Here is a 40,450-nt window from a genome sequence, read left to right as displayed (position 1 = left end):
CCACCAACCCGAAAGTTGGCACGGGGCATCATAAAACAATTTGGCACTGGCTTATCAAGCACCCTGTTGAGTTCTCAAAGAACAACCACACACCAAACTGCGATCCTGCTTTTGCCTGACCGCGTCTGGGGCAACCGCTCCAAACTATCTGAGCCGCTCTCGTAGCGCAACCTGAAGATTCAGGCTTTTACTTCGTAGCTTGCTCGGGTCCGCGCTGACGCACGCCCATCGGGCGGTCGTTTCTGTCGCGGGAAGCGGCAAGACCGGCCGATCACCATTCCTGGCGACCCGCCCGGCTCCCTGCCGGCTTCGAAACTCTACCCGGTCGGCTTCGCGATCGCAACTCCGTCTCATGGAGCCTTTCGCACCACCCGGTCTCAGTCCCGGTTCGACGGTGTCGATCCGGTCCTGGCGCCCGTTCTCGGCCGGTTTGCCCCGGCCTCCCTCGTGCAGAGAGAAAGTTACGCGGACGCCCCGGAGAAGGCAAATTAGGATTCATCGATGGCCGCACTCGTGGCCCAGCCGGGTCGGGCGGAGGCGGCGGAGGCGAGTGCCAGCCCTCCCGGGTCTCCCCCGTCGGCGCCTCGACCACCTGCGGTGGAACCTGTCCTGTCGGCGACGACCGTGACCGGTCTCGACGTGCCAGAGTGTCTGGCATGGATGACGTGTCCCGGCCCGCCAGTCCGGTCCTCGCCGAGGACGCGCTGCTCGGGCTCCTCCTGCCGTTCTGGCAGCTGATCATCGGCGCGTTCGTGCTGTTCGCGGTGGTGGCCTCGATCGGGCGACTGGTTCGGCGCGGCCCATCGCGGATGAGCACCGCGCTGCTGGTGACCGCGGCCGCTATCGCCGGCTTCGCGCTGGTGGGCGTCCTGCTCCAGGGATAGCGACGGTCACATCCGTCGGTTGGCCAGACTCGGCAGCTCGGCGCGGATGCGCGCCAACCGGTCCAGGTCGAGATCGGCCACCGCGAAACCGGGGCCGTCAGGCACCTGGGACAGCACCGAACCCCAGGGGTCGACCACCATGCTGCGGCCGTAACAGGTGCGGGCTGGTTCGTGGTCGCCGGTCTGGCCGGCCGCCGCGACGAAGCACTGGTTCTCGATCGCGCGAGCGCGCAACAACACCTCCCAGTGGTCGCGACCGGTGTGCATCATGAACGCCGCCGGCACCACCAGCAGGTGTGCACCCCCTTCGGAGGCGAGCTGCCGGTACAGCTCGGGGAACCTCAGGTCGTAACAGATCGACAGGCCGACGCGTACGCCCTCGACGTCCACCACCACCGGTCGGTCACCGGGGGCCACGGTGGCCGACTCCCGGTACGAGACCCGACCGGGGATCTCCACGTCGTACAGGTGGATCTTGCGATAGCTGGCGGCGAGCGTGCCGGAGCGGTCGAAGACCAGCGTGGTGTTCCAGGTGTGGTCGGGATCCGGGCCGGACTCGTGGAAGGAGCCGGCGATCAACCAGACGCCGCGTCGGCGGGCGACGTCGGCGAAGAACCGACCGACCTCGCCGTCGACCGGCTCCGCTGCGGGCATCCCCACCGACGGGCCGAGATAGTCGACGTATTCGGGGAGGAGCACCAGGTCGGCGCCGGCATCGGCCGCGCGGTCGATCAGGGCCTCCGCGGCGACCAGGTTCGCCTTCCGGTCGTCCCGAGAGTTCAGCTGGCAGACAGCGACGCGCATGTCTGCCAGCGTACGACCGAACTGCCGTCGACGGCAGCGCGAGAACCTGGCACCGGCCGACTCAGGCCGACTTCTCCTCGCGCTCGCGCCGCGCCCGCCGGCCGGTGAACTCACGCGGCACGATGGTCGGGTTCACGTTCTCCAGCACCGCCTCACGGCTGATGAGCACCCGGGCGGCGTCGGGGTTGCTGGGCACCTCGTACATCACGGAGAGCAGCACCTCCTCCATGATCGCCCGCAGGCCACGGGCGCCGGTGCCACGCAACATCGCCTGGTCGGCGATCGCCTCCAGCGCCGGGTGCTCGAACTCCAGCTCGACGCCGTCCAGCTCGAAGAGGCGCTGGTATTGCCGGACCAGCGCGTTACGGGGCTCGGTGAGGATGCGGACCAGCGCGCTGCGGTCCAGGCTGCGCACGCTGGTGATCACCGGGAGCCGGCCGATGAACTCGGGGATCAGCCCGAACTTGAGCATGTCCTCCGGCATGACCTGGCTGAAGATGTCGTCGGTGGACCGCTCGGAGACGGCCCGGAGACGGGCACCGAAGCCGGTGCCGCCGTGACCGGTACGCGCCTCGATGATCTGGTCCAGCCCGGCGAAGGCACCACCGCAGATGAACAGCACGTTCGTGGTGTCGATCTGGATGAACTCCTGGTGCGGGTGCTTCCGGCCGCCCTGCGGGGGGACGTTGGCGACCGTGCCTTCGAGCATCTTGAGCAGCGCCTGCTGCACACCCTCGCCGGAGACGTCCCGGGTGATCGACGGGTTCTCCGACTTCCGGGCGATCTTGTCGACCTCGTCGATGTAGATGATCCCGGTCTCGGCGCGCTTGATGTCGTAGTCGGCGGCCTGGATCAGCTTGAGGAGGATGTTCTCCACGTCCTCGCCGACGTAGCCGGCCTCGGTGAGGGCGGTGGCGTCGGCGATGGCGAACGGGACGTTGAGCATCCGCGCCAGCGTCTGGGCCAGGTGCGTCTTGCCGCACCCGGTCGGGCCGAGCAGCAGGATGTTCGACTTGGCCAGCTCGACGCCGTCGTTACCGGAGCCCGGTGCGCCGGCTGCCTCGGCCTGGATGCGCTTGTAGTGGTTGTAGACCGCCACGGCGAGCGCCTTCTTGGCCTGCTCCTGCCCCACGACGTAGTTGTCGAGGAACTGGCAGATCTCCATCGGCTTGGGAAGCTCTTCCCACTTCACCTCGCCGGACTCGGCCAGCTCCTCTTCGATGATCTCGTTACAGAGATCGATGCACTCGTCGCAGATGTAGACCCCAGGGCCCGCGATGAGCTTCTTGACCTGCTTCTGCGATTTACCGCAGAAGGAGCACTTGAGTAGGTCGCCACCGTCACCGATCCGTGCCACCTACGTTCTCCCTGCACTCATCGGCCGGAGCCCCGGCCACGACCTGCGGATGCTTACGCTCCGCCCGTCTTCTTACCCCGCCGGTCACCCGGCCAAGTCGTACGGACCCGACGTTACCCGCTGTCGGAGCTTTCTCCGACCCCCAAAACGGGTGTGTCAGAGGCCGGCGGGCGACAGACCCCGCCGACCTCTGACGTGGTACCGGTCAGCCGGCCGAGTTGGCGGCCAGCAGTCCCTTCTTGCGGCTGGTGAGGATCGTGTCGACCAGCCCGTACTCGCGGGACTCCTCGGCCGTCATGATCTTGTCACGGTCGATGTCCTTGCGCACCAGGTCGACCGCGCGGTTGCAGTGCCGGGAGAGCATCTCCTCCAGCTGGGTCCGCATCCGCAGGATCTCCCGGGCCTGGATCTCGATGTCCGAGCCCTGCCCGTAGCCGCCCTCGGTGGCCGGCTGGTGGATGATGATCCGCGAGTTCGGCAGCGCCATCCGCTTGCCCGGGGTGCCCGCCGCCAGCAGCACGGCGGCGGCGGACGCGGCCTGACCCAGGCACACGGTCTGGATGTCCGGCCGGACGTACTGCATGGTGTCGTAGATCGCCGTCATGGCGGTGAACGAACCACCGGGCGAGTTGATGTACATGATGATGTCCCGGTCGGGGTCGGTCCCCTCCAGGGTGAGCAGCTGGGCCATCACGTCGTTGGCCGACGCGTCGTCCACCTGGACGCCGAGGAAGATGATCCGGTCCTCGAAGAGCTTGTTGTACGGGTTGGACTCCTTGACCCCGTACGACGTGCGCTCCACGAACGACGGCAGGACGTAGCGGTTGTGCACGGCCGCGAACTGTGGCGGCAGGCTCAGGTCGGTCATCGTCTGCTCCTCGATCAGCTCAGGGTCCCGGCGCCCTCGGGAACCTGGGCGGCCCCGGTGATCACCTTGTCGATGAAGCCGTAGTCCACGGCCTCCTGGGCGGTGAACCAACGGTCGCGGTCCGAGTCCGCCTCGATCTGCGCCGGGGACTGGCCGGTGTGGGAGGCGACCCGCTCCTGGAACATCCGCTTGGTGTAGAGCATCTGCTCGGCCTGGATCGCGATGTCGGCCGCGGTGCCACCCATGCCGCCGGAGGGCTGGTGCATCATGATCCGGGCGTGCGGGAGGGCGTAGCGCTTGCCCTTGGTGCCCGCGCAGAGCAGCAGCTGGCCCATGGACGCCGCCATGCCCATCGCCACGGTCGACACGTCGTTGTCGATGAACTGCATGGTGTCGTAGATGGCCATACCCGAGTAGACCGAGCCACCGGGCGAGTTGATCCAGAGGTTGATGTCGCGGTCCGGGTCCTCCGCGGCGAGCAGCAGCAGCTGCGCGCAGATGCGGTTGGCGACCTGGTCGGTCACCTCGCTGCCCAGGAAGACGATCCGCTCCTTGAGCAACCGGTTGTAGACCGAGTCGTCGAGGTTGCCAATGGTGTCACCGCCACGGGCGTCGATCGCCCGGAGCGGCTTCGCTGGGATGTGCATGTCGGTCATGGCAGCCCTTCGCTCTCCGTACCGTCGTGTCCGACACTAACCGCTGCACCGGGCGGCAGAGTCCCGGTCCGGGCACTGTTCGCTCTCAGCGCAGGACCCCCGCAAGGCGTACCCGGTAAAGGAATCGGGCCACCACCCACCGCTACCGGCGGACGGTGGCCCACCCCCGCGATCAGTGCTCGTGCGCGTGCTCCTGCTCGCTCGCCTCACGGAGAGCGTCGAGGCTCACCTCGTTGCCGGCCGAGTCCTTGATCTTGACGCGCTCCATGACCGAGGCGAGCGCCTTGCCCCGCCGCACGTCGCCGTAGACCGCACCGGCGGTGCCGGAGCGGACCAGCTGGTCGTAGTACTGCTGGGGGGCCATGCCGGCGCGCTGGGCGCGGTGCACGATCTCGTGACCGAACTCGTCGTCGGAGACCTGGGTGTCCTCGGCGTCGGCGAGGGTGTCGAGCAGCAGCTGGACCTTGACGCCCTGGGTGGCGGCCTCGGTCAGCTCGGTGTCGATCTGCTCCTCGGTCTTCTCCTCGGCGGAGAGGTAGTCCTCCAGCGACGCGCCGATGCGCTCAAGCTGGTCGACCATCGCCTGCTTGCGGCTCTCCACCTCGTCGCGGATGACACCCTCCGGTGCCGGCACGTCGGCGACCTCGACGAGCTGCTCCAGGGCCTTGTCCCGGGCGGCGTAGATCTGCTCGACCCGCTTGCCCCGGGTGACCCGCTCACGCAGGTCGTCACGCAGCTCACCGATGGTGTCGAACTCGCTGGCGAGCTGGGCGAAGTCGTCGTCCAGCTCGGGCAGCTCCTTCTCCTTGACCGTCCGCACGGTCACCGCCACGTCGGCGTCCCGACCGGCGAAGTCACCACCGACGAGCTGGGTGGTGAAGGTGGTGTCCTCGCCGGCGGAGAGGCCGACCACGGCCTCGTCCAGGCCCGGCAGGAGCTGCTTGCTGCCCACCTCGTGGGAGATGTTGCTGGCCGAGCCGCCCGGCACCTCCTCGCCGTCGACGGTCGCCCGCAGGTCGATCTGCACGTAGTCGCCCTCGGCGGCCGGCCGCTCCACGGTCTTGAGGGTGGCGAAGCGCTCGCGCAGGCTCTTCACCTGCTCATCGATCTCGCTGTCGTCGATCTTGAGCTCGTCGACGGTGACCTCGATGCTGGCCAGGTCGGGCAGGGTGATCTCCGGCCGGACGTCGACCTCGGCGGTGAAGTTGAGCGAGTCACCGTCGTTGAACTCGGTGATCTCCACCTCGGGACGACCCAGGGTCTTCAGGTCGTGCTCGCGAACCGCGCTCAGGATGTTCTGCGGGATCGCCTCCTGCACCGCCTCGTTGAGCACGGTGCCCCGGCCCACCCGCTGGTCGATGATCGCGGACGGGACCTTGCCCCGGCGGAAGCCGGGAATCTGGATCTGCTGACCGATCTCCCGGTACGCCTTCTTGAGGCTCGGCTCGAGCTCGACGAACGGCACCTCGATGGCGAGCCGCACGCGCGTCGGGCTCAGAGTCTCGACGGTGCTCTTCACAGGCGTACTCCTTGACGGATCTCGGTTGTCTCTGGGGCGCTCTTACAGCCCATAGAGTGTAGGCGAGCCGGCACGGCGGGCCGGCAGCGCCCGGGAACCGCACGAACGGCAGGACCCGGAACGGTGACCGGCGCCCGGGACGACCCGGCCGCGAGCGGCAGTCGGGGTGGCGGGATTTGAACCCACGGCCCCTCGCTCCCAAAGCGAGTGCGCTACCAAGCTGCGCCACACCCCGTGGCGACGTGCAGTCTATGCCGTCGGTCCGACAAAGGGATGCCGGGGCGTCACCCAACGCGCCGAACGGGGTAAACAGGAAATAAAGGCCGGGATCGCCCATCGCCGGCCATCCGCACCGCCGCGCCTGACGGCCGCGCGGACGCCGCGCCGGATACGGCCGCGCGGGGCAGACGCGCATTGGGTACGCTGTCGGCGCGCCCTGATCCGTCGGGGCGTACGCGGGCGTAGCTCAATGGCAGAGCTTCAGTCTTCCAAACTGACGGTGCGAGTTCGATTCTCGTCGCCCGCTCCAGCACCACCGGCCCAGGTCAGCGGCGTGATCGCCCAACCTGGGCCGTTCTCGTTCTAGCCTTCTTTGATCTTGCGTGCCATTGGCGTGCCAGTAGCACCGCCCGTGCCGCCCGAGGTCGCTTCGCGTGCCTTCCGCGTGGCCTTCCTGCCCTTGGCCGGCTTCTGCTTGTCCTTGGGCTTGGGCTTGGGCTTGGGCTTGCCCGCTGCGCGCTTGGCCTGCTTGGTGATGCGACGGTCCATGGCGTCGGCGATCTCCCGGTCACGCTCGCTGTTGGCGTGCTGGTAGATCAGCGCCGCGCGCATGCTGGCATGACCCATCCGATGCATCAGGTCCCGCGTGCTGGCCCCGGTCGCCGCCGCCAGGTTGTTGCCCGTGTGCCGCAGGTCGTGGAAGTGGAATCCCTCTGGCATGCCAGCCGCCCGCAGCGCCGCCGCCCAGCCGGCTGCCCGCCGGAAGTTGCCGGAACGCAGCACCGCCCCCTTGTCCCCGGTGAAGACCAGCGCTTCCGGCCCCTCCCCCACGAACTCATCCAGGTGATCGGCCAGCACGAGCCGTGCCGCCGCCGGCAGCGTCACCACCCGATTGCCCGCCTCCGACTTCGGCGGCCCGAACTCCATCCGGTTACGCAACGCCGCCAGCTTGCGCGGCACCCGCACCGTGCCCGCCGTCAGGTCCACGTCCCCGCGCCGCAGCGCCGCCAGCTCACCCCAGCGCAGACCGGAGTACGCGGCGACGATCACCAACGCGGAGAACCGGGCCGGCATCCGTTCGGCGAGCGCGAGCACCTGGACCACGGTCGCCACCGGCCGTTCCGGCGTGTGATAGCGGTCATAGCCCGGGATGCGGCACGGGTTCTGCCGGATCAGCTCGTCCTCTTTGACGGCGGTGTTGAGGATCGCCCGCAGCAGCGAGTACGCCTTGACCGCCTGCGGCTCGCTGGTGCCGCCGTCGAGCAGCGTGCGCCGCCAGGTGCGGATGGTCTGCGGCTTGATCGCACCCAGAGCGAGCCCGCCGAGGTGCGGACAGATGTGCAGCCGGAACAGGTCTTCGTAGTTCTCGCGGCTACGCGGCTGGAGCTTCCGTTCGGCGATCCACTTCCGGCCGTACGGCTCAAGCTTGATCTCGCCCGCCTCCGGAGCCGACCACTCCCCCTTGATGATCTCCGACTCCACGACGGTCAACCACTTGCCCGCCTGCCGCTCCGTCTCGAAGGTGTGCGGCGCCTTCCGCTCCAACCCGTCCGGCCCGACATACCGCGCCTGGAACCGCCCGGACGGCAGCCGCCGCACGTTGCCGAAACGCCGCCGGCCCTTGCTGCCCGTCATCAGGCCACCTCCCCCAGGTAGTCACGCAACTGCGCCCGGGAGATCGGCACCACCCGGTGTGTCTCGATGTACGCGGCCACGGCGGACGCCTCGAAACGCACCAGCCGCCCGACCTTCACGAACGCGATCCGCCGCTCAGCCACCAGCCGGCGCACGAATCGCGGCGTTGCCTTCAAGCGAGCGGCGACCTCATCGGCGGTCAACAGCTCGTCATCCATGCGGTTGTCCCTCCCCTGGTTCAGGCCGCGAGCGCGGCAGGTCGATCGGTTGCCGAAACGGCTCCGGCTGTTCGTTGCCGGGCGATGTCGAGGTCCGCCCGCCATCGGATGCGAGCCGAGATGGCGCGCAGGAGGCGGTGCTCCAGGGGCGGCACGTCCGGGTCTTCGGGCCGGGCGAGTTCGAACCGGTAGCGGTTCGGCCCGTCTGCCTCGTCGGCCGCCTGGTCGTGTTCTTCGGTGTCGGCCGTGCCGCCGGCCAGGATGGCCCGGACCCAGGCCCGGTTGTCGGCGCGGTGGTCGGCGAGGGTCTTGCCGGACCACTGTCGGGAGACGAGGACGCGGCGGCCGGTGAAGCCGAGGGTGGAGCGTTGGTGGACCTTCCCGGTGCACCGCCCGGGGGTCAAGCCCGCCTTGACGCCGTCCGGTTGAACTCCGTACAGCAGCCAGTTGGCACACGTCGGCGAGCAGGGCAGCACGGACAGTTCCGCGTGCAGCCGGTCGAAGTGCGCCTTCTGCACGTCGGTGCGCGGCTTGGCCTGGTCGGTCAGATCCTTCGTGACGTACTTGGTCACGTACCGGATGGACCGCTCCGCATCCTTCGTGCCCTGCTCGATACCCCGGGCGTCGATACGGCCGAGGCGGGCCACGTAGGCGGGCCGAGCGTCGGGTTCCTCCAGGGCGTCAAGCGCCTCACCCCAGGTGGGCAGCGGCTCGCGGGTCTTCGGGTCGACGTATGCCTGTTGGTCGACGTCCCAGAACGGCGGCTTGTCCACGCGGTAGATGGGTTCGTTGAAGGGTGGCCACCACACCTGGTGGTAGGTGGCGGCGGCGATCTGCTTGAGCAGGCGACGCGGGAGGGTGCCTCGGATGGCGAAGTGTGCGTGTGGGGCGAGTCGGCGTTGCAGCTCGACGGCTCCGGCGTATTGGACGTTCCAGCCGGCGGCCCGGCGGACGTTCTGCCACCACCGGTCGAGGACCCGGGCGAAGTGGATCGCGTCGAGGGCGGCCCGGCGGTAGTCGTAGGTGGTCGGGTCGACGGGCGTGCCGAGGACGTCATCATGCGGTCCGTGTCGTTGGCCGCACTCGCATGGGGCGATGTAGGGGCCGCGTCGGAGGTGGGTGTGCACCGGCCCGTGGGAGCCGAGGGTGAGCGTAATTAGCATGGAGGGCCGGTGGGTCTTGCCGGTTCTGCCGGAGTAGGCCCGGCCGACCGTGCGCGGGTCGACGGGCAGCCGGGGCAGGTCCGGTGAGTCCTGCCGCCGCCGGGTTGACCGCTTCCGCCGAGGTCGTTCGTCGCGATCTTTCGGGGTGAGGTGCCCGCGCAGGCTCGTCTCACCAAGCGCCTCATCCAGTTCCGCGATAGCGGCGTCAATCTCGGCCAGGTGCGCGACCCGTTCGTCTGGGGTCATCGGCTGGTACTGCACCGCTTCCCGCTCGAACTCCAGATGCGCCCGCACCCGCACCAGCGCGAGGACGTCTTCCCCTGGCTCGTCGGGGCGTACGGCGGGTTCGTCGGCGAGGTGCCAGCCTTCCCTAATCTGCTGGATACGCAGCCGCCTACCCCGCTCCGCACACGGCGTGCACTTGACGGCGAGGGTGGCGCCGCAGGGCACCTCCACGACCTCGGTCACGCCGGTGGCGATGTCGGTTCGGCGCAGGGCGAGGGGGCGGACGCAGACGCCGTTCTGTTCGGCGAGCTGCTTGAGCGCTTCCTTCGCGAGCGGCTTGCGCAGTCGGTCTGCCCGCGACCCCGGCCGAGGCCGCTCAACGGCCTCCGCGTTGGTGGCCGGGGTTGTGGTGGGGATGAGTTCGAGTTGGCTCACCGGTCGCCCTCCGACACGGCGGGGGTGCCGTTGCGTGGGGTGAATGCTGCGGCAGGGACGGGCACCAGCCCGGGACGCCGGTCGATCGACGGCACCGGCCGCAGGACCGCCGGGCGAGACTGCTCGCCATCGACATCTCGGACGACGGTCGCCGCCTGGTCGTCGTTGACCCGGACCCGTAGCGCGTCGTTCCCGGCCGTCCGGTCGTCGTAGGAGGGCACCGGCATCGAGTCGCTTCCGGTCGGCACGTCAGCGCGTCGGTCGTCGCTCGGCTTGGCGACAGGTGCCGGGACGGGTGCGGTGGAGAAGACGAGTTTGGACAGGCCGAGGAACGCCAGCGCCGGGACGGCGGACAGCAGCCAGCCGGACAGGCCAGGCTTGGCCACCGCGAGTTGCGCGGCCAGCGACAGCGAGACGGCGCAGACGAGCAGAAACATCGGGTACCCGATCGGCCCGCCGGTGCGGCGACGTTGCCGGATGGTCAGCAGCGCCGCCAGGGGCAGCAGTTCGGAGATGGCGGCGTTGGCCCAGCCGAACCAGTCCCCCGTACCGGCGGGAGAGTTCGCCATCGTCCAGTCATGCACATGGGTGAACGACGCTGCTCCGGCGAGTCCGCCGACGACGAGGACGATGAGGACCAGGACCACGCCCTCCACCCGTTGCGAGTCGGTCTTCACGCCGCCGCCTTCCGCTCGTCGGTGCTGTCGGGGGTGTGGTCGAGGTGGCGGTAGGTGCAGCCGAGGGAGCGGATGTCGTCGTCGGTGAGGTAGGCGAACCGCACCCGAACGGGTTCACGCACACCGTCGAGGACCACGAACCCCACACCCGGCTGTGTTTCGGGGATGCGGTCGCAGAGGGCGCCTCGGTCGCGGGCGGCGTCGCCGAGGACCATGTCCACCTGCTCCGGCTCGGTCAGCCGCAGGCCGATGCGGGTCGGGAACAGGTCCCGGAACGGCAGCACGTCCTTGCGCGGGTCCTGCAACGCCGCGACGACGTGCACCCCGACCGCCCGGCCCTGACTGAGGAGCAGACCGAGGGATTCCTTGATCCGGTCCCGGACCTTCCGATCCGTGATGTACGCGGTCAACGCCGCCAGCTCATCGATGACCAGAACCAGCAACGGTTCCTCCACCGTCGGCACATGCTGGCGAGTGACACCGCGCAGCCGGGAGGCGCGTAGCCGCATGCGTTTCACGGCTTCGTCGAGGACGCCGGCCATGCCGTCGGGGTCGTCGTAGGCGAACCGGGCGAACAGCGGCACCCCCGCCGCCAGTTCCATGCCGCCTTTCGGGTCGAACGCCCACACCTCCACCAGGCCCGACCGGACACCGCCGGCCAGGGAGCGGATGAGCGACCACAACACCGAGCCCTTGCCCGCACCAGTCGCCCCCGCGATCAGCACATGCGACCCGGCCAGCCGCAGCCGATACGGCTCACCGTCCTCCCGCACACCGAGCGGCAGCCCGCCCAAGTCCGGCGTGTCCGCCACCGGCAGCGGCGCCACGACACCGGCAAGCGGGTCGCGGCGCATGAACCGGACCACCACCCGGTCGGGACGGCCGGTGGAACGGGCTTGCCCGGTGTGCTGCCGAAAGGCATAGGCGAGACGCTCCGCCGCCTGACCCCAGTCGTCAGGGATCTGGCCGGGAAGCATGCGCACGGTCAGTTCGTCGCCCCACCGGTCACAGCGCACCTTGAGTAGCCGGGGCACGTAGCGGTCACCGCCGAACACGGTCGCCAGGCCGCAGGTAGCCATGACCGACGCCCACCGGGGCCGATACACCACGAGCGCACGGATCCGAGCAACGAGCGGGTACCAGCCGAACCGCAGCCACGACACGGGATGCCACCGCCACCACCCCAAGCAGCCGGCCGCCACGGTGGTGACGACGCCCGCCAGAACCAGACCACCGAACTCCGCCCGCACCCACAGCGCGAGCGCGGCCGGAGTGGTGAGCCACCAGTAACGAACAGCCAGGACGGTCAGGCGGAACAGGCCCCGGGCCAGCCACCAGAACACCAGCAGCCAGCCCGGCACCCGCCACGCCGGAAGACGCACATTCATCGGCGCAACGGGGATCTTGTCCCCTGGAATGATGTTGATCAGAGGCATACGCCACCCCCGCGACGGCCCCGGCCACGGCCGAGGGTGGTGATGCAGGGACGGCAGGACATGCGCCGCAGGTCGAACCGGCGCGGCTTTACCCACCGGCGGCAACGCGGGCAACGAATCGCGTAGACCACGCCGGAAGCCGGCGGCAGCCGCAGCACCGACCGGACGACGGCTTCCACCTCCCGCAGCGCATGCCGCAGGTCGGCCACGCGAGTACGGACCATCAGGAGTAGGGCCCCGACCAGCAGGGGCACGGCCGCGATCAGGGCAGGGTGAACTACGGTGGGCATCACGCCCTCCTTCATCTGACGAGGGATGGGAGAGCGCGGGACGGGCCGGGACTCTTGGCGGGGAAACGACCCGCCCCGCGCGCAAAACAGGAATGGTCAGGCCGCCGCCGAACTCGGCGCCGACGACGCCGGCCGCAACGCCGTCGCCCGCAGCGAATACGCCATCCGCGACCGACAGTCACCCGAGGCGCGGCCCGGCTTGCACCGCTGCGAATCCACATACGGCGTCAACGTCAGGCCCTCGAACTCCACCGCCGGCGGATAACCCGGCACGGTGGACGGTGGCGGTACCGGCTGCTGCGCGGCCACCACCTTCACCTTCACCTCAGTCGAGCGGCCGAACTTCCCGGCTTCCGGGTCCAGGTCCATCACCCGCACCACCCACACCCGCTCCCCGGACTCCTTGTCCCGCGCCTGGTTATCCGCCTCACCACGACGCTCAAAGTCGATCTGCGGCGACACACCCAGGCACAGCGCCCCAGCGGGGAAGACGTACTCGGACGGGACCGGCACCTTCAACGTCATCGGAACCAACGCACGACCTCCAGAGCCATGAAGCCAACTCAACCAGTTGACTTGTTAAGTTGCGTCAAAAGTAGGTGCGGTCAACTCGACTTGTCAAGTGATGTATCGAGCGGTGTCAGTCGAGCGGATAGACGTCTTCGAGATCGTGCCGACGGGCCGGCAGCAGCAGATCCACGGCCAACAGCGGCTTGCCGGAGCGGTCGCAGACGGACAGCAGCACCGTCAGGACCGGATCGCTTTCGCTGACCTGCAAGAGCTTGGCTTCCTCGGCGTCAGGGAGGCGCGCTGAGATCCGTTCGCTGACGTGGTCGAAGCGCACCCGTTTACGCGACGCGACATGCCGGAGCAGCCCTTCCGGGAGCACGTCGCTGCCGCCGACGCCTGTGCCGTCGGCCAGGTCGGCAGGAAGGAAGGCGGTGCCGAGTTCCACCGGCCCGAGCCCGTCAACGGTGATCACCCGGCGTCGCGCGACGACTGGCGTTCCGGGCTCGATCCCGAGCGCTACCGCCGCCCTGGAGGGGGCGGGCACCTCGCCGGCAGCGAGCAAAGTGGAGCCGGCTCGTTCGTCGTCCTCCAGGACTGCGAAGCGGCGTTCGCGCTGCCGCTGGTCGGCCCCGCCGGGCCGGCCGAGGGAGAAGCGCCCCTTGCCTTGTCGACTTTCGATCCAGCCGTCCTGACGCAGCAGGTCCAGCGCCCTGACGACGACCGGCCTCGACGCGCGGAACTCCCGCACCAGATCGGTCTCACTGGGCAGCATCGAGCCGGGCGGGTACGTGCCGTCCTCAATGCGTTGCTGCATCGCGTTGACGATCACGACGTACTTCGGCGGCGCAACTTCGATCGGCACCGGCTCACCCCAGACGACAACTCAGCTTGTCAACAGGCTATCTGCGCTGCTCAGATTCTGTCCAACGTCCGGCGTTGGTCATCGAACCCGGCTTCGGCGCGAAGCCGCTCTGCCAGTCCCGCAGCGCACTCTTCAAGCGTGCGTTCTCCGCACGTAGGCCCGCTTCCACGCCATCGCGGGCGGTCAGCTCGTCGACGACGGCCCGCAGGAAGCCGTACACCTGCTCCTCTGCCAGGCCCCGGCGTCCGAACCTGGTACGACGGAACCGAATCTGCTTCACCTGTTCCGGACAGAGCCGGGCCAAACGCGAAGCAGCCCGGAAGACGCCAACCGAATGCATGGTCACCGCAACCTCCTTGGAGTTGAGACCGCCGTAGGTGCCTTTCGACTCGCCCCGCTCCGGCCGGCACGGCCTGGCCGGGTGGGTGGTGTGCGTCGGTTGACGGGAGCGGCATCCGGGGAGATCAGCTTCAAACCGGCGCGCTGCACGAAGATCTCTCGCCGGTCCATGGCGTTGCCGGCCCGGTCAAGCGCGTAGCCGAGCAGCCACACCCAGCCGTCGTACGTCGTCCAGTCATGGACCTTGATAACCCGGAAGATCAGCGACCGGCTGCCGCCGAACTGCACCGACGCATCAACACCGACGTGCAGCACGTCGCCCGGCTTTGGGTCCATCAACGCCCGCCCTCACGCACACTGTGGATGGGCACCGAAGCAGGCGGGCTCTGGCCACGACCGACACCGCCGCCTGCCTGCACCTGCTCCGGTGCCCTGCTCAGGACGCAGCCGCTACGACAATCGCCGCCGATCGCGTCTGCCTACCAGTACCTGCGCAGTCCGGGCAGCCCCGTCGTTGAAGCCGGCTCGGATCACTCGGCGCACGAAGAGACCGCCGAGGACTGGCCATCTTCCAGCCCCGCCCCTCACAGCCCGAACAGGCCACGAGCAACGACGAGGCATGGCACGGTCCCCGGCGCGAGCGGCCCCCGTCCACGCACCGGAGGACCCGAACGCCGCTCCCCGCCGCGACCGCAGCGGACTCGGTACCGGCACGAGCGACCCGGTGCCCTGTCGGCCCGTGCACCTGCGCGGCCTGTACATGCACAATTGCGGTGGGTGAGACGTCCATGGTGGAGATAGAACACCCGGTGACGGAGACCGATCGAGGACCGAATCAGCACCTCTGGTGGACATCGAGCGGACACCATGAGGACCTGCGTTGAGTTCAGGACCTCCGACAGGCGAGCGTGGAGATAGCCCATCAGGAAGGCATCGACGATGGCCCGAGACCGCCGCGTACCTCGCACCGTGCTGGAGCATCTGATCCAGCAGAGCGACCGCACGTATGAGGAGCTTGCCGACGAGTTCAGCCGCATGGACCCTCGCGCGGCGATCAGCGCTCGGCACCTCGGGCGTCTTGCACGCGGTGAACGGGATCTGGCCTCATCGACTCCCGCCACCCGGCGCGCGTTGCAGGCCATGTTCGGCAAGACCATCGATGAGTTGCAGCGTCCCTGGGCACCTCACCAGTTGACCCCTGCGCCGGGCCGACAGCTCATTGTCGAGCCTTTCGGCGCCGGCCCGGAAAGGAACCTCCTCACCATGGCCGCACAACGCGCACGCCAATACGCCATGCTCGCCGCCGAATCCACCTCACCGGCAGCCATCACCCAGCTCACCGAAGACGTGCAGCGCCTCGCCCTGGCCTACCCGCAACGCCCGGTCAGCCAGATCCTGCCGGACCTGGTCGAGACCCAGGACACCCTGTTCACCCTGCTCGAACGGCGCCAACAGCCGGCCCAGTCGCGGGACCTGCACTTCCTCGCCGGCATCACCAGCGGTCTACTCGCCAAGGTCTCCCACGACATGGCCGACCCGCACTCCGCGATGCTGCAAGCCCGTACCGCCGTCCTCTGCGCCGACCAGGCCGCCCACCCCGGCCTGCAAGCCTGGCTCCGTGGCCTTCAATCACTGGTCGCCTACTGGGCCGGCCGGTACGCCGAAGCCGTGCGCTACGCCGAAGCCGGACGCGAGTACGCCACCCAAGCCGGCGGCACCTCCGCCGTCTGGCTACCCGCCAGCGCCGCCCGCGCCTACGCCGCCCTCGGCAACGCCGAACACGCCAAAGCCGCCATCCACGAGGCCGAAGACGCCTGGTCCCGGGTACGCCCCGACGAGATGGACGAGATGGGCGGCATCTGCACCTTCAACCAGCCCCGCACCCTCTACTACGCCAGCGACGCTCTCGCCTGGCTCCCCGACGAAGCCGCCACCACCGAGCGCTACGCCCTGCAAGCCGTCCAGGCATACTCCGACCGCTACGACCCCGCATGGGCCTTCGGCGACCAGGCCGGCTCACACACCAACCTCGCCATCGCCCGCGTAGTCAGCGGCGAACTCGACGCCGCCGAAGACGCCCTCAATCCCGTGCTTGATCTCCCCGCCGACCAGCGCATCAACGGCATCGTGCACTCCGTCCGACGCGTCCACCAGGCCATCACCCGCGCCGGCCACGCCGACGATGCCCGCGACCTCATCGACGGCATCGAACACTTCACTCACACCCCCGCCAATGCCCTGCCTCGATAAGGCACCATCAGCGCATGTACCCGATCACCATCCCCGGCCGCGTCATCACCCTTCGCGAACTGCGACCCGATGACGCGGCCGACGCGTTGGCGATCATCGGCGACGACCGCGTCACCCACTGGCTCTCCTTCGATAGCCGCGACCACACTGCCGCCGTCGCGATGATCGAAGGCGCCGTGACCCGGGCGCAGCTCAACCCCCGCACCGAGTACTACTTAGCCGTTGCAAACACGGAAGACCGCATGATCGGCTTCGCGCGCCTCGGACTCACCGGCCACCAGGCCGCCAAACTCGGCTACGCCATCAACGCCGACCACTGGGGCCACGGCTACGCCACCGACGCCGCCCGCACCATCATCGACTACGGCTTCCAGGAGCTGCGGCTTCACCGCATCACCGCCGCCATCGGCCCCGACAACGCCGCCTCCATCACCGTCGTCAAACGACTCGGCATGCAGTACGAAGGCCGACTCCGCCATCACGTCTTCACCAACGGCGCCTGGCGCGACTCCCAGCTCTACTCAATCCTCGCTCCGGAGTGGAACGCCGCCCCTAGCTGACCGGCCGTCAGCACTGCTCCATCACGCGCGAACCGGCCCCGATCAAGCCGCCGGTACGATCGCCGCCATGCGCGACGCCGACACGCCGCCGCAGGAACCCGCCGACCGAACCCACATCCCGAGCCTCACACCACGCGAGCAAGCAGCTCGCATCCGAGCCGCCGCTGTCGAGGTGCTCGAACGCGTGGAAGAGTGGCGGAACTCGCCCGGCTGGCAGGACACCCCCATGAACGCCCATCGCCATCAGGCGACCGTGAGGGCAGTCGCCGCGCTTGACGCACTGCCCGAGCCCGCGACAACGGATGACCTCACAGGACTCCTCAATGCCATTCGCTCCCTACTCTTTGAGTGGCGACCGAGTCGACCAGGTCCCGAACAGCAAATTTTCGCTGCGGTCGAGCGGCTCCGGCGAGCCTGCCATTAAGCGGCGGCGTTCAAAACTTCGACACAAGGTCAAGGCGGCCCTTGACGGGCCGCACGCGCCGCTACCTGGGGTGCGGCCTGCACTCCGCTGTCGCTCCGCTCCGGCCACAGAACGCCCGGCGGCTGGCGCGGAGAGCGGGGAACCCGGGCCGCCGCAGACGGTAGCGGCTGGAGCGGTTGAGATTCATGGGCCGGCAGCCGGCCGGGCGCGGCGGCCGTTGCACCGCCGCGCCGTAGCGGGAGTCACTGCCGGCTGGGGTGCGGCGCGGAGGATGCGGGGACTGCCCGTGTTGCTCGCGCCGCATCCCCACCCCGGCCTCATCGCTGGCCCGCCAGGCGCGTATCTGCCCGTTCAGCGTCAGACGAGATTGACGGGGCGGCAGCATTGCAAAGCATTCAAAATAGTTAAAGGCGAAACTGTTCGTATGCGGCTTGAGTGCGCTTAAGGGCCATTAGCATAATCAAGAGAAGGTGGCAGATGCTGAACACGGTTACTGTGCTGATTGGTACACCCAGAGCATGGTCCTTCAGGGTCGTGCTTACTCCCACGATAAGCACTGTGGTGGTAAAGAGCCCCACCAGGACGGCGTAAGCGACGTTACCTTGAAGCTGGTCCACTAATTGCGCCGTCTTTCCGCTCTTCGAAATTCGGGGATCATCGGTGATCCGGAGTCCAAGTGTGAAGACGTGAACCAGTAGTCCGAATAGGAGTGCCGTGAAGATCGCAACGCCTGCCAGTAGTCCCTCTACACCCCGGAGGCGAAATTCCGTGAAGAACGCGGCAGTGGCAAGTGTTAGTGGAACTCCAAATAGGCCGAGATAGTCACCTAATCTTGGCCGCTGCTTCGGATCATTCTGGTCGACGAGCGTGCTCAGCTGTTTCTTGATGATCGGTGTCACCGACCACTTAGCGCTCACGGACGGCTCCCATCTTCACTGTAAGCTGGGCCTTTTGCCATTCAGTGGAGTCCCAGTCTCCCGGAAGTTCAAGTCCAAGCTGCTTCGTCAGGACCGGGATAATGCTATGCATCTCGTTATAGACTACAGAATCCTTTGCGCGTTCCTTGCCATCGTGATCAACTGCGTAAACGAGCGCAGGCAAGTCTTCCCTGCCTAGGACTACCTGACGTTCCTGGTCGCCGTCGCTCAGCGTAAGGCGCGTCTCGTCGCCATCTTGCGGGTCGGACAGTCCAAGAAGCTGGTGCGCGTTAAGCTCGCCGCCCAGCAAGCCGTTCTTCATCTTGTTCCCGAGACCCTCGACTCCCCAGCGAGGCTTCGCCTCGTAGACGATCTTCCCAATAACTTCGGGATCAATCCCATCGGCAGGGTCGTGTGAGATTTTATAGCGGACGACTTTTACGCTAGTAAGTTTGGCTCTTTCGCGGAAGGCGCGCCACTGCTCGTTGTCGATAAAACTCTCCGAGTGAAGGATAAGGTCGGAGAATTTTTCCCTGAATGCAGCCTGTAGTTGGCGAAGGAAAATGCTGCCTACTCCGCGATTGCCGTAGCGCTCTGTCAAGAACACGGCAGTCTTCGACCTCTGTAGACAAAGAACCATATTCCGAATAGGAACGGTGGCCGATTCGTCGGTCCCGTACGTGTGAGTAGTTTCGTGGCTTCGAGTGTGGCGGATTCCCCCTTCAAGGCCGAACTTACCGTATTCGGCGTTGAAGTGTATCCGGGCCCCCAGGGGATCGACTTCATCAATAAATAGATAGTCCTCGGCTTTTTCTTCCCGAAGTGGAGCTTTCTTGAGATCCAGCAGAAGGCCGTGAACGAGTGACAAGAGACTGGCCTTTGTGCCGCCGATGTCGTCGAGCGGCAGTCGCTCATTTGGGCGATAGCGCGGCGATACGTGCAGGCCATAGGCGGCGAAGGCGTGCCGACTCATCGAGATCCTCGCGTCAGGGAACGTTGGACGAATGTGTAGGGTATCCAGCCGGACCCTGTCTGCGATATGACTTGTCGCTTGTATGACTAGGGCTTGCGGACATTGACACCTGAACCACGAGGGCCGGGCGGAGGAAGTTCCCCGCGTTGCTTGGCGCTCTCATAAAGGTCAATCGCTGCGCCTCCAGTCATACCCATACGAACCATGAGGTATCGGTCAAGCTCGTAGGCGCAATTGGCGCACACCCACCCGTAGACGGGTTTCGCCGTCCGGCAGCCTCCGCCGCACCGTTCGCACGGCCGGTTCGCCCGCTTCGGCGGCGCGGTGCCCTCGGTCGGCCGACTAGCTTGCTTCGTGCGCCCGAGGGCTCTCCGCTCGCGTTGGCGATGCCGCTTCGTGGAAGCCATGTCGTCCCTCCAAGTCGTAGGACGCATCAATGCTGGCAGATGGGTGTGACATCGACGAGAGAGCGGGCTCCGCAGTTCGGGTCCTGGCCCCATCAGGCGAGGCGAAGCAGCCCGGCGGCAAGCAAAGCCAACAACAACGGCCGACAGGCGACGACACCGTGCCGCTCGTCGGGCTTGGGGCCCACAAGGGGCACAAGACAGCGTGAAACGTCGGCAATCAACGACCAGCGACGTGAGGCCCAGACAGGACGTGGCCAGGGTGTCGAGTAGGCCTTAGCAGGTCAGACGATCGCCCGTCTGATTTCCGCTTCAACTCCACTACTGCCGAAACGTTCTCATTAGGATCAAGGCGGCCCGCAAGCGGGCCGCGCCGGCCCGGTCCCGGCCTGCTGGCGACCTCCGGTCGGCATCGGCCGGGCCGGCCCGCTTGGTCACCGCACGATCAGAAGTACCCGGGGCTCCGCCTCGAACCCCGGCCGTCCTCGGAGATCAGCCGGATCACCTTGCCGGGCACCATTAGGGCTACCAGCCTCCTCGGACGGCGCCGAGGTCGTTCGTCCGAGGAGGCTCGACGGTCTACGACTGCTCGACGAGGCGATCAGTTAGTAGCGCCTCCGCAGTACTCGGCTGCTGGGCCTGCTGGCGCTCCGACATGGCTTGCTCGGCTTCCTCTTATTCGTCTTGGTCCCGGCCACCGGCCGTAGCGCGACGTAGAGGCCGACGATGCCGATCGGTGAACTCAGGAGATCGTTTACCTTCTCCAGCAGCTTGGGGTTATTGGCGTTGAGCGTCCCCGTGATGACTGCCATCAGGACCGCCATTGCGATGAGAGGACCGAAGCGCTCGATCGATCTTGCGGAGGGGTCGAGCCGCCTGGCTAGCAGTAAAAAGCATGCGTACAGGTAGCGGACGAGCAGGAGGGCCCTGTTGGCCTCCTGGTCTCCGTCCTCAGCAGCTGCTTCGGTGTCGCTGAACCAGTTCTCGGGGTCCTCTAGTAGTTCCTCTCCCTCTTCCTTAAGGATCCCCACCACATCGACCGTCGCTAGGTACTTAGCGATCTCCGCCAAGCGGCGGTCGGGATCGAAGTCAAGTTGGGGCATCGTGGCTGCAAGGTGGGCAGACATCTGGGTTAACCGGGCGAGTACCTCGCCAGATGGGGCCGCAGCCCGCGCGATGTCAGCCATGACCTGGCTCGACGGAGCCGCCATCCGCGCGACGTCAGCCATGACCTGCCTCGACGGAGCCGCCGCCCGCGCGAACTCAGCCATGACCTGCCTCGACGGGGCCATCATCCGCGCGACGTCAGCCATGACCTGCCTCGACGGAGCCGCCATCCGCGCGAACTCAGCCATGACCTGCCTCGACGGGGCCATCATCCGCGCGACGTCAGCCATGACCTGGCTCGACGGGGCCGCCATCCGCGCGATTTCAGCCATAAGCTTTTGATGCCGCTGCGGATCCCAGCCGGGAAAGTCCCCACCCACGGCGGTCTTCGTCATAGCTTCCCCCAAAACGTGCCCGCTACGTGCCCGGTCGCCTGGACAGGCAGGGTAAACCAAGGTCAAGAACAGCTGACGACAACGAAGGCCCCCGACCAGCGTTTCCGCAGACCAGAGGCCTTTCCGTTGCCTGTTAACGGGTAGAGGATTCGAAACTCTGTAGCTTTCGCTACAGATTGACAAACCCACCCCATCCGCAGGAGCAAGGTACAACAGATCACCTGGCGTCTGCGATCCGCCCTGCCGACGGCCTCCGGCCGTCCTCGGAGCGTCGCAGCGCCTCGCGGGGAGCGTAAACGATCTTGACTAGGAAAGTCGGTGAAGCCAGGCACCCAGTTGACGGCCCGCTGCGGTGCGGCTGCTGCCTTCCCAGACCGTGTGTCGCAGGTTCATGCGCCTCTCCGTCAGCCTCGTGGTTCTACCAACCTAATCGAGCAGAGGCCTTACGAGCGCGACCAGGCTGGCCGACTTCGCGGGCAGGGCGCTCGGCTGCCGCGCCGCTTCGCGGCTTGCCACCGGGTACCGGGGTCCAGGCACGCGGAGAGCCAGCGGCACGGCAAGCCGCCCCCGGCCCGAAGGCCGGGGGCGGTAAGCCGCACACCGCCGGACAGCCACGCGCCACCGCCCGGCCGTGCCAGCCACGTGCCAGTAACCCGTGTCCCAAGGGGTCAACGGCGGTCATGACCGGGCAACACCACACCCACGCCGACCAGGCGATCCGGGCAGATCACGACAGCCGGAAACGATCTTCCAAACTGACGGTGCGAGTTCGATTCTCGTCGCCCGCTCCAGCACCACCGGCCCAGGTCGACGGCGTTCTCGCCGAACCTGGGCCGTTTCACTCACGGCGGTGTGTCAGCGCGGCCCGCCCTCCGACATCGGCCGATGTAGGGGAACCTCGGTTCGGATAGTCACGCCCGAAAGCCTCTGAGGGCAGCCTCGACGCGCAGGCCGATCCCGGTGGCGACCAGAAAGCCCGCCAGGATGTGCGGCTCAGTCGACCCGGAATCGCTCGACAACGTGATGACAGAGACCAGCAGCCCAACGACCAGGGCCAGGTTGCCGACCACACGGACGGCGGAGGCATGCCTCGGATGAGAACTCATCCGGCGGCCCAGCTCACTCGTCCGCTCGGGCATCCGTTTGGCGTTACTCGAAATCAAGATCCGCTACTCCTTGCACGTCGCCACTCATTCCAGTCCGACGCCACCGGGCTCGCGGGGGCGTCGAGGTTTGCGGAGATCCGTTCACACAGGAGTGTCGGACGGTGGTACCAGTCTTCGACGGCATGGAGCCTCTCGCCGAAAGTCGCATCGTGGTCTGCATCCTCTACGGGCATTTTCTCCTCCGGGACGCGTGGTGCGATGCCGGTGACGACGGGGAGTCGTACCGGGATTCGGAGGGTCAGGTGGCCGGTGCGTCCACGTACCAGATCGTCGTGCGGGCCCCGGCGGATCCGCTGGTGGTGAGTCTTGAGCTGAGGATCTGGAGCGGCGAGCCCGAGCCTGATCGTGGCTCGTGGGACGGGTGTCGACAGTTTGAGCTGCACTGCCCGACCGGAGAGCTGCTCGTCGAGCAGATTACCGCCGGAGCGGCGGCGGAGGTCACTCTCCCGCAAGGGTCCGGGGTGTACGGCGTCCGGGTCCATCGGAGCGGATACGGCGACGCCCAGACGTTCCTCGTCGACCTGTGGTGGCGGACGCCGTTGCCGCCGGACGACGATGACGAGGACTTCTACGGCGATCTTGCGTGACCGGCGTCTGCACCCGGTCCGCCCACTCCAGCACCACCGGCCCAGGTCAGCGGCGTGATCGCCGAACCTGGGCCGCTCCTCTTTGGGTTCGTGAGCTGGTCACTCAGAGCCGCCCGCATCGTGGCGCGGCGACACGGCCGGGCTGTTCACATGCCTGACGTCAGCAGGTGTGCGCTACCGCTACCGTGATGCCCGTGACGATCCACGAGGCGGACGCAACAGCCGCGGACCTCCTGCTCGCTACCGCCGCTGTCGCTCTCGTCGGGTGCGCCGCCTGGCTGGCCGTCCACAGTCGACACAGGTCCACGGTGCGGCTGTTCGGACGAACGATGCATCACCCCCGACTGTGGGCCGCAGGGGCAGCATGCATCGGCTTCTACGCGCTGCTGGGGCTGGGAAACCTGACCGAGGTCACCCCCAGCACGTGGCGTACTCCGAGCCAGTGGGTCGGCGCCGTGCTCCTACTCGGCGCGTTGGCCTTCATGGTCACCTACTGGGTCCGTGAACATCGGGCCCGGCGTCGGAATGCTCCTGAGCATCACGTGGGGCTCTGACGAGCGCGGGGCGAGCAATCGTCGATGTCAGGACGCTCGGCCGGTGTCAGTTCCGGTCGGGGCTGGCTGCGCCCTCGGTGTGGCGGTGGGCGGCCATCCAGGTGGTGGCGAAGTCGACCAGCGCCCGTTGGGACATCAGCCGGGCCGTGGCGTTGCCGACCCGACCGATCGTTGCCGCACCGGTGGCCTCGAAGTCGTCGCCCAGGCGGACGAAGTCGCTCTCGTCGGTGACGATGTCCACCCAGGTCGTCCAGTGGCTCGTACCGTCCGGTTGGCGGACCGAGGAGCCGGTGGCGGCGCGTGGGGACGAGGGTTGCCGCCACTCGGCCAGGTGCAGCGAGGTGTTGGAGTCGTATCCGCAGCCGAGCAGGAGGACTTTGCCGTCGCGCCGGTACACCGCGCCGAGCGGTGAGTGCTCGCCCAGGCCGTCGTCCAGGCGGTGTCCGGCCACGATCTCGGCGGCGTCCGCGCCGAGGGCGGCGAAGGAGAACTGCGGGTGAGTGCTGCGCCGGGCGCCCGGCCAGGTACGCACCACCTCGGGAACGGCGCCCATCCAGCGGCTGGGCGTACGGGACGGGTCGAAGCCGGGGGTCTGCTCGCGGATCACCGGCCACCACGGCTCGGGTACGGGCGGATGCTGCCAGCCGGCCGGGTCCGTGTTGTGGGGTGTGTGCGTGGGTACGACGAGCGTGCCGTCCGCACCGAGCGTCGCCAGCAGGGCGTGCACCAGAGCCTCGATGCCTCCGGCGACGAACCCGAGACTGCGGTTGGACGAGTGCAGAATCAGGACGTCACCCGCGTCGACGCCGAGCGCACGCAGGTCGGCGCTGATCGACTGGACGGTGTGCGGTCTCGCCTGGTCCATCGGACACAGTTTATGCCGGAACAGCAGTTCAGGCGGGGAGGAGCGGGCATGTCGAACGAACCGGAGCCGGGTCTGGTGCCGGAGCACCTGCGGCCGGAGCACGACGACCGGGAGTCGGTGTTGTTGACCGTCGACGGTGAGCAGTTCCGGGTGAGCACGCAGGCGGGTCGGCCGGGGTCGTACGACTTCGACTGGCTCAACGGGCGCAACGACTACGGCTTCGGACTCACCAACTCGGGTGGGCTCGCGTTGACTCGGGACGAGTTGGTGCAGGCGATCCGGGAGTTCCTCGCCGAGATTGATCCGGCGACCGGCTATCTGGCGGAGTGACGGGCGACCCGGCGGGATGCGCGAGGCGAGCCGTCACCATCGCCCGGTCTGTTCCGTCGCCTGGATCGAGGCGGCGAGAAGGGCGGGGTCGCCGGTGGCGGCGTACGCGTCGAGAGCGGTGTCGGCGAACTTGACGGCGTGCGGGCCACCGGCTTCCACCGCCCGATCGACGACGGCGGCGGGATCCAGGTCGGGTGCGGCGATCGGGGCGGGACGACCGGCCGTCGGGGCGTACGCGGCGGTGACCGCTGCGGTGGCGGCCCAGGCGGCGGCGAGACTGTCCGCCCAGAGCGCCCCGGGCAGGGCCGGCAGGGTGCGCAGGACCGCGTTCGGCGCGGTGGCGGCGTGCACCAGCATGACCGGAGCAGCGTACCCGTGGGTGCCGTGCCGGGCGACCGCCGCGTGCACGACGGCGGCCAGACGGACCGGCACGGTGGTCGCTCCCCCGCCGGTGTCCGGATCGGAGGGCACCGCACTGGCCGCCGCCGGCCAGCCGGGCAGGTCGGCGAGTTGGGCCAGGCGGGCTCGGATGCCGAAGCGCTGGTCGGGTACGCGCGGCACCGCGTCGAGCGCGGAACGCGGATCGGTGGCCGGGTACGGTCCGGTGCCGGGCGGCGCGAGCGGCTGCCAGCGAGCCGCCCAGTAGGCCAGCCCCTGGCCGAGTTCCGTCACCCGAGGCGTGGTCTCCTCGTCGAGCAACGCACGCACCGCGTGACCGACCCGGATCACGCCGTGGGTGGCACCGGCGGCGATTCCGGGCAGCAGGCGTGGCCACCAGCGTACGAGCACCTGTCGCCACGGTTCGTCGGCCAGCTCGCGGTCGAAGAAGTCGAGCCAGTCACCGGTGCGTACCGGGTCGCCGAGCGGGTCGCGCCACTCGGCGGCGGCGATGGGCGAGATGCCTCGGGGTCGTTCGTCCAGCCGGTCGGCGTACCCGTCGAGCCACTGGTGCACGGCGGCTTCGTGTCCGTGCCGGGTCAGTGCCTCGACCGTCATCGGTGCGTGGTTGGAGAGCCATCCGTCCCGCTCGGGGCCGGAGTGCCGGAGCCGGTGGTATGCCTCGTCGAGTTCACTCATGCCGAAACGGTAGGAGTTGAAGCTCGATTGAGGTCAAGCAGCGGACCCGATGGGTGAGCGCCCGCGAGATCCTCGGCCGAGCCCCCCGAACCAATCCACGCTCGTGCATATCTCGCTACCATCCTGGCTACCGTCGACGCCTCCACCGGAGAACCCGGACGGGGGCGCAGCCAGGAGGAGGACCCATGCCACTCCCCCGTCCGTTCCGGCGACGTCCGACCGTCACCCGCGCCCCGCTCGCCGTCCTGCTCACCGCCGCCGTCCTGGTCCCGCTGACCGGCGGGCCGGCCGCCGCGACACCGGCCACCGGCGAGATCAGGTACGCCGACGCGGCCACCGCCGTCGCCGGCAGCTACCTCGTCGTGCTCCGCGACGACACCACGGCGCGTACCGGCGTCGCGCCGGTAGCCGTCGCCGACCGGCTGGCCGACCGGTACGCCGGACGCGTCGACCGGATCTTCACCGCCGCGCTGCGCGGGTTCGAGGTACGCCTGACCGAGCCGGCCGCCCGTCGACTCGCCGCCGATCCGGCGGTCGCCTACGTTGAGCAGAACCGGATCGTGACGCTGGCCGACCCGGGGGTGCAGCTCAACCCGCCGTCCTGGGGCCTGGACCGGATCGACCAGCGGAACCTACCCCTGGACGGCCGGTACGCGTACCCGAACACCGCGCCGGACGTACACGCGTACGTGATCGACACCGGGGTGCGGGGCACCCACCGGGACTTCGGCGGACGAGTCGGCACCGGCGTGGACCTGGTCGACGGGCTGCCGGCGGACGACTGCAACGGACACGGGACCCACCTGGCCGGCACGGTCGGCGGCACGCTGCACGGGGTGGCCAAGCGGGTGCGGCTGCACCCGGTGCGGGTGCTGAACTGCGCGGGCAGCGGCAGCACCGCCCAGGTGATCGGCGGGGTGGACTGGGTGACCGCGAACGCCGCCCGACCGGCGGTGGCGGTGCTGGCGCTGGGCGGTGCCGCGAGCAGCGCGCTGGACGCGGCGGTGACCACCTCGATCGCCTCGGGCATCACCTACGCGGTGACCGCCGGCAGCGCCAACGGCAACGCCTGCGCCTACTCGCCCGGTCGGGTGCCGGCCGCGCTCACCACCGCCGGCACCACGATCACCGACGCCCGGATGCCGTCGGGCAACTACGGCTCCTGCCTCGACCTGTACGCGCCCGGCGCGAACATCACCTCGACCTGGCACACCACGGACACCGCCACCGCAACGATCAGCGGCGGTTCACCGGCGACCGCGCACGTCGCCGGATGCGCCGCCCTCGCCCTCCAGGCCAACCCCGGGTGGAGCCCGGCGCAGGTCGCCGCCTACCTGACCGGACGGGCCACGGTCGGCGTGGTCGGCGGCGTGAGCAGCGGCACACCGAACCGCCTGCTCTACTGCGGTCCATGACGGGCCGGCGACCGGTCGCGCAGCCCCGGGGTATTGCCGCGCATGCCCAGCCGGCGGAAAGCACGGACGGGTGTCGCGCACCGGGGATGAACCGCGTCACGCCGGGTAAGCAGGCCGCCGTCCTGGTGGAGTGACGACCTCGGTCGCGGGCTGCGCGACCGCTCCCGGGCGGGTCGGCCGTACGGTCGGCCCGCCCGGTGTCCGTACGGTGTCCCGTCGCGGCGTCGGGCTCAGCTGAACAGCCAGTTCCAGGCGTCCACGATCCACTGGGTCTGTTGCAGGTAGGCGATGCCCAGGCCGGTCAGGAAGACCGCCGTGACCAGGTGCGCGCCCCGGGCACTGCGGCGTACCCGACCGAGTTGCCGTTCCAGCACCAGCCGGCCGATCAGCCGGGTGAGCGCGAACAGACCGGCCCCGACCAGCAGGCTCAGGATGAAGATCAGGAACGGGCCGACCAGGTCGCCGCCGCCCGAGATCGCCCAGATCCCCCAGCACACGAACGCGACCAGCGCGCCGGCCGCACTCCACTCCCCGCCGCGCTTGAGCTGGGCCACGTGCCAGCTCAGCGGGCGGCGCGGCGCGGGCTCACCCGGCCAACCGGTGCCGGTCGGCTCGTGGTCCACCACCGGGAACGGCTCGGTACGCGGCGCGTGCGCACCGACCGAGGCCACACCCCGCCGGTACGGGTCACGCTGCGGCGGAATGCCCGCATCGGACTGCGGCGGCACCTCGACGGTGCGCTCCGCCCACGGCTGCGTCTGGTCGGCCATGTCGTCGTTCCCTCCCCCTGGACCGGCGGCGGCCACCGGCCACCGCTGGAGACTTCGAGAGTAACGAGCGCGCAAATCGGTCGCCCGACCCGCGTCGATCAGCTAGACACGAGCGGTGACCACCTTTGCTCCCACCATCAGCGCCGGCCGCCCCGAGGACTACGACGACATCGGCCGTTTCCTCGGCGTGCTGTTCCACCACGCGGTCGACCCCGAGTCCCACGAGACCGAACGGGCGATCTTCGAGCCGGAACGCGCCCTGCTGGTCCGCGACGGGTCGGAGTTGGTGGCCAGCGCCGCCGCGTACAGCCGGGACCTGGGTGTGCCCGGCGGCGAGATGCCGGCCGCGCACGTCACGCTGGTCGGTGTCGCGCCCACCCACCGGCGGCAGGGCCTGCTCAGCGCGATGATGCGCCGGCAGCTCCGGGAGATCCACGACGCCGGGCGGGAGCCGGTCGCGGTGCTCTGGGCAAGCGAGGGGCGGATCTATCCCCGCTTCGGGTACGGCCTGGCCGCGCAACGGTTGATGATCAACGGGGAGACCACCGAGCTGCGCCTGCCGGCGCCGACGCCGGACGAGGGCCGGCTCCGCCTGGACCGGCCCGCCGACCGGCAGGCCGACCTCGCGACGGTCTACGACCGGGTCCGCGGCGACCGGCCCGGCTGGTCGGCGCGGGACGAACGCTGGTGGCGGTACGTGCTGACGGACCCGGAATCGCAGCGCAGCGGCGCCACCGAGCTGCGGGTGGTGCTGCACGAGGGGCCGGACGGGGTCGACGGCTACGGACTGTTCCGCACCAAGAGCGAGTGGAACAACGCCGGGCCGAAGGGCGTGACCACGGTCGAGGAGGTGGTGGCGGCCACCCCGGCGGCGTACCGGTCGATCTGGCGGATGCTGCTCTCGATCGACCTGACGCGACAGGTCGTGGTGCGGCGGGCGGCGGTGGACGAGCCGCTGCTGCGGATGGTGAACGAACCGCGCATGCTCGTCGCCCAGATGAGCGACGCACTCTGGGTACGGGTGGTGGACGTGCCGGCCGCGCTCGCCGCCCGGCGCTACGCCACCGACGTCGACGTGGTCGTCGAGGTGGACGACGAACTGCTGCCCGAGAACACCGGCCGGTGGAGGCTGCGCGGCGGGCCGGACAAGGCGGAGTGCACCCGTACCGACGACCCGGCTGACCTCGCCTGCGACGTACGCTGCCTCGGCGAGCTGTTCCTCGGCGGCGTCGGCCTGGGCGCGCTGGCCGACGCCGGTCGGGTACGCGAGCTGCGCCCGGGGGCGCTGGCCGCCGCCGACCCCGCCTTCGGCTGGCACCGCGCCGCGTCCGCCCTGGAGGTGTTCTGACGGCGGGTACGGTGCAGGGATGGCGGACGCGGAGCGACGACGGCGACGGCACCGGCATCACGGCGGGCCGGACGCGCCCACCGACGGCGGCACCACGGCGACCACCGCGAACGTGCACGACGGCGGTGAGCCGCCGCCGCGCGGACGGCGCGGCGGCGGCCCGGCCGAAGAGGGCGAGCGGGGGCTGCGCGGACTGGTCGGCTCCGGCTCGTCGCAGGTCAACGTGACCGCGGCGATGCGGGCCCGGGACGCCGCCCGGCCCACCGACGAGGACCTGGCCGAGGCAGCCGCCCGGATGGTCATCGTCCGCCGGAACTGGACCCCCCGCGACGAGCTGCCCCGCCGCTGACGTCTGCCGGCGGCCTGCCCGGTCGCACGCTCAGGGCAGGTCGGGTAGCTTGCGGGTGCGCTCGTAGTCGGCCACCTGGGCGATCCGGCGGGCGTGCCGGTCGCTGCCGGAGAACGCGGTGGTGAGGAACGCCTCGACGATCGCGGTCGCCTCGTCCAGCGTGTGCTGGCGCGCGCCGACGGCGACCACGTTGGCGTCGTTGTGCTGCCGCCCGAGTTGCGCGGTCTCCACGCTCCAGGCCAGCGCCGCCCGGACCCCGGCCACCTTGTTCGCGGCGATCTGCTCGCCGTTGCCGGAGCCGCCGATCACCACGCCCAGGCTGCCCTCGTCGGCCACCACGCGGGTGCCGGCGTGCAGGCAGAAGGCCGGGTAGTCGTCGTCCGGGTCGTAGGCGTGCGGACCCACGTCGACCACCTCGTAGCCCTCCTTGGCGAGGTGGTTGGCCAGGTGCACCTTCAGCTCGAAACCGGCGTGATCGGATCCCAGGTAGACGCGCATACCGGGCAGTCTGTCAGGCCCGCCGTGGCGCACCGAGCGGGGGCGGTGCCCCGACCCGCTGAGCGGGAGCCCGTGCCCCGGCCCGGTACGGGACCGACTCCTCGCCCGCTGCGGGGCACCTGCCGTCCTTCGCCGGTGACGGCGGCCCACCGTCCCGCAACGCACGCCGTCCCGCAATGCACCCAGTCCCGCAATGCACGCCGTCCCGCAACGCGCCTCGGCCCCGCCCGGCCGTGGCGGCTGGGCGGGGCCGAAATCCCGCGACGGCGGGCGGAGCCGAGGTCACGTGACGGCGGGCGGGGCCGGACCTCCGCTACGCGGGCGGGCCGGGGCCGGTCGTGCCGTGGCGACGGGCGGGATTGGGTGTCGCGTCAGGAACGGTCGGCAAGCTCGGCGACGACCAGGCCGCCGCGTGCCTTCGGGGTGAACCAGGTGCTCTTGCGCGGCATCTTCTCCCGGGCCAGGTTGACCGCGACGAAGTCGTCCACGGTCACCGGCGCGACGAGCACGGCCAACTCGGCCCGGCCGGCCTCGACCTCGCCGGTCAGCCAGCTCGCCGGGTAGTCACCGCCGACGTAGGTGATCCGCTTGTCGCCCGGGTCCAGCCCCAGGGCGTCGCGTAGCAGCAGCCGCTCGACCAGGGCGTGGTCCAGGTTCTCCAGCCGGTTGGCGCCGGTGTGCGGCAGCGTCACCGCGTACGCCCGGCCGGGAAGCTGGAGCACGACGGTGCCGCCGGTGGTCGGGACCTCGGCCGGGCCGGTGACGTCGGTAACCTCGGCGCCTGCGGCGCGCAGCCGGTCGAGCAGCTCGTCGGGGGTGGTGGTCAGCTCGCTGACCAGGCGGTTGTACGGCTGGATGGCCACCGAGGCGGGCGTGGTGACGACCGCCAGGAAGCGCGGCAGGCCACCGGTCTGGGCGGCCAGGCTGCGGTGGTTGCCGTCGGCGACGACCAGTTCGCCGCCGCCGGCCAGCGCGGTCAGCTCGTCCTGGCGCGGCCCCGGCCCGAGCAGCCAGATGGCGTGCGTACGGCCGGACTGGTCGGTGTCGGTGGCGGCGGGCGCACCGGCGGCGTCGGTGGCGGCGGCCAGTGCGGCGTGCAGTTCGTCGCCCCGCCCGGTCTGCAACAGCAGCACCGGCGAGAGCAGGTGACTCAGCGTCTCGGCCAGCGCGACGCGCTCGCGCACCTTCGCAATGAAGACGTCCTCGTTGCGGATGACCAGACCCGGCTCGTCGGCGCGGGTGGAGATCTGGTCGGTGTCGACCATCGCCCACAGCCCGTACGCGGAGTCCTCACCGGGTGCGCTGATGCGGTACAGCACCACCACCTGCTCGGCCGGCGTGTAACTGCCGTCGGCCTTCGCCTCGGCCAGCCGGGTCACCGCGTCCGGCAGGGCGTCGGCGAAGGACTTGCCGAGACTCTCCGGAGCCCGGTGCGGCATCTCGATGCCGAGGGCGCTGTGCGGGTTCGCCTCGACGATCGCGGTGATCTCCGCGTCGTCGGCGAACTCGTCGTAGTTCTGGGCGCCGGTGCCGCCCGTGGTGATCCAGGCCCGGTTGATCGGGTGCACGACCGTCATGTCCGCTGACGCTACCGGCGGCGATGACAGCCCCACCCGCCGACCCGCACTCCGTCCACCAGTTGGCGCAAGGAAGGGCACCTTATTAACGCCTCAGGTAGAGCAGGGGACCCTTGTTAACACTCAGGCTCGGTGCTCTGTTGATGCCGACCTCGGGCGCCTGATGCCGATTGGCGGGTGCCGGACGCCGGCTGGCGAGCACCTGGTGCCGGTTGGCGGGCGTCTGATGCCGGTTGACCAGCGCCGGATGCCGGCTGGCCGGCGTCGACAGCGCGGCGGGCAGCCCGCCCCGGCCGTGGGCTCTGGTCGCGCAGGTCCCGGTCCGGTGGGGTCAGGCGGGAGGTGGCGGGTACCCGGGCCACGCCCACCACACCCGATCCGGTCGACACCCGGTTCAGGCCGTCGGCAGGGCCCTTCCTGGGGGCCGGCCAGCGCAGGTCGACCGCCTTCCGGTCCACGCCGCTCCCGCGTTCTTCCCACCACTGCAGGTCGTCGACGGGCGCACGGTGTTTGGCCATGGCTACCTCCACGTGCTGCGGTGAGCGGCCGGCAGCCGTGACGGGCCGCCGGATCGCCGCTGCGGACACCTGGTGAAACGAGCCCACGGAGCCGGCGGTGACGCGGCGGCACGGCGGCGGCACCGGCGGTACGGCGGCAGCACCGGTGCTTGTTGTTAAGAAGGGACCCCTGCTCTACCGGAGGCGTTAACAGGGGGCCCTTCCTTACACATCAGTCGAAGATGGGGTCGATGTCGCGGCTGCGCTTGAGTTCGAAGAAGCCGGGCGTGCCGGCGACCAGCATCACGCCGTCCCAGAGTCGGCCGGCGGCCTCGCCCTTGGGGGCCGGGGTGACCACCGGGCCGAAGAAGGCGACCTGCTTGCCGTCCGGACCCGGGGCGTGCACCACCGGGGTACCGACCTCGGTGCCGACCGGGCGCATCCCCGCCTCGTGGCTCTCCCGCAGCGCCGCGTCCAGGGTGGCGTCGTCGGCCGCCGAGGCCAGCGCCGGGTCCAGTCCGGCGTCGGTCAACGCGGCGGCGTAGAGCTCCGGGCCGCGCTCCTCCTTGCCGAGGTGGATCCGGGTACCCATGGCGGTGTAGAGGTTCCGGACGGCGTCCGGGCCGTACCGCTGCGAGACGGCGATGCAGACGCGGACCGGACCCCAACCGGTCTTCATGATCTCCTGGTACGGCTCGGGCAGTTCCCGCCCCTCGTTGAGCACCGACAGGCTCATCACGTGGTAGCGGACGTCGATGTCGCGGACCCGCTCCACCTCCAGCAGCCATCGGGAGGTGATCCACGCCCATGGGCAGATCGGGTCGAACCACATGTCGACACTGACACGCTCGTTCACGTTTAGGTCCCTTCGCTACGGAGATGCCGATTCGACCGGCCTATCACGCATCTTTACTCCGCACGGGTGCGATCGGCCGGTATTGGACCGCGTGACCTCGCCCACCGACGGGTCTTGACGCATGGAAGACTCAGGATCGGACCGGCCGTCACGAGCGGTCGACGGCTGAGGTGACCGTGACGTGCGGCGATAGTGGGATGGAGACGAACGTGCCGGGAGTGCGCAACCTGACACAGGTCGAGGCGACCGAGCGGGCCCGACTGCTCGACGTGACCGGGTACGACATCAACCTGGACCTGTCCAGCGCCGTACACGCGGCCGGTGGCCGCACCTTCCGATCGACCACCGAGGTGCGATTCCGGTGCAGCGAGCCGGGCGCCAGCACGTTCATCGAGGTCGCTGCGGACTCGGTACGCTCGGCGACGCTCAACGGCGACCCGGTCGACCTGGCCGACTGGTCGGCCGAGAAGGGGCTGACCCTGACCGGTCTGGCCGAGGAGAACACGCTGGTCGTCGACGCCGACTTCGCGTACTCCAGCTCGGGGCAGGGCCTGCACCGCAGCGTCGACCCGGTCGACGGCGAGACCTACCTCTACTCGCAGTTCGAGACCGCCGACGCGCAGCGCACGTACGCCTGCTTCGACCAGCCCGACCTGAAGAGCGTCTACACCTGGCACGCCACCGTCCCGGAGCACTGGAAGGTCGTCTCCAACATGCCGGTGGAGCGCGAGGAGGCGGCGGGTGAGGGTCTCAAGACCCTGCACTTCACCACCTCACCGCGGATGAGCACCTACATCACCGCGCTCTGCGCCGGGCCCTACCACGAGGTCAGGTACGTCCACGACGGCATCGACCTGGGCTACTTCTGCCGGGCCAGCATGGCGCAGTACCTCGACGCCGAGGACCTGAACCTGATCACGACGCAGGGCTTCGACTTCTTCCACGAGCAGTTCGGGGTGCGCTACCCGCTGCCCAAGTACGACCAGGTCTGGGTGCCGGACTTCAACGCCGGTGCGATGGAGAACTTCGGCTGCGTCACGCACGCCGAGTCGTACTACCTGTTCCGCTCGCAGGTCACCGACTACGAGTACGAGCAGCGGGCCAACACGATCCTGCACGAGCTGGCGCACATGTGGTTCGGTGACCTGGTCACCATGCGCTGGTGGAACGACCTGTGGCTGAACGAGTCGTTCGCCGAGTGGGCCAGCCACTGGTGCAACACGCACGCGACCCGCTTCACCGAGGCGTGGACGACGTTCCTGTCCATCCGGAAGAACTGGGGCTATCGGCAGGACCAGCTCTCCTCCACCCACCCGGTGTACTGCGAGATGCCGGACCTGGAGGCGGTCGAGGTCAACTTCGACGGCATCACCTACGCCAAGGGCGCCAGTGTGCTCAAGCAGCTCGTGGCGTACGTCGGTGAGGAGCCGTTCCTGGCGGGTCTGCGGGCGTACTTCGCCAAGCACGCCTGGGGTAACGCCACCTTCGACGACCTGCTCACCGAGCTGGAGACCGCCTCCGGGCGCAAGCTGCGCACCTTCGCCACCCAGTGGCTGGAGACGGCGCAGGTCAACACGCTGCGGCCGGAGCTGACCATCGGCGAGGACGGCACGTACCAGCGGGTCCTGGTCCGCCAGGAGGCGCCGCAGGGACACCCGACGCTGCGGACCCACCGGATCGGGGTGGGCCTGTACGACCTCACCGACGGCCGGCTGGTGCGCCGCGAACGGTACGAGGTGGACGTCGACGGCGAGTCGACCGAGCTGACCGCACTCGCCGGGGTGCGCGCCGCCGACGTGCTGCTGCTCAACGACGACGACCTCACATACACCAAGCTGCGCCTGGACGAGCGGTCGATGTCGACGGTGGTGCAGCACATCGCCGGCTTCGAGTCGTCGCTGGCGCGCGCGCTGTGCTGGACGGCCGCGTGGGACATGACCCGCGACGCCGAGTTGGCCACCCGCGACTACGTGGCGCTGGTGCTGGCCGGGCTGCCGGCGGAGCGGGACATCAACCTGGTCACCGCCACGCTGCGCCAGGTCAGCACCGCCATCACCTTCTACGCCGACCCGGACTGGGCGCCGACCGGCTGGGCCGACCTGGCCCGGACCGCGCGGACCGCGCTCGCCGCCGCCGAGCCCGGCAGCGGCTTCCAGCTGGCCTGGGCCCGGGCGTACGTCTCGGCGGCCCGCTCCGGGGAGGACCTGGCGGTCCTGCGCGGCTGGCTGGATGGCTCCGAGGTGACCGCCGGGCTGACCATCGACACCGAGCTGCGCTGGAGCGTGTTGCAGTCGCTGGTCGCCAACGGTGTGGCCGGTGTGCCGGAGATCGAGGCCGAGCTGGCCAAGGACAAGACCTCCAGCGGCGAGCGGGAGGCCGCGTACGCGCAGGCTCTGCTGCCCACCGCGGAGAACAAGGCCGCGGTCTGGGCCCAGCTCACCGGCGCCGAGGCGCTGCCGAACTGGCGGAACCGGGCGCTGCTGCAGGGCTTCACCCACCCCACCCAGGTCGAGCTGATCACGCCCTACCGGGACCGGTACTTCGCCTCGGTCGGGCAGGTCTGGGCGCGCCGGGACAGCGAGCCGGCGCAGGAGTTCGCGATGCTGGTGTACCCGGCGTACCTGGTCGACGACGACACGGTCGAGGCCACCGACGCCTGGTTGGCGCAGGAGGGCCACCCGGGGCCGCTGCGTCGGCTGGTGGCCGAGGGCCGCGACGGTGTGGTGCGGGCGCTCGCGGCCCGCGCCCGGGACGCCCGCAGCGCCTGACCGCACGACGTTGCGGCGGGCCGGTCGGCCCGCCGCACGGGCGCGGAACCTCGCACGGACACGAGAGAGCCCGGTCCCACCTCAGGTGGGGCCGGGCTTCGTCGTAGCCGAACGGTCAGGCGTTGCCGGCGTACCGGGAGAGCTGGTCGAGCCCCTGGATGATGCCGCCGGCCAGGTCACCGCCGCCGAACGAGGCCACCATCGACAGTGCGGCGATCTTGGCGTACGTGTCCGGCACCCGCTTGCGGGCGTGCCGGCCGGTGACGATCTCCAACTGCCGCTGGTTCGGCGAGACCGCGATCAGCACCGAACGGTCGGGGTCGGCGAGCTGCCGGTGCAGCCGCTCGGCGTGCTCGCGGACCGGCTCGTCGAGGCCACCCACGAAGACCGAGAAGGTCAGGCCGGTGGTCTGGTCGGCCAGGCGCAGCGCCTCGTCGATGCGCAGCAGCTGGCGGGTCGAGAACGGGCCGTCGAGCACGTCGGGCGGGGTGCCCGTACCGGTCTCGGGCTGCTTCTCACCAACGGTCACTTGCGCCTCCGGTCCCACCGGCCGGCGCCTCGACGCCGGCCTGCTCCTGCTTGCGGCTGCTCAGCGCGGGCGCCTGTGCCCCCGCCGCCAGCGCGGTGCCGGCCGAGTCGGCCAGTTCCTCCGGCTTGCCGAGGAACCACACCGGCGTGAAGCTGAAGGGTCGGCCCGGCCGGTAACGCTTGGCACCGCCGCCACTACCGCCACTACCGCTGCGGCTGCCCGCGTAGACGAGGCCGGCGATCACCAGCACGACGGCTACCGGGATGCCGACGAAGACCAGCAAGGTGTCGGTTACAGACAATCCCAACGCCCCCAGGCGGAAAGAGAGAACTTCGACCGGGCCGGGTGGCGGGTCACCGCGGTGACCTCCCGACTCCGCTGCCATTCACGTTAGCGGAGCCCACGCCCCGCCAGACCGGCGGGTGGCGATCCCACCCGCCACTCGAACCCTCCAGTTGCGCAGCCGTCGCGATGAGTCTCGCGTCGTCGCCGTACCGACCGGTCAGCAACACCCCGACCGGCAACCCCTCTGCGGTCACCCCCACGGGCAACGAGACCGACGGCTGGCCGGTGACGTTGAAGACGGCACAGTACGGGGAGAACCGCCGTTGCAGGTCGAAATCCTCCTCCGGCGTACGGCCTTCGGTGAACCAGCCGACGGGTGCCTGCGGGGCCGCCAACGTGGGGCAGAGCAGCAGGTCACAGTCGGCGGTGCGGCGCGCGCCGAGGCGTACCTGCGCCTGGAGTTCGCCGAGTGTGGCGCTGAGCGTGCCGGCGGAGATCCCGCCGCCCCGGGCCCGCAGGAAGCGGGTCAACGGCAGCAGGTCGGTCTCCCGCTCGGGCGGCACCGGCGCGAGCGCGAGGACGTACCAGACGACCTCGAACAGCGGCCAGACCTGAGGCCCGAGTGGCGGTGGCACCTCGACCACCTGGTGACCGGCGGCGGTGAGCAGCGTCACGGCCCGGTCCACGGCGGCGACGCAGTCCGGGTGGACCGGCTCGTCGGCGAGCATCGGCGCGGTGAACCGGCCCACCCGCAACTGTCCCGGGTCGGCGGCGCGGGCGGCGCCCAGGTAGCCGCCGGCCGGCGGCGGTGGCGGCAGGTACGGCTCGCCGGGCACCGGCTGGGCGAGCACGTCGAGCAGGGCGGCCACGTCGGCGACGGTACGACCGATCGGGCCGCTGGTGGGCAGCCCGAACGCGCCGGAGCCGAGCGGACCGCCGGAGACCACGCCCCGGCTCGGCTTGTAGCCGATCAGACCGCACAGGGACGCCGGGATGCGTACCGATCCCCCGCCGTCGGAGCCCTGCGCCACCGGCACCAGCCCGGCCGCCACCGCAGCCGCCGCGCCGCCGCTGGAGCCGCCGGCGGTGTACGCCAGGTCCCACGGGTTGCGGGCCGGTGGGGCCACCAGCCCCTCGGAGTAGAGCGAACAGCCCAGTTCGGAGGTGGTGGTCTTGCCGAGGCTGACCAGGCCGGCCGCCCGGACGAACCGCACCACGTCGGCGTCGACCGGCGGGACCAGGTCGGCGAAGGCGGCCGACCCGAAGGTGGTGCGCACGCCGGCCGTCAAGGTCAGGTCCTTGATCGCGGTGGCCACCCCGTGCAGCGGTCCCCGCCGGTCGGCGGGGGTGGCGTCGGCGGCCCGCGCGGCCTCGCGCGCCGACTCGGCGGTGACCGTGACGAAGGCGCCCACCGTGTCGCCGAGGGCGTCGACCCGGTGCAGGTAGTGCTCGACCATCTCCAGGCTGGTCAGCTCGCCGCGACCGATCGCGGCGGCCTGCTCCAGCGCGGTCAGGTCGTGCGGCTCGGCCATGTCGTCATCCTGCCGCGCCGATACGCCGCTCGCACCCGTCACGCGCCGGAACGCGCCCGGGCGCTGCGTGCCGGGCACCGGGCGCCGTGTGCCGGAAGCACGCCGAGCGCTGGATGCCGGAAGCACGCCGGGGGCTTGGCGTTAGGAAGGGACCCCTGCTATGCACGAGGCGTTAGTAGGGGGCCCTTCCTTGCAGGAAGTGCAGGGCGTTGCCGCACAGCAGGCGGGCGCGTTGGGCGTCGGTGAGGAAGTCGGCCTGGTGGATTACCCGGCCGGCCGGACGCTCGCCCAGCGGGTACGGGTAGTCGCTGCCGAGCAGCACCCGGTCCACGCCCATGGTGTCGACCAGCAGCCGCAACGCCGGGGTCGAGAAGACCACCGAGTCGACGTAGAACCGGTCCAGGTAGCTGCTGGGCGGGGCGGCGGAGGCACCGCGTACCAGGTCGCCCCGGCGGTGCCAGGCGTTGTCGGCCCGCCCCACCCAGTACGGGAAGCTGCCGCCACCGTGGGCGAAGCAGATCCGCAACGTCGGCGGCACCTTGTCGAAGACTCCGCCGAGGATCATCGACAGCACCGACAGGTGCGTCTCGGCGGGCATGCCGGTGAGCCAGCGCGCCATCCACCGGTCGAGTCGGGGCCCGCCGGGCATGTCCCACGGGTGTACGAAGACCGGCGCGCCCACCTCGGCGCAGTGGGTCAGGAACGCCACGATGCCGGCGTCGTCCAGATCCCGGTCGCCGACGTGGTTGCCGATCTCCACGCCCACGTGCCCGGCCGCCAGGCAACGGTCGAGTTCGGCGCAGGCCGCGTCCGGGTCCTGCAACGGCACCTGGCAGAACGACAGCAGCCGGTCGCCACCGGCCGAGGTGACCTCCAGGGTGAGGTCGTTGAAGATCCGGGCCACCCGGACCGCCTGCTCGGCCGGGCGGTCGTAGCCGAAGAACACCGGCGTGGGCGAGACCACCTGCACGTCCACCCCGTCGGCGGCCATGTCGGCGAGCCGGGTCGGCGCGTCCCAGCACTCGGCGCCGACCGGCCGGAACTCGGTCTCCCCCACCATGATCATGGCAGCGCGTTCCGAGTCGACCCGCAGCCAGGGCCAGCCGGACCCGCCGCAGGCCGCGGCGAGGTCCGGCCATCCCTTGGGTACGACGTGGGTGTGCACGTCCACCACGGTGGGTGCCGTCATCGTCAGCCCTTGCCCGGGTGCAGCGTGCCGCACCGCTCGCAGGTCCGCGCCGCCTCGTCGGCGTAGAAGGCGCCGAAGACGGGCGGCAGGTCGGCGGCGATGTCGCGGACCTGCAACTCGACCTCGTGCACCTTGTGCCCGCACTCGGGGCAGTACCACTGGAACTTCTCCAGCGTCCCCTCGGCGCGGACCCGCTCCACCACCATCCCGATCGAGCCGGGCTCGGGCCGCTGCGGCGAGTGCGGGGTGTTGCGCGGCAACATCCACATCTGGCCCTCGCGCACGTGCACCGTACGCGGCCCCTCCGGGGTCATCAGGTTGATGTGCATGTTGCCCTTGACCTGATAGAAGAACTCCTCGTACGGGTCGACGTGGAAGTCGGTGCGCTGGTTGGGCCCACCCACCACCATGACGATGAAGTCGTCGGAGCCGGGGAACATCTCCTTGTTTCCGACCGGCGGCTTGAGCAGGTGCTGGTTGTCGGCGATCCAGCCGGGAAAGCTGAACGGCTCGGCGATCTCACTCACGACTACCTCCTCCGGGAAGCAGGGCCACGGCTTGCATCTCGATCAGCAGGTGGGGATGCGGCAACTGGTGCACGGCCACGGTCGTCCGGGTCGGCCCGGTGGCGTCGAAGAACTCCGCCCACACCTGGTTGTACCCACCGAAATCATTCATGTTGACCAGGTACGACGTCACCTGCACCAGGTCGGTCAACTCGGCGCCGACGGATCGCAGCAGGTCACCGATGTTCTCGATGACCGCGCGCGTCTGCACCCGGATGTCCAGGTCGGTGGTCCCGAACTCGTCCACCGACACGCCGGCGAAGCTGTTGTCCGGCAGCCGCGACGACGTCCCGGACACGAACACGAACCCCCCGGCCACCTTCACATGCGGAAAGGCCCCCCGAGGCACCGCCTTCCCGGAAACCACCCGCCCCGATTCAGCCCCCACACCACACCCCCACCAACAGACGAAGCCCACCCAACGAAGCAACACGACCGCCCACCACCCCAGCCGCACCCCCACCCAGCGGAGCAACACGACCGCCCACCACCCCAGCCGCACCCCCACCCAGCGGAGCAACGCGAACGCCCACCACCCCAGCCGCACCCCCACCCAGCGGAGCAA

The 40,450-nt window shown here is 69.6% G+C and carries 43 protein-coding genes, 2 tRNA genes and 1 pseudogene; 13 read left to right on the top strand and 33 right to left on the bottom strand.

All coding sequences use genetic code 11. The features are described from left to right. Positions 1-656 precede the first annotated feature (656 nt). On the top strand, positions 657-884 hold the full coding sequence (locus tag ABT008_RS29700) for a hypothetical protein (protein WP_350700503.1): 228 nt from the start codon (positions 657-659) through the stop codon (positions 882-884). 6 nt (positions 885-890) lie between these two features. Here the strand turns inward: ABT008_RS29700 and ABT008_RS29695 are convergent, their stop codons facing one another. From ABT008_RS29695 to ABT008_RS29670, 6 genes are all read right to left on the bottom strand, one after another. Then, complete coding sequence (locus tag ABT008_RS29695) at positions 891-1,688, bottom strand: carbon-nitrogen hydrolase family protein (RefSeq protein ID WP_350700501.1); 798 nt, start codon at positions 1,686-1,688, stop codon at positions 891-893. A 61-nt stretch (positions 1,689-1,749) separates the two neighbouring features. Then, entirely contained in the window at positions 1,750-3,045 is a 1,296-nt protein-coding gene (clpX, locus tag ABT008_RS29690; protein ID WP_350700499.1) for an ATP-dependent Clp protease ATP-binding subunit ClpX, read from the bottom strand. A 205-nt stretch (positions 3,046-3,250) separates the two neighbouring features. Then, the gene (locus tag ABT008_RS29685) at positions 3,251-3,913 is read right to left on the bottom strand and encodes an ATP-dependent Clp protease proteolytic subunit (protein WP_350700497.1); all 663 of its coding nucleotides are present in this window, start codon (positions 3,911-3,913) and stop codon (positions 3,251-3,253) included. Positions 3,914-3,927: 14 nt separating this feature from the next. Then, positions 3,928-4,569 carry a ClpP family protease gene (locus tag ABT008_RS29680; protein ID WP_131052514.1) on the bottom strand — a complete coding sequence of 214 codons (642 nt, stop codon included), beginning with the start codon at positions 4,567-4,569 and terminating at the stop codon, positions 3,928-3,930. A gap of 172 nt (positions 4,570-4,741) precedes the next feature. Next, complete coding sequence (tig, locus tag ABT008_RS29675) at positions 4,742-6,088, bottom strand: trigger factor (RefSeq protein ID WP_350700495.1); 1,347 nt, start codon at positions 6,086-6,088, stop codon at positions 4,742-4,744. A gap of 161 nt (positions 6,089-6,249) precedes the next feature. Continuing rightward, positions 6,250-6,323 (bottom strand) — tRNA-Pro (locus ABT008_RS29670). Between the two features lie 220 nt (positions 6,324-6,543). Between ABT008_RS29670 and ABT008_RS29665 the strand changes: the two genes are divergently transcribed. Continuing rightward, a tRNA-Gly gene (locus ABT008_RS29665) sits at positions 6,544-6,617 on the top strand. Positions 6,618-6,670: 53 nt separating this feature from the next. On the opposite strand, the gene ABT008_RS29660 is transcribed toward ABT008_RS29665, so the two are convergent. The 11 genes and pseudogenes from ABT008_RS29660 to ABT008_RS29615 form a co-directional block, all read right to left on the bottom strand. Further along, complete coding sequence (locus ABT008_RS29660; protein WP_502890523.1) at positions 6,671-7,594, bottom strand: tyrosine-type recombinase/integrase; 924 nt, start codon at positions 7,592-7,594, stop codon at positions 6,671-6,673. Next, a pseudogene (locus tag ABT008_RS30550) lies at positions 7,583-7,942 on the bottom strand (tyrosine-type recombinase/integrase); the annotation flags it as partial. The pseudogene ABT008_RS30550 and the gene ABT008_RS29660, both read right to left, overlap by 12 nt. After that, positions 7,942-8,160 (bottom strand): helix-turn-helix domain-containing protein, encoded by a 219-nt coding sequence (locus tag ABT008_RS29655; RefSeq protein WP_350700492.1) that lies wholly within the window; start codon positions 8,158-8,160, stop codon positions 7,942-7,944. The gene ABT008_RS29655 and the pseudogene ABT008_RS30550, both read right to left, overlap by 1 nt. 20 nt (positions 8,161-8,180) lie before the next feature. Beyond that, entirely contained in the window at positions 8,181-9,983 is a 1,803-nt protein-coding gene (locus tag ABT008_RS29650) for a replication initiator (RefSeq protein ID WP_350700491.1), read from the bottom strand. After that, complete coding sequence (locus ABT008_RS29645) at positions 9,980-10,660, bottom strand: DUF2637 domain-containing protein (RefSeq protein ID WP_350700489.1); 681 nt, start codon at positions 10,658-10,660, stop codon at positions 9,980-9,982. The genes ABT008_RS29650 and ABT008_RS29645 overlap by 4 nt, the downstream gene beginning before the upstream one ends. Then, positions 10,657-12,048 carry an FtsK/SpoIIIE domain-containing protein gene (locus tag ABT008_RS29640; protein WP_350700487.1) on the bottom strand — a complete coding sequence of 464 codons (1,392 nt, stop codon included), beginning with the start codon at positions 12,046-12,048 and terminating at the stop codon, positions 10,657-10,659. The genes ABT008_RS29645 and ABT008_RS29640 overlap by 4 nt, the downstream gene beginning before the upstream one ends. Positions 12,049-12,086: 38 nt before the next feature. Beyond that, complete coding sequence (locus ABT008_RS29635; RefSeq protein WP_350700485.1) at positions 12,087-12,401, bottom strand: hypothetical protein; 315 nt, start codon at positions 12,399-12,401, stop codon at positions 12,087-12,089. Between the two features lie 81 nt (positions 12,402-12,482). Next, complete coding sequence (locus ABT008_RS29630; protein ID WP_350700484.1) at positions 12,483-12,911, bottom strand: hypothetical protein; 429 nt, start codon at positions 12,909-12,911, stop codon at positions 12,483-12,485. A gap of 115 nt (positions 12,912-13,026) precedes the next feature. Continuing rightward, positions 13,027-13,758, bottom strand: a complete 732-nt coding sequence (locus tag ABT008_RS29625; RefSeq protein WP_350700482.1) for a GntR family transcriptional regulator — start codon at positions 13,756-13,758, stop codon at positions 13,027-13,029. Positions 13,759-13,795: 37 nt separating this feature from the next. Beyond that, a complete protein-coding gene (locus ABT008_RS29620) occupies positions 13,796-14,098 on the bottom strand; it encodes a DivIVA domain-containing protein (RefSeq protein WP_350700510.1) in 303 nt (100 codons plus the stop codon). A 2-nt stretch (positions 14,099-14,100) separates the two neighbouring features. After that, complete coding sequence (locus ABT008_RS29615; protein ID WP_350700480.1) at positions 14,101-14,433, bottom strand: hypothetical protein; 333 nt, start codon at positions 14,431-14,433, stop codon at positions 14,101-14,103. A 633-nt stretch (positions 14,434-15,066) separates the two neighbouring features. Between ABT008_RS29615 and ABT008_RS29610 the strand changes: the two genes are divergently transcribed. The 3 genes from ABT008_RS29610 to ABT008_RS29600 all read left to right on the top strand — a co-directional run bounded on the left by ABT008_RS29610 (position 15,067) and on the right by ABT008_RS29600 (position 17,331). After that, entirely contained in the window at positions 15,067-16,347 is a 1,281-nt protein-coding gene (locus ABT008_RS29610; protein ID WP_350700479.1) for an NsdA family TPR-like regulatory protein, read from the top strand. Positions 16,348-16,361: 14 nt separating this feature from the next. Further along, entirely contained in the window at positions 16,362-16,907 is a 546-nt protein-coding gene (locus ABT008_RS29605; protein ID WP_350700477.1) for a GNAT family N-acetyltransferase, read from the top strand. 67 nt (positions 16,908-16,974) lie between these two features. Continuing rightward, positions 16,975-17,331, top strand: a complete 357-nt coding sequence (locus ABT008_RS29600) for a hypothetical protein (RefSeq protein WP_350700475.1) — start codon at positions 16,975-16,977, stop codon at positions 17,329-17,331. 404 nt (positions 17,332-17,735) lie between these two features. On the opposite strand, the gene ABT008_RS29595 is transcribed toward ABT008_RS29600, so the two are convergent. The 3 genes from ABT008_RS29595 to ABT008_RS29585 all read right to left on the bottom strand — a co-directional run bounded on the left by ABT008_RS29595 (position 17,736) and on the right by ABT008_RS29585 (position 20,812). Continuing rightward, positions 17,736-18,248, bottom strand: coding sequence for a hypothetical protein (locus tag ABT008_RS29595; RefSeq protein ID WP_350700473.1), 513 nt, complete (start codon positions 18,246-18,248; stop codon positions 17,736-17,738). Continuing rightward, positions 18,238-19,221, bottom strand: coding sequence for a hypothetical protein (locus tag ABT008_RS29590; protein ID WP_350700471.1), 984 nt, complete (start codon positions 19,219-19,221; stop codon positions 18,238-18,240). The genes ABT008_RS29595 and ABT008_RS29590 overlap by 11 nt, the downstream gene beginning before the upstream one ends. Positions 19,222-20,230: 1,009 nt before the next feature. Continuing rightward, entirely contained in the window at positions 20,231-20,812 is a 582-nt protein-coding gene (locus tag ABT008_RS29585; protein ID WP_350700469.1) for a hypothetical protein, read from the bottom strand. Here ABT008_RS29585 and ABT008_RS29580 point away from each other — a divergent pair. Beyond that, positions 20,811-21,074: a hypothetical protein gene (locus ABT008_RS29580; RefSeq protein ID WP_350700467.1), complete on the top strand. Its 264-nt coding sequence runs from the start codon at positions 20,811-20,813 to the stop codon at positions 21,072-21,074. The two genes, ABT008_RS29585 and ABT008_RS29580, sit on opposite strands and share 2 nt — an antisense overlap. 964 nt (positions 21,075-22,038) lie before the next feature. On the opposite strand, the gene ABT008_RS29575 is transcribed toward ABT008_RS29580, so the two are convergent. Further along, the gene (locus tag ABT008_RS29575; protein WP_502890522.1) at positions 22,039-22,290 is read right to left on the bottom strand and encodes a hypothetical protein; all 252 of its coding nucleotides are present in this window, start codon (positions 22,288-22,290) and stop codon (positions 22,039-22,041) included. Positions 22,291-22,415: 125 nt separating this feature from the next. Here ABT008_RS29575 and ABT008_RS29570 point away from each other — a divergent pair, with 125 nt between their 5' ends. Together ABT008_RS29570 and ABT008_RS29565 are read left to right on the top strand one after the other, a co-directional pair. Then, positions 22,416-22,880, top strand: a complete 465-nt coding sequence (locus tag ABT008_RS29570; RefSeq protein ID WP_350700465.1) for a hypothetical protein — start codon at positions 22,416-22,418, stop codon at positions 22,878-22,880. A 329-nt stretch (positions 22,881-23,209) separates the two neighbouring features. After that, positions 23,210-23,434 carry a hypothetical protein gene (locus tag ABT008_RS29565; protein WP_350700464.1) on the top strand — a complete coding sequence of 75 codons (225 nt, stop codon included), beginning with the start codon at positions 23,210-23,212 and terminating at the stop codon, positions 23,432-23,434. Between the two features lie 46 nt (positions 23,435-23,480). On the opposite strand, the gene ABT008_RS29560 is transcribed toward ABT008_RS29565, so the two are convergent. Beyond that, positions 23,481-24,299, bottom strand: coding sequence for an AAC(3) family N-acetyltransferase (locus tag ABT008_RS29560; protein WP_350700462.1), 819 nt, complete (start codon positions 24,297-24,299; stop codon positions 23,481-23,483). A 48-nt stretch (positions 24,300-24,347) separates the two neighbouring features. Between ABT008_RS29560 and ABT008_RS29555 the strand changes: the two genes are divergently transcribed. Further along, entirely contained in the window at positions 24,348-24,629 is a 282-nt protein-coding gene (locus tag ABT008_RS29555; protein ID WP_350700461.1) for a hypothetical protein, read from the top strand. A 33-nt stretch (positions 24,630-24,662) separates the two neighbouring features. Here the strand turns inward: ABT008_RS29555 and ABT008_RS29550 are convergent, their stop codons facing one another. Beyond that, entirely contained in the window at positions 24,663-25,706 is a 1,044-nt protein-coding gene (locus tag ABT008_RS29550) for a questin oxidase family protein (RefSeq protein WP_350700460.1), read from the bottom strand. Positions 25,707-25,891: 185 nt separating this feature from the next. Between ABT008_RS29550 and ABT008_RS29545 the strand changes: the two genes are divergently transcribed. Next, positions 25,892-27,121, top strand: coding sequence for a S8 family peptidase (locus tag ABT008_RS29545; protein ID WP_350700458.1), 1,230 nt, complete (start codon positions 25,892-25,894; stop codon positions 27,119-27,121). Between the two features lie 230 nt (positions 27,122-27,351). Here the strand turns inward: ABT008_RS29545 and ABT008_RS29540 are convergent, their stop codons facing one another. Further along, positions 27,352-27,891: a hypothetical protein gene (locus ABT008_RS29540; protein ID WP_350700456.1), complete on the bottom strand. Its 540-nt coding sequence runs from the start codon at positions 27,889-27,891 to the stop codon at positions 27,352-27,354. Positions 27,892-28,006: 115 nt separating this feature from the next. Between ABT008_RS29540 and ABT008_RS29535 the strand changes: the two genes are divergently transcribed. Continuing rightward, on the top strand, positions 28,007-29,239 hold the full coding sequence (locus ABT008_RS29535) for a GNAT family N-acetyltransferase (protein WP_350700454.1): 1,233 nt from the start codon (positions 28,007-28,009) through the stop codon (positions 29,237-29,239). Between the two features lie 19 nt (positions 29,240-29,258). After that, positions 29,259-29,588, top strand: a complete 330-nt coding sequence (locus ABT008_RS29530; protein ID WP_350700452.1) for a hypothetical protein — start codon at positions 29,259-29,261, stop codon at positions 29,586-29,588. 30 nt (positions 29,589-29,618) lie between these two features. Here ABT008_RS29530 and ABT008_RS29525 read toward each other — a convergent pair whose 3' ends face one another. From ABT008_RS29525 to ABT008_RS29515, 3 genes are all read right to left on the bottom strand, one after another. After that, complete coding sequence (locus tag ABT008_RS29525; RefSeq protein ID WP_350700451.1) at positions 29,619-30,086, bottom strand: ribose-5-phosphate isomerase; 468 nt, start codon at positions 30,084-30,086, stop codon at positions 29,619-29,621. Between the two features lie 371 nt (positions 30,087-30,457). Further along, entirely contained in the window at positions 30,458-31,663 is a 1,206-nt protein-coding gene (locus ABT008_RS29520) for a DUF1015 family protein (protein ID WP_350700449.1), read from the bottom strand. A 729-nt stretch (positions 31,664-32,392) separates the two neighbouring features. After that, positions 32,393-33,016 carry a mycothiol-dependent nitroreductase Rv2466c family protein gene (locus ABT008_RS29515; protein WP_350700447.1) on the bottom strand — a complete coding sequence of 208 codons (624 nt, stop codon included), beginning with the start codon at positions 33,014-33,016 and terminating at the stop codon, positions 32,393-32,395. Positions 33,017-33,234: 218 nt separating this feature from the next. Between ABT008_RS29515 and pepN the strand changes: the two genes are divergently transcribed. After that, entirely contained in the window at positions 33,235-35,784 is a 2,550-nt protein-coding gene (gene pepN, locus ABT008_RS29510) for an aminopeptidase N (protein ID WP_350700445.1), read from the top strand. Positions 35,785-35,899: 115 nt separating this feature from the next. On the opposite strand, the gene ABT008_RS29505 is transcribed toward pepN, so the two are convergent. From ABT008_RS29505 to ABT008_RS29480, 6 genes are all read right to left on the bottom strand, one after another. Further along, positions 35,900-36,313, bottom strand: coding sequence for a DUF5130 family protein (locus ABT008_RS29505; protein ID WP_350700443.1), 414 nt, complete (start codon positions 36,311-36,313; stop codon positions 35,900-35,902). Next, positions 36,300-36,620, bottom strand: coding sequence for an aa3-type cytochrome oxidase subunit CtaJ (ctaJ, locus tag ABT008_RS29500; RefSeq protein ID WP_502890521.1), 321 nt, complete (start codon positions 36,618-36,620; stop codon positions 36,300-36,302). The genes ABT008_RS29505 and ctaJ overlap by 14 nt, the downstream gene beginning before the upstream one ends. A gap of 46 nt (positions 36,621-36,666) precedes the next feature. Further along, positions 36,667-38,130, bottom strand: coding sequence for an amidase (locus ABT008_RS29495; protein WP_350700442.1), 1,464 nt, complete (start codon positions 38,128-38,130; stop codon positions 36,667-36,669). A 172-nt stretch (positions 38,131-38,302) separates the two neighbouring features. Beyond that, positions 38,303-39,319, bottom strand: a complete 1,017-nt coding sequence (locus ABT008_RS29490) for an amidohydrolase family protein (protein WP_350700440.1) — start codon at positions 39,317-39,319, stop codon at positions 38,303-38,305. Between the two features lie 2 nt (positions 39,320-39,321). Then, a complete protein-coding gene (locus ABT008_RS29485) occupies positions 39,322-39,846 on the bottom strand; it encodes a 3-hydroxyanthranilate 3,4-dioxygenase (protein ID WP_350700438.1) in 525 nt (174 codons plus the stop codon). Beyond that, positions 39,839-40,303, bottom strand: a complete 465-nt coding sequence (locus ABT008_RS29480; RefSeq protein WP_350700505.1) for a RidA family protein — start codon at positions 40,301-40,303, stop codon at positions 39,839-39,841. Before ABT008_RS29480 ends, ABT008_RS29485 begins: the two co-directional genes overlap by 8 nt. Between the last annotated feature and the right edge of the window lie 147 nt (positions 40,304-40,450).

Origin of the sequence: Micromonospora sp. NPDC002389 (assembly GCF_040296095.1) — a bacterium.
GTDB lineage: Bacteria > Actinomycetota > Actinomycetes > Mycobacteriales > Micromonosporaceae > Micromonospora.
This window is presented reverse-complemented; position numbering and strand designations above follow the sequence as displayed.

Coding starts and splice junctions, on each gene's coding strand:
- ABT008_RS29700 (WP_350700503.1), top strand. CDS start 657: ATGGATGACGTGTCCCGGCCCGCCAGTCCGGTCCTCGCCGAGGACGCG.
- ABT008_RS29695 (WP_350700501.1), bottom strand. CDS start 1,688: ATGCGCGTCGCTGTCTGCCAGCTGAACTCTCGGGACGACCGGAAGGCG.
- ABT008_RS29685 (WP_350700497.1), bottom strand. CDS start 3,913: ATGACCGACCTGAGCCTGCCGCCACAGTTCGCGGCCGTGCACAACCGC.
- ABT008_RS29680 (WP_131052514.1), bottom strand. CDS start 4,569: ATGACCGACATGCACATCCCAGCGAAGCCGCTCCGGGCGATCGACGCC.
- ABT008_RS29655 (WP_350700492.1), bottom strand. CDS start 8,160: ATGGATGACGAGCTGTTGACCGCCGATGAGGTCGCCGCTCGCTTGAAG.
- ABT008_RS29640 (WP_350700487.1), bottom strand. CDS start 12,048: ATGAATGTGCGTCTTCCGGCGTGGCGGGTGCCGGGCTGGCTGCTGGTG.
- ABT008_RS29635 (WP_350700485.1), bottom strand. CDS start 12,401: ATGAAGGAGGGCGTGATGCCCACCGTAGTTCACCCTGCCCTGATCGCG.
- ABT008_RS29630 (WP_350700484.1), bottom strand. CDS start 12,911: ATGACGTTGAAGGTGCCGGTCCCGTCCGAGTACGTCTTCCCCGCTGGG.
- ABT008_RS29620 (WP_350700510.1), bottom strand. CDS start 14,098: ATGCATTCGGTTGGCGTCTTCCGGGCTGCTTCGCGTTTGGCCCGGCTC.
- ABT008_RS29615 (WP_350700480.1), bottom strand. CDS start 14,433: ATGGACCCAAAGCCGGGCGACGTGCTGCACGTCGGTGTTGATGCGTCG.
- ABT008_RS29605 (WP_350700477.1), top strand. CDS start 16,362: ATGTACCCGATCACCATCCCCGGCCGCGTCATCACCCTTCGCGAACTG.
- ABT008_RS29600 (WP_350700475.1), top strand. CDS start 16,975: ATGCGCGACGCCGACACGCCGCCGCAGGAACCCGCCGACCGAACCCAC.
- ABT008_RS29590 (WP_350700471.1), bottom strand. CDS start 19,221: ATGAGTCGGCACGCCTTCGCCGCCTATGGCCTGCACGTATCGCCGCGC.
- ABT008_RS29580 (WP_350700467.1), top strand. CDS start 20,811: ATGACCTGGCTCGACGGAGCCGCCATCCGCGCGACGTCAGCCATGACC.
- ABT008_RS29585 (WP_350700469.1), bottom strand. CDS start 20,812: ATGGCTGACATCGCGCGGGCTGCGGCCCCATCTGGCGAGGTACTCGCC.
- ABT008_RS29570 (WP_350700465.1), top strand. CDS start 22,416: ATGGAGCCTCTCGCCGAAAGTCGCATCGTGGTCTGCATCCTCTACGGG.
- ABT008_RS29565 (WP_350700464.1), top strand. CDS start 23,210: ATGCATCACCCCCGACTGTGGGCCGCAGGGGCAGCATGCATCGGCTTC.
- ABT008_RS29560 (WP_350700462.1), bottom strand. CDS start 24,299: ATGGACCAGGCGAGACCGCACACCGTCCAGTCGATCAGCGCCGACCTG.
- ABT008_RS29555 (WP_350700461.1), top strand. CDS start 24,348: ATGTCGAACGAACCGGAGCCGGGTCTGGTGCCGGAGCACCTGCGGCCG.
- ABT008_RS29550 (WP_350700460.1), bottom strand. CDS start 25,706: ATGAGTGAACTCGACGAGGCATACCACCGGCTCCGGCACTCCGGCCCC.
- ABT008_RS29545 (WP_350700458.1), top strand. CDS start 25,892: ATGCCACTCCCCCGTCCGTTCCGGCGACGTCCGACCGTCACCCGCGCC.
- ABT008_RS29540 (WP_350700456.1), bottom strand. CDS start 27,891: ATGGCCGACCAGACGCAGCCGTGGGCGGAGCGCACCGTCGAGGTGCCG.
- ABT008_RS29530 (WP_350700452.1), top strand. CDS start 29,259: ATGGCGGACGCGGAGCGACGACGGCGACGGCACCGGCATCACGGCGGG.
- ABT008_RS29525 (WP_350700451.1), bottom strand. CDS start 30,086: ATGCGCGTCTACCTGGGATCCGATCACGCCGGTTTCGAGCTGAAGGTG.
- ABT008_RS29520 (WP_350700449.1), bottom strand. CDS start 31,663: ATGACGGTCGTGCACCCGATCAACCGGGCCTGGATCACCACGGGCGGC.
- ABT008_RS29495 (WP_350700442.1), bottom strand. CDS start 38,130: ATGGCCGAGCCGCACGACCTGACCGCGCTGGAGCAGGCCGCCGCGATC.
- ABT008_RS29490 (WP_350700440.1), bottom strand. CDS start 39,319: ATGACGGCACCCACCGTGGTGGACGTGCACACCCACGTCGTACCCAAG.